The 57,671-nt window shown below is 73.4% G+C and carries 49 protein-coding genes and 1 tRNA gene (1 of these 50 running past the window's edge); 24 read left to right on the top strand and 26 right to left on the bottom strand.

Annotated features, from left to right (window positions below; all coding sequences use genetic code 11):
* From thrC to QK440_RS03130, 6 genes are all read right to left on the bottom strand, one after another.
* On the bottom strand, positions 1–403 hold the 5' end (the start) of the coding sequence (gene thrC / locus QK440_RS03155) for a threonine synthase (RefSeq protein ID WP_282791363.1). It extends 656 nt beyond the left edge of the window; only the first 403 of its 1,059 coding nucleotides appear in the window; it begins with the start codon at positions 401–403; the stop codon falls past the left edge of the window.
* 6 nt (positions 404–409) lie between these two features.
* Positions 410–1,699 (bottom strand): homoserine dehydrogenase, encoded by a 1,290-nt coding sequence (locus tag QK440_RS03150; RefSeq protein WP_282791410.1) that lies wholly within the window; start codon positions 1,697–1,699, stop codon positions 410–412.
* 140 nt (positions 1,700–1,839) lie between these two features.
* A complete protein-coding gene (gene lysA / locus QK440_RS03145) occupies positions 1,840–3,231 on the bottom strand; it encodes a diaminopimelate decarboxylase (protein ID WP_282791362.1) in 1,392 nt (463 codons plus the stop codon).
* Positions 3,232–3,253: 22 nt separating this feature from the next.
* The gene (nrtL, locus tag QK440_RS03140; protein ID WP_282791361.1) at positions 3,254–4,312 is read right to left on the bottom strand and encodes an ArgS-related anticodon-binding protein NrtL; all 1,059 of its coding nucleotides are present in this window, start codon (positions 4,310–4,312) and stop codon (positions 3,254–3,256) included.
* 233 nt (positions 4,313–4,545) lie between these two features.
* Positions 4,546–4,983, bottom strand: coding sequence for a response regulator (locus QK440_RS03135; RefSeq protein WP_282791360.1), 438 nt, complete (start codon positions 4,981–4,983; stop codon positions 4,546–4,548).
* Between the two features lie 53 nt (positions 4,984–5,036).
* On the bottom strand, positions 5,037–5,786 hold the full coding sequence (locus QK440_RS03130; protein WP_282791359.1) for a TetR/AcrR family transcriptional regulator C-terminal domain-containing protein: 750 nt from the start codon (positions 5,784–5,786) through the stop codon (positions 5,037–5,039).
* 353 nt (positions 5,787–6,139) lie between these two features.
* Here QK440_RS03130 and QK440_RS03125 point away from each other — a divergent pair, with 353 nt between their 5' ends.
* The gene (locus QK440_RS03125; protein ID WP_282791358.1) at positions 6,140–7,558 is read left to right on the top strand and encodes an MFS transporter; all 1,419 of its coding nucleotides are present in this window, start codon (positions 6,140–6,142) and stop codon (positions 7,556–7,558) included.
* A 110-nt stretch (positions 7,559–7,668) separates the two neighbouring features.
* Here QK440_RS03125 and QK440_RS03120 read toward each other — a convergent pair.
* A tRNA-Arg gene (locus tag QK440_RS03120) sits at positions 7,669–7,740 on the bottom strand.
* Positions 7,741–7,852: 112 nt separating this feature from the next.
* A complete protein-coding gene (locus tag QK440_RS03115) occupies positions 7,853–8,677 on the bottom strand; it encodes an SAM-dependent methyltransferase (protein WP_282791357.1) in 825 nt (274 codons plus the stop codon).
* Positions 8,678–8,918: 241 nt separating this feature from the next.
* Here QK440_RS03115 and QK440_RS03110 point away from each other — a divergent pair, with 241 nt between their 5' ends.
* The gene (locus tag QK440_RS03110; protein WP_282791356.1) at positions 8,919–9,740 is read left to right on the top strand and encodes a class I SAM-dependent methyltransferase family protein; all 822 of its coding nucleotides are present in this window, start codon (positions 8,919–8,921) and stop codon (positions 9,738–9,740) included.
* Positions 9,741–9,852: 112 nt separating this feature from the next.
* Here QK440_RS03110 and QK440_RS03105 read toward each other — a convergent pair whose 3' ends face one another.
* Positions 9,853–10,941: a Ku protein gene (locus QK440_RS03105; RefSeq protein ID WP_282791355.1), complete on the bottom strand. Its 1,089-nt coding sequence runs from the start codon at positions 10,939–10,941 to the stop codon at positions 9,853–9,855.
* Positions 10,942–10,991: 50 nt separating this feature from the next.
* Between QK440_RS03105 and ligD the strand changes: the two genes are divergently transcribed.
* Positions 10,992–11,894 (top strand): non-homologous end-joining DNA ligase, encoded by a 903-nt coding sequence (gene ligD, locus QK440_RS03100; RefSeq protein WP_282791354.1) that lies wholly within the window; start codon positions 10,992–10,994, stop codon positions 11,892–11,894.
* A gap of 201 nt (positions 11,895–12,095) precedes the next feature.
* On the opposite strand, the gene QK440_RS03095 is transcribed toward ligD, so the two are convergent.
* The gene (locus QK440_RS03095; protein WP_282791353.1) at positions 12,096–12,899 is read right to left on the bottom strand and encodes a nuclease-related domain-containing protein; all 804 of its coding nucleotides are present in this window, start codon (positions 12,897–12,899) and stop codon (positions 12,096–12,098) included.
* A gap of 303 nt (positions 12,900–13,202) precedes the next feature.
* Between QK440_RS03095 and QK440_RS03090 the strand changes: the two genes are divergently transcribed.
* The 6 genes from QK440_RS03090 (at position 13,203) to QK440_RS03065 (ending at position 19,592) form a co-directional block, all read left to right on the top strand.
* On the top strand, positions 13,203–13,517 hold the full coding sequence (locus tag QK440_RS03090) for a hypothetical protein (RefSeq protein WP_282791352.1): 315 nt from the start codon (positions 13,203–13,205) through the stop codon (positions 13,515–13,517).
* Between the two features lie 85 nt (positions 13,518–13,602).
* Positions 13,603–14,715, top strand: coding sequence for a hypothetical protein (locus tag QK440_RS03085; protein WP_282791351.1), 1,113 nt, complete (start codon positions 13,603–13,605; stop codon positions 14,713–14,715).
* Positions 14,712–16,127: a HAMP domain-containing sensor histidine kinase gene (locus tag QK440_RS03080; protein ID WP_282791350.1), complete on the top strand. Its 1,416-nt coding sequence runs from the start codon at positions 14,712–14,714 to the stop codon at positions 16,125–16,127. The genes QK440_RS03085 and QK440_RS03080 overlap by 4 nt, the downstream gene beginning before the upstream one ends.
* 167 nt (positions 16,128–16,294) lie before the next feature.
* The gene (locus tag QK440_RS03075) at positions 16,295–16,654 is read left to right on the top strand and encodes an SH3 domain-containing protein (protein WP_282791349.1); all 360 of its coding nucleotides are present in this window, start codon (positions 16,295–16,297) and stop codon (positions 16,652–16,654) included.
* Positions 16,655–16,716: 62 nt separating this feature from the next.
* Positions 16,717–18,078 (top strand): FtsW/RodA/SpoVE family cell cycle protein, encoded by a 1,362-nt coding sequence (locus QK440_RS03070; RefSeq protein WP_282791348.1) that lies wholly within the window; start codon positions 16,717–16,719, stop codon positions 18,076–18,078.
* Complete coding sequence (locus QK440_RS03065) at positions 18,075–19,592, top strand: penicillin-binding transpeptidase domain-containing protein (RefSeq protein ID WP_282791347.1); 1,518 nt, start codon at positions 18,075–18,077, stop codon at positions 19,590–19,592. The genes QK440_RS03070 and QK440_RS03065 overlap by 4 nt, the downstream gene beginning before the upstream one ends.
* A 48-nt stretch (positions 19,593–19,640) precedes the next feature.
* Here the strand turns inward: QK440_RS03065 and QK440_RS03060 are convergent, their stop codons facing one another.
* Positions 19,641–20,750 (bottom strand): ferritin-like domain-containing protein, encoded by a 1,110-nt coding sequence (locus QK440_RS03060; protein WP_282791346.1) that lies wholly within the window; start codon positions 20,748–20,750, stop codon positions 19,641–19,643.
* 271 nt (positions 20,751–21,021) lie between these two features.
* On the opposite strand from QK440_RS03060, the gene QK440_RS03055 reads away from it, so the two are divergent.
* From QK440_RS03055 to QK440_RS03040, 4 genes are all read left to right on the top strand, one after another.
* The gene (locus QK440_RS03055; RefSeq protein ID WP_282791345.1) at positions 21,022–21,960 is read left to right on the top strand and encodes a diiron oxygenase; all 939 of its coding nucleotides are present in this window, start codon (positions 21,022–21,024) and stop codon (positions 21,958–21,960) included.
* A 47-nt stretch (positions 21,961–22,007) separates the two neighbouring features.
* Positions 22,008–22,769, top strand: a complete 762-nt coding sequence (locus tag QK440_RS03050; protein WP_282791344.1) for a TetR/AcrR family transcriptional regulator — start codon at positions 22,008–22,010, stop codon at positions 22,767–22,769.
* A 4-nt stretch (positions 22,770–22,773) separates the two neighbouring features.
* Positions 22,774–23,076 carry a hypothetical protein gene (locus tag QK440_RS03045; protein ID WP_282791343.1) on the top strand — a complete coding sequence of 101 codons (303 nt, stop codon included), beginning with the start codon at positions 22,774–22,776 and terminating at the stop codon, positions 23,074–23,076.
* Between the two features lie 251 nt (positions 23,077–23,327).
* Positions 23,328–24,455, top strand: coding sequence for a C40 family peptidase (locus QK440_RS03040; protein ID WP_282791342.1), 1,128 nt, complete (start codon positions 23,328–23,330; stop codon positions 24,453–24,455).
* A gap of 49 nt (positions 24,456–24,504) precedes the next feature.
* Here the strand turns inward: QK440_RS03040 and QK440_RS03035 are convergent, their stop codons facing one another.
* The 5 genes from QK440_RS03035 to QK440_RS03015 form a co-directional block, all read right to left on the bottom strand.
* Positions 24,505–25,749 carry a styrene monooxygenase/indole monooxygenase family protein gene (locus QK440_RS03035; RefSeq protein ID WP_282791341.1) on the bottom strand — a complete coding sequence of 415 codons (1,245 nt, stop codon included), beginning with the start codon at positions 25,747–25,749 and terminating at the stop codon, positions 24,505–24,507.
* Between the two features lie 185 nt (positions 25,750–25,934).
* Positions 25,935–26,588: an ATP/GTP-binding protein gene (locus tag QK440_RS03030; RefSeq protein ID WP_282791340.1), complete on the bottom strand. Its 654-nt coding sequence runs from the start codon at positions 26,586–26,588 to the stop codon at positions 25,935–25,937.
* Complete coding sequence (locus QK440_RS03025) at positions 26,569–26,991, bottom strand: DUF742 domain-containing protein (RefSeq protein WP_282791339.1); 423 nt, start codon at positions 26,989–26,991, stop codon at positions 26,569–26,571. Before QK440_RS03025 ends, QK440_RS03030 begins: the two co-directional genes overlap by 20 nt.
* A complete protein-coding gene (locus tag QK440_RS03020) occupies positions 26,988–27,455 on the bottom strand; it encodes a roadblock/LC7 domain-containing protein (RefSeq protein ID WP_282791409.1) in 468 nt (155 codons plus the stop codon). The genes QK440_RS03025 and QK440_RS03020 overlap by 4 nt, the downstream gene beginning before the upstream one ends.
* Before the next feature lie 152 nt (positions 27,456–27,607).
* A complete protein-coding gene (locus QK440_RS03015; protein ID WP_282791408.1) occupies positions 27,608–30,580 on the bottom strand; it encodes a nitrate- and nitrite sensing domain-containing protein in 2,973 nt (990 codons plus the stop codon).
* A 1,300-nt stretch (positions 30,581–31,880) separates the two neighbouring features.
* Between QK440_RS03015 and QK440_RS03010 the strand changes: the two genes are divergently transcribed.
* Complete coding sequence (locus QK440_RS03010; RefSeq protein WP_282791338.1) at positions 31,881–32,726, top strand: protein phosphatase 2C domain-containing protein; 846 nt, start codon at positions 31,881–31,883, stop codon at positions 32,724–32,726.
* Between the two features lie 225 nt (positions 32,727–32,951).
* Here the strand turns inward: QK440_RS03010 and QK440_RS03005 are convergent, their stop codons facing one another.
* The gene (locus tag QK440_RS03005; RefSeq protein ID WP_282791337.1) at positions 32,952–33,446 is read right to left on the bottom strand and encodes a MarR family transcriptional regulator; all 495 of its coding nucleotides are present in this window, start codon (positions 33,444–33,446) and stop codon (positions 32,952–32,954) included.
* A 360-nt stretch (positions 33,447–33,806) separates the two neighbouring features.
* On the opposite strand from QK440_RS03005, the gene QK440_RS03000 reads away from it, so the two are divergent.
* Entirely contained in the window at positions 33,807–34,646 is an 840-nt protein-coding gene (locus QK440_RS03000) for a lysozyme (RefSeq protein WP_282791336.1), read from the top strand.
* Between the two features lie 89 nt (positions 34,647–34,735).
* Here QK440_RS03000 and lon read toward each other — a convergent pair whose 3' ends face one another.
* Positions 34,736–37,153 carry an endopeptidase La gene (gene lon, locus QK440_RS02995; protein ID WP_282791335.1) on the bottom strand — a complete coding sequence of 806 codons (2,418 nt, stop codon included), beginning with the start codon at positions 37,151–37,153 and terminating at the stop codon, positions 34,736–34,738.
* A 365-nt stretch (positions 37,154–37,518) separates the two neighbouring features.
* Here lon and QK440_RS02990 point away from each other — a divergent pair, with 365 nt between their 5' ends.
* Complete coding sequence (locus QK440_RS02990; RefSeq protein ID WP_282791334.1) at positions 37,519–38,202, top strand: GNAT family N-acetyltransferase; 684 nt, start codon at positions 37,519–37,521, stop codon at positions 38,200–38,202.
* Between the two features lie 159 nt (positions 38,203–38,361).
* Here the strand turns inward: QK440_RS02990 and QK440_RS02985 are convergent, their stop codons facing one another.
* From QK440_RS02985 to QK440_RS02975, 3 genes are all read right to left on the bottom strand, one after another.
* Positions 38,362–39,039 carry a hypothetical protein gene (locus tag QK440_RS02985; RefSeq protein ID WP_282791333.1) on the bottom strand — a complete coding sequence of 226 codons (678 nt, stop codon included), beginning with the start codon at positions 39,037–39,039 and terminating at the stop codon, positions 38,362–38,364.
* A 35-nt stretch (positions 39,040–39,074) separates the two neighbouring features.
* Positions 39,075–39,425, bottom strand: a complete 351-nt coding sequence (locus QK440_RS02980) for a PadR family transcriptional regulator (protein ID WP_282791332.1) — start codon at positions 39,423–39,425, stop codon at positions 39,075–39,077.
* 466 nt (positions 39,426–39,891) lie between these two features.
* Positions 39,892–40,650, bottom strand: a complete 759-nt coding sequence (locus tag QK440_RS02975; protein WP_282791331.1) for a rhomboid-like protein — start codon at positions 40,648–40,650, stop codon at positions 39,892–39,894.
* 668 nt (positions 40,651–41,318) lie between these two features.
* Between QK440_RS02975 and QK440_RS02970 the strand changes: the two genes are divergently transcribed.
* The 6 genes from QK440_RS02970 (at position 41,319) to erm (ending at position 49,702) form a co-directional block, all read left to right on the top strand.
* Complete coding sequence (locus QK440_RS02970) at positions 41,319–42,047, top strand: spermidine synthase (RefSeq protein ID WP_282791330.1); 729 nt, start codon at positions 41,319–41,321, stop codon at positions 42,045–42,047.
* A gap of 66 nt (positions 42,048–42,113) precedes the next feature.
* Positions 42,114–42,854, top strand: coding sequence for a response regulator transcription factor (locus tag QK440_RS02965; protein WP_016641312.1), 741 nt, complete (start codon positions 42,114–42,116; stop codon positions 42,852–42,854).
* Positions 42,855–43,021: 167 nt separating this feature from the next.
* Entirely contained in the window at positions 43,022–44,092 is a 1,071-nt protein-coding gene (locus tag QK440_RS02960) for a HAMP domain-containing sensor histidine kinase (protein ID WP_282791407.1), read from the top strand.
* Positions 44,093–44,368: 276 nt separating this feature from the next.
* Positions 44,369–48,124: a multifunctional oxoglutarate decarboxylase/oxoglutarate dehydrogenase thiamine pyrophosphate-binding subunit/dihydrolipoyllysine-residue succinyltransferase subunit gene (locus QK440_RS02955; protein ID WP_282791329.1), complete on the top strand. Its 3,756-nt coding sequence runs from the start codon at positions 44,369–44,371 to the stop codon at positions 48,122–48,124.
* A gap of 116 nt (positions 48,125–48,240) precedes the next feature.
* A complete protein-coding gene (locus QK440_RS02950) occupies positions 48,241–48,423 on the top strand; it encodes a DUF6104 family protein (protein WP_128381182.1) in 183 nt (60 codons plus the stop codon).
* Between the two features lie 421 nt (positions 48,424–48,844).
* Entirely contained in the window at positions 48,845–49,702 is an 858-nt protein-coding gene (gene erm / locus QK440_RS02945) for a 23S ribosomal RNA methyltransferase Erm (protein WP_282791328.1), read from the top strand.
* Between the two features lie 126 nt (positions 49,703–49,828).
* Here erm and QK440_RS02940 read toward each other — a convergent pair whose 3' ends face one another.
* The gene (locus QK440_RS02940; protein WP_282791327.1) at positions 49,829–50,725 is read right to left on the bottom strand and encodes a hypothetical protein; all 897 of its coding nucleotides are present in this window, start codon (positions 50,723–50,725) and stop codon (positions 49,829–49,831) included.
* A gap of 350 nt (positions 50,726–51,075) precedes the next feature.
* Between QK440_RS02940 and QK440_RS02935 the strand changes: the two genes are divergently transcribed.
* Entirely contained in the window at positions 51,076–52,041 is a 966-nt protein-coding gene (locus QK440_RS02935) for a hypothetical protein (RefSeq protein WP_282791326.1), read from the top strand.
* A gap of 1 nt (position 52,042) precedes the next feature.
* Entirely contained in the window at positions 52,043–53,167 is a 1,125-nt protein-coding gene (locus QK440_RS02930; RefSeq protein ID WP_282791325.1) for a PadR family transcriptional regulator, read from the top strand.
* A 484-nt stretch (positions 53,168–53,651) separates the two neighbouring features.
* Here the strand turns inward: QK440_RS02930 and QK440_RS02925 are convergent, their stop codons facing one another.
* The 4 genes from QK440_RS02925 to QK440_RS02910 all read right to left on the bottom strand — a co-directional run bounded on the left by QK440_RS02925 (position 53,652) and on the right by QK440_RS02910 (position 57,089).
* Complete coding sequence (locus QK440_RS02925; RefSeq protein ID WP_282791324.1) at positions 53,652–54,206, bottom strand: Clp protease N-terminal domain-containing protein; 555 nt, start codon at positions 54,204–54,206, stop codon at positions 53,652–53,654.
* A complete protein-coding gene (locus tag QK440_RS02920) occupies positions 54,206–54,415 on the bottom strand; it encodes a helix-turn-helix domain-containing protein (RefSeq protein ID WP_282791323.1) in 210 nt (69 codons plus the stop codon). Before QK440_RS02920 ends, QK440_RS02925 begins: the two co-directional genes overlap by 1 nt.
* Positions 54,416–54,507: 92 nt before the next feature.
* On the bottom strand, positions 54,508–55,470 hold the full coding sequence (locus QK440_RS02915; RefSeq protein ID WP_282791322.1) for a zinc-binding dehydrogenase: 963 nt from the start codon (positions 55,468–55,470) through the stop codon (positions 54,508–54,510).
* A 398-nt stretch (positions 55,471–55,868) separates the two neighbouring features.
* Positions 55,869–57,089, bottom strand: a complete 1,221-nt coding sequence (locus QK440_RS02910) for an NADP-dependent malic enzyme (RefSeq protein WP_282791321.1) — start codon at positions 57,087–57,089, stop codon at positions 55,869–55,871.
* Positions 57,090–57,671 lie beyond the last annotated feature (582 nt).

Raw genomic sequence — 57,671 nt, 5'->3', positions numbered from 1 at the left:
AGTTGCCGTCGACCTGGAGGATCCTCGAGCCGTAGACGAGCGCCTGGCCCATCTTGCCGAGCGCGATCTTGCCCTGCGGCACCAGGACCGCGCAGACCATGCCCGCGCGCACCGCGTAGGCGGCGGCCGAGGCGGAGGTGTTGCCGGTGGAGGCGCAGATGACGGCCTTGGCGCCCTCCTCCTTCGCCTTGGTGATGGCCATGGTCATACCGCGGTCCTTGAAGGACCCGGTGGGGTTGGCGCCCTCGACCTTGAGGTGGACCTCGCAGCCCGTGCGCTCGGAGAGCACCTGCGCGGGCACGAGCGGCGTACCGCCCTCGCGGAGCGTCACGACCGGCGTGGTGGCGGAGACGGGCAGGCGGTCCCGGTACTCCTCGATGATTCCGCGCCACTGGTGGGTCATTTCTGCTTACTCCCCTTCAACCCGCATGATGCTGGCGACACCACGCACGGTGTCGAGATTGCGCAGCGCCTCGACGGTGCCGCTGAGGGCGGCGTCGGGCGCGCAGTGGGTGACGACGACGAGGGAGGCCTCCCCGTCCTTGACCGTCTGACGGACCGTGTCGATGGACACGCCGTGCTCGGCGAAGACCGTCGCGACCTGCGCGAGCACGCCCGGCTTGTCGGCCACGTCGAGACTGATGTGGTACCGCGTGACGACCTCGCCCATGGAGCCCACGGGCAACTGCGTGTACGCGGAGTCGCCGGGGCCGGTGGCCTCGCCGAGCTTGTTGCGGCACACGGCGACCAGGTCGCCGAGGACGGCGGAGGCGGTCGGCGCGCCGCCGGCGCCGGGCCCGTAGAACATGAGCCGGCCGGCGGCCTCGGCCTCCACGAAGACGGCGTTGTACGCCTCGCGGACGCTCGCCAGCGGGTGGCTGAGCGGAATCATCGCGGGGTGCACGCGGGCGGTGACGGAGCCGCCGTCGGCGGCCCGCTCGCAGATGGCGAGCAGCTTGATGGTGCAGCCCATGCGCTTCGCGGACGCGAAGTCGGCGGCGGTGACCTCGGTCATGCCCTCGCGGTGGACGTCGTCGAGGCGCACGCGCGTGTGGAAGGCGATGCCGGCGAGGATCGCGGCCTTGGCGGCGGCGTCGAAGCCCTCGACGTCGGCGGTGGGGTCGGCCTCCGCGTACCCGAGCGCGGTGGCCTCGTCCAGGGCCTCCTGGTAGCCCGCGCCGGTGGTGTCCATCTTGTCGAGGATGAAGTTGGTGGTGCCGTTCACGATGCCGAGGACGCGGTTGACCTTGTCCCCGGCCAGGGACTCGCGCAGCGGCCTGATCAGCGGGATCGCGCCGGCGACCGCGGCCTCGTAGTAGAGGTCGCGCCCCTGCTGCTCGGCGGCGGCGTGCAGCGCGGCGCCGTCCTGGGCGATCAGGGCCTTGTTCGCGGAGACGACGGACGCGCCGTGCTCGAAGGCGGTGGTGATCAGGGTGCGGGCGGGCTCGATGCCGCCGATGACCTCGACCACGACGTCGATGTCGCCGCGTTTGACGAGCGCGGTGGCGTCCGTGGTGACCAGCTCGGGGTCGATGCCGGCGCGGACCTTGGAGGGGCGCCGGACGGCGACCCCGGCGAGCTCCACCGGGGCGCCGATCCTGGCTGTGAGGTCGTCGGCGTGCGTCGTCATGATGCGCGCCACCTCTGAGCCGACGACCCCACAGCCCAGCAGCGCCACCTTCAGCGGACGCGTACGCATCATCCGACCTCGTTTCCTTCTCCAAGCAACGGTGGGTCCAGTCTCACCCACCAAAACGGTGTTTCTGACCAAAGTCCGGATCGTGAGACGTGAATTTCACGCATTTCACGGGCCGGGGGTTCCGGTTCCGCCGCCGGGGGTCAGCCGACGTCGAGGCGCAGCAGGTCCTCCTCGGTCTCGCGGCGCACGATGACGCGGCCCGCGCCGTCGTGCACGGCGACGACCGGGGGCCGCAGCGCGTGGTTGTAGTTGCTCGCCATCGAGCGGCAGTACGCGCCGGTCGCGGGCACGGCGATGAGGTCGCCGGGGGCGAGGTCGGCGGGCAGGAAGGCGTCGCGTACGACGATGTCGCCGCTCTCGCAGTGCTTGCCGACGACGCGGACGAGCATGGGCTCGGCGTCGGAGGAGCGGGACACGAGCGCGACGCTGTACTCGGCGTCGTACAGCGCGGTCCTGATGTTGTCGGACATGCCGCCGTCGACGGAGACGTAGGTGCGCAGGCCGTCGAGCGGCTTGATGGTGCCGACCTCGTACAGCGTGAAGGCGGTGGGGCCGACGACGGCGCGGCCGGGCTCGACGGAGAGCCGGGGCACGCTCAGGCCCGCGCGCTCGCACTCGCGGGTGACGATCTCGCGCAGGGCGGCGGCGATCTCGTGCGGCTCGCGCGGGTCGTCGGCCGGGGTGTACGCGATGCCGAGGCCGCCGCCGAGGTCGATCTCGGGCAGTTCGACGCCGTGCTCGTCGCGGATGTCCTTGAGCAGGCCGACGACCCGGTGGGCGGCGACCTCGAAGCCGGAGGTGTCGAAGATCTGCGAGCCGATGTGGCTGTGGATGCCGACGACGTCGAGGCCGTCGAGCTTGAGCGCGCGCCGTACGGCCTCCGCGGCCTGGCCGTCGGCGAGCGGGATGCCGAACTTCTGGTCCTCGTGCGCGGTGGCGATGAACTCGTGGGTGTGCGCCTCGACGCCGACGGTCACGCGGATCTGGACGCGCTGGCGGGTGCCGAGGCCGTCGGCGACGTGCGCGACGCGGACGATCTCCTGGAAGGAGTCGAGCACGATGCGGCCGACGCCGGCGCGGACGGCGCGCTCGATCTCGGCGGCGCTCTTGTTGTTGCCGTGGAAGGCGATGCGGTCGGCGGGCATGCCGGCGTCCAGGGCGGTGGCGAGTTCGCCGCCGGAGCACACGTCGAGGTTGAGCCCTTCCTCGTGCAGCCAGCGGACGACGGCCCGGGACAGGAAGGCCTTCCCGGCGTAGAACACGTCGGCGTCGGGCCCGAAGGCGTCGCGCCAGGCCCGGCAGCGGGCGCGGAAGTCGGCCTCGTCGAGGACGTAGGCGGGGGTGCCGAACTCCTCGGCGAGCCGCTTCACGTCGACGCCGCCGACGCGCACGGTGCCGTCGGCGGCGCGGGTGACGGTCCTCGACCAGATCTTGGGGTCGAGGGCGTTCAGGTCGGCGGGCGGCGGGGAGTAGTGCCCCTCGGGCAGGACGTCTCCGTGCCGGGGTCCTGCGGGGTGGGCGGAACGGCTCATGGCTCTTTCGACTCTTCTCGTCTCACAGGTACGCGGGCGCGCTGATGCCGAGCAGGGACAGGCCGCCGGCGAGCACCGTCCCGGTGGCTTCGGCGAGCGCGAGCCGGGCGCGGTGGGCGGCCGTGGGTTTCTCGTCACCGCGCGGCAGCACGGTGTGGGCCCCCGCGAGGAACGCGTCAGCGGTGTTGACGAGGTGCCGGGCGAGCCGGTCGGGCGCGCGGTGGCGGGCCGCGGCGGCGAGGACGGCGGGGTAGTCGCCGAGGGCGCCGAGCAGCGGGTGTCCGTGTCCGTCCGCGTGGTCCACGTGGTCCCCGGGGGCGGGGGCGAAGCCGAGGTCGGCGGCGTTGCGGAGGAGGGCCCGGGTGCGGGCGTGGGCGTAGCGGACGCGGAACAGGGGGTTCGTCTCGCGCTGGGCGAGGTGCTCGTCGCCGGTGTCCGGGTGGTCGTGGGCGGCGGGGTGGAGCAGCGCCCAGCGGGCGGCGTCGCGGCCGAGGCGCAGGGGGTCCGGGTGGGCCGGGGCGGGCACGGGGCGGAGGGTGGGCAGCGGCTCCGGGGGGTGTCCGTGGGCGTCGACGCGTACGCCGAGGACCTCGGTCCAGGCGGGGTCGGGGGCCGCGTCGCAGGTGACGCGGACGAGGGCGCCCTGGGAGCGCAGGATGCGGCGGGCGCTGTCGGCCACGACGACGGCGCGGACCTCGTACGGGACGTGCAGCTGGACGCGCTCACCGGTGTCGGCCTCGGTGTGCCCGTACCGCGGGCCGCGCGCGAGGACGTCGCGGACGAGTCCGGCGCCGGGGTCGCCGTCGAGGGTGATGCTGAGGAAGCCGGGCCCGGTGACGTCGGCGCGGGCGATGCCGGGCTCGGCGGCGAGCCGCGCGGAGAGGATCCCGGCGACGCGCACCGGGGCCGCGCCGGCCTCGCGGGCGAGGCGCAGGGCGAGGTTGCTGGCGTAGTCGCCCCGTCCGCCGGGCCGCGGCCGCTCCACGTGCGCCCGCTCGGGCACGGCGACGGCGAGCTCACCGGCGTCCACGGCGGCACGCAGCGCACGCAGCACGGTCCGGGAGAGCTCGACGGGGGTCACGGGAACAAGGGTAGGGGAGGCGGGTGGCGGGTGCGGCGGTGAGGGGGCGGTGGGTACGCCGCGGGGGTGCGGGGGCGAGGCGCGGAGGGGACCTTTCAGCCCGTCCGGCGTGTGAGGACGAGCCGCGGAGCGGCGACAAGGCGGGGGTCCAGGGGGGCGCGGCCCCCTGGTTTCGGGAAAGGGGCGGGACTGGGGCGCCCCCGCGAGGCCCCCCGCCACAGGGCGGCAAGGGCTCAGGGGTGGCCCGCGCGTTCGGACCCGCCGCCGGCACACCCGCTGCCGAGGGGGCCGCCCTCACGCCGCCGCCGCGCCTCCACCAACTGCCGTACCACTTCCACGAGTTCGTTCGGCTCGAAGGGCTTGGCCAGGAACGCGTCGACGCCGACCTCCAGACCGGCCTCGACCTCGTACTGCGTACAGGCACTGACCACGACCAGCGGCAGGTGCCGGGTGCGCGGGTCGGTGCGGAGGCGGGCGGCGGCGCGCAGGCCGTCGAGGCGGGGCATGACGACATCGAGCGTCACGACGTCGGGCCGCACCTGGTGCACGACGTCCAGGCACTCGGCACCGTCGGCCGCGGTCACGACCTCGAAGCCCTCCAGCTCGAGATTGACCCTGATCAGTTGCCGGATGACCTTGTTGTCGTCCACAACAAGCACACGGCCGGACATGCCTGGCACAACTCGAGAGTAGGTCGAGAGCCGCCGTCGCGTCCGGGTTTTACCTACTTCTGCCCCGTGCGAGGGAGACCGAGCATCCCGTCGAGGAGGAACCCGAGCCCGATGGCGAAGCTCGTGTCCCAGTCGTCGTCGGCGAGGTACTGGTGCGCGGCCACGGTCGGGTACCGGTCGCGCTGGCGCTCCAGGTACTCCTGGCCCAGCCGGGTCTCCGCCGCGGTGAGCCGCAGCCCGGACTGGGCGGCCGTGGCGCCCATGACGTGGTTGTAGAGCGCCCAGGTCGCGGCGTTGAGCCGGGTGCCGGTGAGCCCGGCGCGCGCCAGCGCGGACTGCAGGAACTCCATCCAGGCAAGGAAGTTGGGCCCCATCAGCGGCCGTTGCCGGGCGGGCACGGAGGCCGCCCAGGGGTGCCGCAGGACGGTCCGGCGCCAGTCGTGGACGAGGGCGGTGACGTCCCGCCGCGGGTCGTCCTCGTGCCGGTCCGGGAGGGGCGTCTCGCCGAAGACCGCGTCGACGGCGAGGTCGACCACGTCGGCCTTCGTCTTCACGTGCCAGTACAGCGTCGTGGCCCCGGCGTCCAGTCGCTCGGCCAGACGGCGCATCGTCAGCCGGTCCATGCCCTCCTCGTCCAGGAGCGCGACGGCGGCCTGGACGATCCGGGCCGGGGTGAGCGGCGGCTCCGCCTTCCCGCGCTTCTCGCGCGCGGGGCGCAGCCAGACGTTGATTCCCCCACCGGGTTCGCTGCGCGTGCGCTCTTTGCCTGCGATGACACCCACCTCCACGGGTGAGTCTGCCACGACCCGCTCCAAGATTTTTCGGTGACTCAACTCGCCTGCTCAGAGCGGCAGTTGAGGAGCGCGCGGTGCTTCCGCGGACGCCGACCGCCGCGCGGAACCGTAGTAGTGTCGCGGCCCACTGGACCAATGTTCGAGTAACTGGACCGCTGTACGAGCGGCGGAGTGAGGCCGGTGTGGACATGAAGCGATGTGATGCGGGCGCGGGGCGGCAGCCGGAGGGGGGAGGCCACACGGAAGCCCGGACGGAACAGCGGCAGCCGACGCCGACCTCCACGGCCCCACCGGCTCCAGTAGCCCCAGCAGCCTTAGCGGTCTCAGCAGTCCCGGCGGCCGGGCGCTGGTGGGCCCTCGCCGTGGTGAGCCTCGCCCAGCTCATGGTCGTACTCGACGCGACCATCGTGAACATCGCCCTGCCGTCCGCCCAGCGGGACTTGGGCATGACGGACGGCGACCGGCACTGGGTGATCACCGCGTACGCGCTCGCCTTCGGCGGCCTGCTGCTGGTGGGCGGCCGGGTGAGCGGGGCGCTCGGGCACCGCAGGGCGTTCTCGTGGGGCTTGGCGGGCTTCGCGCTGGCCTCCGCGCTCGGGGGCGCGGCGGGTGACGCGGGCACCCTGTTCGGCGCCCGCGCGGCGCAGGGCGTCTTCGCCGCGCTCCTGGCACCGGCGGCCCTGTCGCTGCTGATCCTGACGTTCACCGACGGACGCGAACGGGCCAGAGCCTTCGGGGTGTTCGCCGGGGTGGGGGCGGGCGGCGCCGCGCTCGGCGTCGTGGCGGGCGGCCTGCTCACCGAGTACGCCGACTGGCGCTGGTGCCTCTACATCAACGTGCCCCTGGCCGTACTCGCCCTCGCCGGGGTCCCGCTGGTGGCGCGCGACCGGCCGAGCGGTGACCTGCGCGGCCTCGACGTGCCGGGCGTCCTGCTCAGCACGGGTGGGCTCGTCGCCCTGGTCTACGGGTTCACGCAGGCGGAGCCGTACGGCTGGGGCGACCCGAAAGTGCTGACGCTGCTGGGTGGCGGGGTACTGCTGCTCGCGCTGTTCGTGCTCGTGGAGGCGCGGTCGGCGCGGGCGCTGCTGCCGCTGCGCATCCTGGCGCACCGGGCGCGGGGCACGGCGTTCCTGGCCGTCGGCCTGATGTTCGTGGCGATGTTCGGCTTCTTCCTCTTCGTCAGCTACTACACGCAGACGATCCTCGGCTACTCGCCGGTGACGGCGGGCCTGACGCTGCTGGTGAACGCGGTGAGCAGCACCGTCGGCGCGATGCTGATCGCCGGGAGGCTGCGCCGCGCGGTCCCGGCGCACCTCCTGATCGCGGGCAGCCTGCTGTCCGCCGCCGCGGGCATGCTGATCCTCACGCGGCTCGACGTGGACAGCACGCACGTCTTCTGGGCCTACCTGACCCCGTCCATGGTCCTCACCGGCATCGGCCTGGGCACGCTGCTCGCGGTGGCGACCGACACGGCGACGATCGGCCTCGACCACACCGAGGCGGGCGTGGCCTCGGCGGCGTACAACACGGTGCAGCAGGTGGGGGCCGCGTTCGGCACGGCCCTGCTGAACTCGGTGGCGACGAGCGTGACGACGTCGTACCTCGAGGAGCACGCGGGCGAGGGCGGCCGACGAGTCCTCGACGCGGGGACGGTGCACGGCTACACCGTGGCGCTGTGGTTGGCGTTCGGGGTGCTGCTGGCGGGGGCGGCGGGGGTGGTGCTGGCCGGTCGGGACGACACGGTGCCGCGGCCCGGGCCGGTGGACCACGGCGCGGACTGAGGGGAGCGCGGACGCCCGCCCTGTGCGCGGCAGGACAGACCGCGCATACGCGAAGACCCCGTCCCCAGCGAAGCTGCTGGTGGCGGGGTCTACAGGCACCTCATACAGGGTGCCCCCGGCAGGATTCGAACCTGCGCACACGGCTCCGGAGGCCGTTGCTCTATCCCCTGAGCTACGGGGGCGTGTCGGTCGCGGTGTCGCGGTGACGGGTAGAACCCTACCAGCTCTTCGGGGGTCCTCATGAACGGGTTTGCGGGCGGCGCCCGTGGGGGTGGGCGGGCGCCGCCTCGCAGGTCAGGGCTTGCGGCCCACACCCGCGTACGCGTCGACCGCGGTGGTGGTGTCGGTCGTCCCGTCGGGGCGCCAGCGGGTGACCTGGGTGACGCCGGGGTCGGTGAGGGTGAGGCCGTCGAAGAAGCCGGTGATCTCCTCGACGGTGCGGACGTGGTACGGGATCGCGCCGCTCTCGTTGTACGCGTTGGACGCCGCGATCATGCCCTCGCTGGTGGACGTCGAGTCGCTGATCACCAGGTAGCTGCCGGACGGCAGGCCGGCCATCAGGCGGTTGACCAGGTCGCGGGCCTGGTCGTACGAGGAGACGTGGCCCAGGGTGTTCAGGATCATGAGGGCCACCGGCTGGGAGAGGTCCAGGGTCTTCCCCGCTTCCGCGAGGATCGCCTCCGGCTCGTACATGTTCGCGTCGATGTACGCCGTCTCGCCCTCGGGCGTGCTGGTCAGCAGAGCGCGGGCGTGGGCGAGGACCAGGGGGTCGTTGTCCACGTAGACGATGCGGGCGTCCGGGGCGACGCGCTGGGCGACCTCGTGGGTGTTGTCGGCCGTCGGCAGGCCCGTGCCGATGTCGAGGAACTGGCGGATGCCCTGCTCCCCCGCCAGGTGGCGGACCGCGCGGCCGAGGAACTGGCGGCTGTTGCGCGCGACGTCGACGAGGCCGGGGAAGATCTCCTTGATCTCGTCGCCGAGCTCCCGGTCCTTCTCGTAGTTGTCCTTGCCGCCCACGAAGTAGTTCCAGAAGCGCGCCGAGTGCGGCTTGCTCGTGTCGATCCGGGCGCGGATCTCCGCGGACGAGTCGAGTCTGGGGTCGGAAGCGGAACCGGTCACGGGACCTCCTGCGGTGCGTGGGCCCGGCCCGGGTGCGGGCCGGGCCTTGCCTGGGCTGCCTGCCTACCTGCTTGAATTGCGTACAACCTAGCAATCGTCCCGTGCGGCGCGGTCGTTGACTCCGGCCTCCGGCTCCTCCTGCCCCTTCCTCGTTTCCCTCGTTGCCCGCCGGATGTACGTGGGCGGGTCTGAGTATCCGTACGGATGGCCGGTGGCCCGCCGCGCGGTCACGCTTGCGCGCATGACGACACCTCTGCCATCCCCGCCGCCCCCGCGGAGCCTCAAGTGGGCGGTGCTGCGCGGCCTGTTGCGCACGGTGGGGCGGACCTCCGAAGGCATCCGCGTCGGCTTCCGGCACGGCTTCGACAGCGGCACGATGCTCGACTACGTGTACGTGAACCGGGCGCGCGGCGCGTTCGGCGTCGGCCGGCTCGTCGACCGCGTCTATCTGAACGCCGTCGGCTGGCGCGCCGTCCGCGCCCGGGCCCGCCTCCTCCAGCGCGTGCTGCGGGACCAGGTCGCCGCGCGCCCCGGCCGTCCGGTCCGGGTCCTCGACGTGGCCGCAGGGCCCGGCCGCTACCTCCAGGACGTGGCCGCCGCGTACGGGCCGGAGCGGGTGCGGGTGGTGTGCCGCGACCTGGCGGCGGCGGGGCTGCGGCAGGGCGAGGCGCTCGCGCGGGCGCGGGGGCTCACCAACGTCTCGTACGAGACGGGGGACGCCTTCGACCCCGAGCCGCCGGCGGCGGGGGCGCCGGACGTCATCGTCGTCTGCGGCCTGTACGAGCTGCTGCTGGACGACGACACCGTCCGCGCCTCCCTCAAGCGGCTGCGGGGGCTGCTCGCCCCGGGCGGCGTCCTCGTCTGCACCACCCAGACCCGGCACCCGCAGCTCGAACTCATCGCCAACGTGCTGCCCGACCGGGAGGGGCGGCCGTGGGTGATGAAGTGCCGGAACGTGGCCCTGACGGAGGGCTGGGCGCGGGAGGCGGGCTTCGGGAACGTACGCAGCAGGCGCGAGGAGGTGGGGCTGTTCGCGGTGACGGTGTGCGGGGAGGCGGGGTGAGCGACCGGGGCCTTGTCTGTATCTGTTCTGCGACTTGATAGAACGTTCGTTCCAGGCGGGGAGTTGTTCCCCGGGAGGGGCTGCCGCACCCTCCCCGGAGAGGGTGCGGGCGTCAGGATGCTCTGCGCTTCGCTGTCGTCTTTCTGGTCGTGGTCGACTTCTTCGCCGTCGTCTTCTTCGCCGTGGACTTGGCGGTCGACTTCGGAGCGGGCGAACGGTCCGCGGTCGTCGCCTTCTTCGCGGCGCTCTTCTTGGCCGTGCTCTTCTTCGGGGCGGCGGCCGTGGCCTTCTTCGCCGCCGTGGACTTCTTGCCGCCGACCTGCTTGGGGGTCGCGGGGGCGGACTTCCGGGACGCGGACGCGGTCCTGGTGCGGCGGGCCGGGAGGTCCGTGACCTCGGCCTCCGGCGCGCCCTCCGCCTCGCCGCGGGCCGTGCGCGCGGCGCGCACGCTGCTCTCCAGGGCGGCCATCAGGTCGATGACCTTGCCGCCGCGCGGCTCCGCGGGGGCCGGGGCGGTGGTCGTACCGCCATCGAGCTTGGCGGCGATCATCTCCTCCACGGCCTCGCGGTAGTCGTCGTGCAGCGAGTCCATGTCGACCTCGCCGAGGGTGTCCATCAGGGCGTCGGCGAGGTCGAGCTCGGCCTCCCGCACCTGCACGTCGGTCTCGGGCGCGACGCTGTCCGTGGCGCGGATCTCGTCCGGCCAGAGCAGGCCGTGCATGGCGATGACGTCGTCGACGACGCGCAGCATGCCGAGGCGTTCGCGGCCGCGCAGCGCGAACTTCGCGATGGCGACCTTCTTGCTGCGCTTGAGGGCCTCGCGCAGCAGGGTGTACGGCTTCAGGGCCGGGGCCCCGCTGGCGGCCAGGTAGTAGGCCGTGCTCATCTGGAGCGGGTCGATGTGGTCGGCCGGGACGAACGAGACGATCTCGATGGTCTTCGCGGTCGGGATCGGCAGCGAGGCCAGGTCGTCCTCCGTGATCGGGATGATCGAGCCGTCGGCGTCCTCGTACCCCTTGCCGATCTCGTCGGACGACACCTCGCGGTCCTCCAGCTCGCAGACCTTGCGGTAGCGGATGCGGCCGCCGTCCTCGGTGTGGATCTGCCGGAAGGAGACCGCGTGGTTCTCCGTGGCGTTCACCAGCTTGATCGGGATGCTGACCAGGCCGAAGGAGATGGCGCCGTTCCATATGGACCGCATGTGGTGCACCTTTCGCCACGGTTTGCCGCGATTCGTGGGATTCTCATCGTATGACGCCCATCACGGAGGTGGAGGGCCGACGGCTCGCGCTCAGCAACCTCGACAAGGTGCTGTATCCGGAGAGCGGCTTCACGAAGGGTGAGGTCCTGCACTACTACGCGACCACGGCGGACGCGCTGCTCCCCCACCTGCGCAACCGGCCCGTGTCGTTCCTGCGCTTCCCGGACGGGCCCGAGGGGCAGCGCTTCTTCACCAAGAACGTGCTGCCCGGTACCCCCGACTGGGTGCGGACGGCCGAGGTGCCGCGGTCGGAGGGGCCGGTGCGGCAGATCGTCGTACAGGACCTGGCGACGCTGATGTGGGCGGCGAACCTGGTGACGGAGTTCCACACGCCGCAGTGGCAGGCGGACGCGCCCGGCCTCGCCGACCGGCTCGTGCTCGACCTGGACCCCGGGCCGCCGGCGACGGTGGTGGAGGCGTGCGAGGCGGCGCTGTGGCTGCGGGAGCGGCTGGTCGCCGACGGGTTCTCCGTGTACGCGAAGACGTCCGGGAGCAAGGGGCTGCATCTGCTCGTGCCGCTGGTGCCGGTCGCGTCCGCGGAGGTGACGGCGTACGCGAAGCGGCTCGCGGTGACGGCGGAGCGGGAGCTTCCGGAGCTGGTGGTGCACCGGATGACGCGGAGCCTGCGGCCGGGGAAGGTGTTCGTGGACTTCAGCCAGAACGCGGCGGCGAAGACGACGGCTACGCCCTATACGTTGCGGGCGCGGGCGGAGCCCACGGTGTCGGCTCCGGTGACCTGGGCGGAGGTGGAGGGCTGCCTGTCCCGTGGGGACCCCGGGCTGCTGGTCTTCCAGGCCTCCGACATGCCGTCCCGGCTCCGCCGGGACGGGGATCTGCTGGCGCCGCTGTTCGATCCGGAGATGGCGCGGGGGTTGCCCACCGGTGCGGCCTGAGCTGGACGGTTGCTCGGCACTTGGCCTGTGCCCACCCGTCCCGCCCAGCGGGACGATTGCCCACAGGGGTGGTCGAAGCCGGGGTGGCACGGGTGGGTGGGTGGGAAGGAACGGACGACGGTGGGGAGGCGCTGGCGTCGGGGTCGGGCGGACGGAGCCGGGTGGCACGGGTGGGTGGGCGGGAGAGGGGGGCCTCGCCTACTAGACCCGATGCCAGGTGTGGCGGTCCCGGGCCAGGGCGTGCAGGGCCTCCACGTCCGCCGGCTTCAGCACACCGCCCGCCCGGGCCAGCGCGGACAGCTCCGGCTCGGCGAGGACCCGTACCTCCCGGGGCGGCTCCGGCGCGTCCACGAGGACCGCGCCCACGGGGACGAGCACGGGCCGCACCTCCGCGGTGAGGGCGAAGGAGGCGCGGGCGGCGTCGGCGCGCAGCTCCCGCAGCAGGGGCGCGGGCCGGTCCCTGCCGACCGCGACCATCGGGTCGGCGACGCGGACCCGCTGCCGCCGCGCGGGCACCGCCCGGACGCAGAAGAGCCCCCCGGGCCCGATGAGCAGGTGGTGGATGCGGGCGCCGCCGGGCAGGCCGATGGAGTGCAGGGTGTGCCAGCCGGCCCCGTCGAGCCGGTCGAGCGCCTCGCCGACGGCACTCTCCGCGGCGAGCGCGCGGCTGCGCGGGTCGGACCGAAGGCGGCGGGCGGACGGCGGCTCGCGTTCGAGCGAGACGCGCAGAGCCTCGCCGGGCCGGTTCGGCGCGAGGTCGTCGTCCGGGTGCAGGGCGAGCCGGGCGAGCTCGGCGGGGGTGGGCACCGGTGGCGGCCCGACCGTGACGTTCCCGGTGAGGAAGGGGGCGAGGGCGTCCAGGACGTCCGCCTCCTCGTCCGTGCTGAGCAGGTTCACGCGGGCGGTGTCGCGGTCGAACCACGCCACGTTCCTGCCGTCCGCCCGGCAGACGTAGAGCCGCTCCTGGCCGTGTCGGAACGCCGGTACGACACGCAATGCGCTCATCCCCATCACCCCATGACCATGGGAACAGCCCGGACGCGGCTCCGGCAAGAAGCCGTCGGCGCCGCAAGGAAGTTGATGCCCGCCGCCCGGGCCCCGCCCCGCCGGGCCGGGCCCGTACGCGCCGTCCCGCGCGTCCCGCGCGCCCCGTGACGGCGCCGCCCGCGCAGCTATGACGCCCTGTTACACACTCGCCGGACCACCGCAACGGCGGGCGTTTAGCGTCGTAGCCGTCACCGGGGCCACCGCCCTCCCGGCCGCCCTCCCGGGTGACGGAGCCGACCGCACGAGCGCAAGGAACGTACCGTGAGCCACCCCCGTCTCCCCGCCGCCGTCCTGCGTGCCGTCGCCGTGACCGCGCTCGCGGGCGGCGCGCTGCTCGCCCCCGCCGCCGGCGCCTTCGCCGACGCGCCCGCTCCCCCGGCCCCCGCCTCCCCGGCGGGGGCCCACACCACCCCCGAGGGAACCGGAACTGCGCCCTCCCGTACCCCCGAAGGCCATGCCCACGGTCTCCGCGAGGCGGGCAGCCCCGCGCTCCTCGCGGCGGGCGGCGCCATGGCCGCCGCGGGCGCCGCCGGGCTCGGCTTCGCGGTGCGCCGCCACGGGCGTACCGGGGGCTGAGCGGCGGACGGGGCGCGCCCGCGGGGGCCGGTGGGCGGGCCGTGGCGGCCGGTGACTCGGCAAGGATGACTTTCCACCCCATAAGGTGTACGGGGCGACCGACCGGCCCGAGCCGCACCCGCTGACCTGCGGCGGCCCGGCGCGGGACGGTCACCGCACCGACCACGCCACCGCCGTCACCACCGCCGTCACCGTCACCACTACCGCCGTCACCACCGTCACCGCCCTCGCCATCACTGCCGTCGTCACCACCATCACCGCCGCCCCACGGCAAGCAGGAGTGCAGTTGAACCGCAGCCGCAGGCCGCGCGCGTCCGGGTCCCGCGGGCGCCGCGCGCTCGCCACGGGCGTCTTCGCGCTGGCCGCGGCCGCGCTCGCCGCGGGCTGCGGGGACCCGGGCGACCTGCGGAGCGCGGGCGCCACGCCGACGGCCGTGGGGCCCACCCGGCTGTGGCCGGACCTGCCGCCCGCCTCCTCGCCGGTCGGCGACTACGGCAACGCGGACACCGAGGAGGTCGACGGCGTCGAGGTGCCCGGCGGCGACCTGCGCAAGGTGGACCCGGTCGACATCGTGAAGGCGCAGGCGGCCGCGCACCCCGACGACTACACCGGCCCGTCCGCGCTGTACAAGGAGACCGCCGAAGCCCTGCGCGACTGCGGCAGGAAGGGCAAGGAGTGCCCGGTCCTCAAGGCGTACTACCGCGACTTCACCGGTGACGGGAAGGACGACGTGGTCGTCGGCATCCGGATGCCCGAGGAGCAGCTCGCCATCCGCGTCTACGCGATGGAGAAGGGGCACCTGACGCAGATCATGGGCACCTCCGACGCGGTGCTCGGCGTGGAGCTCGCCGGGCGCGACCTGGTGCTCCGCGCGGTCTCCGACATCCCCGGCTACGAGTACCGCACGGCCTGGTCCTGGGACCGGCACCAGCGCGCGATGCTGCCGACGCGCGACGAGTTCCTGCGCTCGTCGGACGCGCCGCGGCCCGAGGGTGCCCGCAGCCCGGTACCGGCACCGGCACCGGTGCCGGAGCTGACCGAGGACCCCGGCCGGGAGAACCCCGCGCCCGGGCCGAGCGCGGGCGACCGGCCGAGCTCCGACGGCCCGGACGACTCCAGCGGGCCCGGCGGCTCGGACGGTTCCGGTGGTTCCGGCGGGTCCGGTGGCTCCGGCGACTCCCCCGGCGCGGGCTCATGACCGGCGACCGCGCCCGTCGCCGCCCCCGGCTGCCGCTGCGCCCGCCCGCCTGGACCGCGACGCTGCGGTGGAAGGCCGCGGCGTTCATCGCGGGCATGTGCTGCGCGCTGGCGGCGCTGCTCGGCGTCCTCGTGCACGTCGCGGTGACCAACCAGACCGTGGGCCAGGCCCGCGACCGCGCCCTGTCCCGGCTCGACGACGCCACCGAGCAGTACGAGGCGGGCGGGCGCCTCGGCCCGGGCGCGGGCATCGACCCGCCGGACCTGCCGCGCCGGCTGCGCGAGCTCGCCGTGGCCGGGGAGCGCGGCACGATGGTCGGCGACCACGACAGGACACCCACGGTGTGGGCGGCGGGGCCCGCGGACGGCGGCCGGGCCATCGCCGTGCAGGTCGACTACGCGCAGGGCGCCCGCACCATCGACGGCCTCGACCGGGCGATCCTCGGCTCGTCCGTGCTCGCGATCGGGGCGACGCTGCTGGTCGGTTCGTTCGCGGTGACGCGGGTGACGCGGCGGCTGCACCTGACGGCGCGGGTGGCGCGGCGGATCAGCGCGGGCGACCTGGACGCGCGGGTGAACGACCCGCGCACCCGCGACCCCGACCGCCACCAGGACGAGGTGGCCACGGTCTCCGGCGCCCTGGACACGATGGCCTCCTCCCTCCAGGGCAAGCTCCTGAGCGAGCAGCGGTTCACCGCGGACGTGGCGCACGAGCTGCGCACCCCGCTGACCGGGCTGCACGCGGCGGCCGAACTGCTGCCGCCGGGCCGCCCCACCGAGCTGGTCCGGGACCGGGTGGCCGCGCTGCGCACGCTCACCGAGGACCTCCTGGAGATCTCCCGCCTCGACGCGCGCACCGAACGCGTGGACCTGGACGCGGTGCGGCTCGCTCCCCTGGCGGAGCGGGTGGTGCGGATGGTGCGGGTCCCGGGCGCCGCGGTGGAGCTGGTCGTCGTACGCGACCTGGTGGTGGACACCGACGGGCGGCGCCTGGAGCGGGTGCTCGGCAACCTCGTCGCGAACGCGCTCAAGCACGGCGCCCCGCCGGTGGTCCTGACCGTGGACGGGCCGGTGATCACCGTACGGGACCACGGGCCGGGGTTCCCGGACTACCTGGTGGAGCACGGGCCCCAGCGGTTCCGCACGGAGGGCACGAGCAAGGGGCACGGCCTCGGTCTGACCATCGCGCTGGGCCAGGCGCAGGTGGTGGGGGCCGTGCTGACGTTCACCAACGCGGCCGACGGCCCCGGCGCGGTGGCGACGCTGATCCTGCCCGACGGCGAGGAGCCCTCCGGCGGCGAGGAGGCCCCCGGCCGCGAGGAGGCCGCCGGCGGTGAGGAGCCCTCCCGCGGCAAGGAGCCCCCAGGCGGCGAGGAGGCCTCCGGCGGCACCCCGGACGAGGGCCACGCCTGACGCCCCCACCGCCCCGGGCGCCGGACGCCCGACACCGCTGATCGCCTGACGCCACCACCTGTCCGTACGTGACCTTTTGCGGACCCCTCCTGTCACTCCTAGCGTGAATCGCGGCCTATGAACCGGCCGTTCCGCACGCCCGTTTCCCTCACAACAGGAGGCCCCGCATGAGTCTTCGCCCTCGTTCCCTCGCCACCCGCCTCGCCGTCGCGGCCGCCGGCGGCGCCGTCGCCGTCACCACGCTGGCCGCCGCCCCCGCGCTCGCCTCCGACGGCGGCAACGAGCATCCCCGCGTCTACAAGGGCAAGGTCACCGCCAAGTCCGGGCTGCTCCTGCGCGACCGGCCCATGCGGGGCAGCCGCGTCGTCCGGCACGAGCCGTACGGCAAGGTCGTGCACATCCACTGCAAGATCCGCGGCGGCAACGTGCACGGCAACAACCACTGGTACCTCCTCACGGACGGCACCTGGGCCTGGGGCTCGGCGCACTACATCTCCACCATCGGCAAGGCGCCGCACTGGTGCTGAGCCGTCGGCGCACAGGCGGGGCATAACCGGACATCACGCCCGGAGCTTGCTACGTTCCGGTCATGGAGGTCCGCGTCCCGCGACGCCGGGGCACCGAACTCGCCCTGACCGTCGCCGCCGTCCTGCTCCCGGTCTACGGCTACTGCGACGTGGGCCTGGCCAGGAGCGGCTCGGTCCCGCCCGGCGCCGTCGGCTACGGCGCCGGGCTGGGGCTCCTCGCGCTCCTCGCCCATCTGGCGGTGCGGCTGCGGGCCCCGTACGCCGATCCGCTGCTGCTCCCGATCGCGGTGCTGCTCAACGGCCTCGGGCTCGTCCTCATCTACCGGCTCGACCTGGAGACGCCCGGCGACCGGGCCGCGCCGCCCCAGCTCGTCTGGTCCACCGTCGGCGTCGGGCTGTGCGTGGCGGTCGTGGTGGCGCTGCGCGACCACCGGCTGCTGCGGCGGTACGCGTACCTGTCGGTCGTCGCGGCCCTCGTCCTCATGATCGTGCCGATCTTCTTCCCGGCGGTGAACGGCGCCCGCATCTGGATCCGGGCCGGCGGCCTGTCCATCCAGCCGGGCGAGTTCGCGAAGATCCTGCTCGCGGTGTTCTTCGCCAGCTACCTCGCGGCCAACCGGGCGGCGCTCACCACCACCGGCCGCACCCTGTGGAGGTTCGTCCAGCTCCCCACCGGGCGGGTGCTCGGGCCGGTCGTCACGATCTGGCTGCTGAGCGTCGGCGTCCTGGTCCTGGAGCGCGACCTCGGCACCTCGCTGCTCTTCTTCGGACTCTTCGTGATCCTGCTCTACGTCGCCACGGGCCGCGCCGGCTGGATCGCGGTCGGGCTGCTGCTCGCCGCGGCGGGCGCCTACGCCGTGGGCTCGCTGGAGCCGCACGTGCACGGCCGGGTGCAGGACTGGCTGCACCCCTTCGCCTCCATCGAGGCGGGCCGGGGGCCGAACCAGCTCGCCCAGTCGCTCTTCGCCTTCGCGGCGGGCGGGCTGCTCGGCACCGGGCTCGGGCACGGCGACTCCATCCTGATCGGCTTCGCCGCGAAGTCGGACTTCATCCTGGCGACGGCGGGCGAGGAGCTGGGGCTCGCCGGGCTCACCGCGATCTTCCTGCTCTACGCGCTGCTCGTGGAGCGCGGCTACCGCACCGGTCTGGTGCTGCGCGACCCCTTCGGGCGGCTGCTCGCGATCGGGCTCGCCTCGATCGTGGCGCTCCAGGTGTTCGTCATCGCGGGCGGCGTGACCGGGCTCATCCCGCTGACCGGCATGGCGATGCCGTTCCTCGCCCAGGGCGGCTCGTCCGTGGTGACCAACTGGATCATCGTGGCGCTGCTCATCCGGCTCAGCGACTCGGCCCGCTCCCAGCCGCCCGCCGGGGACCGCGCCGGGCAGGACGCCGGGCCGCCGCGGCCCGGGGAGCGTGCCGCGTGAGCCGGTACATCCGGCACGCCGCGGCCTTCTGCGCGCTGCTGCTCGTGGCCCTGCTGGTGAACGCCACCCGCGTGCAGGTCCTCGACGCCGAGACCTACGACGAGAACCCCGCCAACCGCCGCCGGGCCATCGAGCGCTTCCACCAGCCGCGCGGCGACATCCTGGTGGAGGGCCGCCCGGTCACCGGCTCCGCGGACACCGGCGAGATGCTCCGCTACGAGCGGACGTACCGCGACGGCCCGCTGTACGCGCCGGTGACGGGCTTCTCCTCGCAGGTGTACGGCACCACGTTCCTGGAGCACGCCGAGGACGCGCTGCTCTCCGGCACCGACCCGATGCTCGCGCCGCTGCCGCTCTGGCACGACCTCACCCGCACACGGAGCCCCGGCGGCGACGTCGCCACCACCGTCCGGGCGGCCGTGCAGCGGGCCGCCTACGCCGGGCTCGGCGGCAGGAAGGGCGCCGTCGCCGCGCTCGAACCGGGCACCGGCAGGATCCTCGCCCTGGTGTCCAGCCCGTCGTACGACCCCGGGCGGCTGGCCGGGACGGGCGCCGGGGTGACCGGGGCCTGGGAGCGGCTCAACGCCGACCCCGGCAAGCCGATGCTCAACCGCGCGCTGCGGCAGACGTACCCGCCGGGCTCGACGTTCAAGGTGGTCACGGCGGCGGCCGCGCTCGACTCCGGCCTGGTGACCGACCTGGACGCGCCGACGGACTCTCCCGACCCGTACACGCTGCCCGGCACCGCGACGCGCCTGTCGAACGAGGTCTCCGGCTGCGAGGACGCCAGCCTGCGGTACGCCTTCCAGTGGTCGTGCAACACCGTCTTCGCCAAGCTGGGCGCCGACGCGGGCCTGGACACGATGGCCGGGGCCGCCAGGAGGTTCGGCTTCAACACGCCGGGGCCGACCGTGCCGTCGGCCGTCGCCACCAGCACCTTCGCCACCACGGTGGACCGGGCGCAGCTCGCGCTCTCGGCCATCGGGCAGTACGACACGCGGGCCACGCCGCTCCAGATGGCGATGGTCGCGGCGGCCGTCGCCAACGGCGGCTACGTCAAGGCGCCCCGGCTGGTGGACCGGACGACCACCGGGTCGGGCGACACGGTGGGCGCGACGGCGTCGCGGACGCTGCGCCAGGCCATGGGCCCGCGGACGGCGGCGCGGCTGCGGGAGCTGATGACGGACGTCGTCGAGGAGGGCACGGGCGGCAACGCGGCGATCCCCGGGGTGACGGTCGGCGGCAAGACCGGCACCGCGCAGCACGGGTTCGGCAACACGGGCACGCCCTACGCGTGGTTCGTCTCGTGGGCGCAGCGACCGCGCGAGGTGGAGGCGGCCGTGGCGGTGGCCGTGGTGGTGGAGGACGCGGCCGCCGACCGCGCGGACATCAGCGGCGGCGGCAGCGCGGCGCCGATCGCCCGCGAGGTCATGCGGGCCGCCCTGGCGGCGAGGGGCGGGGCGGCCTCCGGCGGGTACGGGCCCTCCGGAGGGCAGGGGCCCACCGGCGGGTAGAGGCCCACCGGCGGGCAGAGGCCCACCGGCGGGTAGGGGGCGGGTGCGTCAGTCGGCAGCGCGCCCGGCGGCGACGGCCTCGTCCACCTCCGCCACGCGCAGGCGCTCCTCCGCGGCGAACCGCTCCGCGTCCAGCCTCTCGGCGATCTCCTCGTCCTGGGCCATCAGCAGGTCGAGGCTGGAGTCGCCCATCTCCAGGACGCCCATGTCGACGTAGGCCCGCTGGAGGCGCTCGCCCCACAGGCCGATGTCCTTGACGCAGGGCACGATGCGGCTGAACAGGAGCTTGCGGAAGAGCTGGAGGTACTCGGAGCGCTCGCTGCACTCCTCGGCCTCCTGCTTCGGTATGCCGAAGTTCTCCAGGACCTCGACGCCGCGCAGCCGGTCGCGCATCAGGTAGCAGCCCTCGATGACGAACTCCTCGCGCTCGCGCAGTTCGGCGTCGGTGAGCTGCTTGTAGTAGTCGCGCAGGGCCATCCGCCCGAAGGCCACGTGCCGGGCCTCGTCCTGCATGACGTAGGCGAGGATCTGCTGCGGCAGGGGCTTGTCCGTGGTGTCGCGGATCATGCCGAAGGCGGCGAGGGCGAGGCCTTCGATGAGGACCTGCATGCCCAGGTAGGGCATGTCCCAGCGGGAGTCGCGCAGGGTGTCGCCGAGCAGCGCCTGGAGGTTGTCGTTGACGGGGTAGAGCATGCCGATCTTGTCGTGCAGGAAGCGGCCGTAGATCTCGGCGTGCCGGGCCTCGTCCATGGTCTGGGTGGCGGAGTAGAACTTCGCGTCCAGGTCGGGCGCGGACTCCACGATGCGGGCGGCGCAGACCATCGCGCCCTGCTCACCGTGCAGGAACTGGCTGAACTGCCAGGAGGCGTAGTGCTTGCGCAGTTCGCCGCGCTCACGCGGGGACATCCGGTCCCAGTGCCGGGTGCCGTACAGGGTCATGGCCTCGTCGGGGGTGCCGAGCGGGTCGAGGGGGTCCACCTCCAGGTCCCAGTCGATGCGCTTGGCGCCGTCCCACTGCTTGTCCTTGCCCTTCTGGTAGAGGTTCAGGAGGCGTTCGCGGCCCTGGTCGTACTCCCAGCTGAAGCGGGCCGCTCCGGTGGCGGGCACCTGCCAGGTGAGGTCCTGCTGAGCCTTGGCGTACAGATCGCGTGTGGACACGGACGGCTCCTCACGGCTCTCGGCGGCCCGTGGTCGTCGCAACCGCCGCGGAAAGGTGAACAGTTGGCAGGCTCACACGGTGGTAGACGAGCGGTCAACAAGTTGCGCGTGGGGGATTGACGGCCTTACTGACAAGCAGTCTCATAAGACGTGACCGCCGGTAACCCGCCACGGGCGGCACCCGGCTCACCCCACTGCACACGCCCCACCCCCGACCCACCCCGACAGCACACGACAGCACCCGACAGCACACGACGAGCAGGAGTACGTCATGACCACCGTGACCGAGGACGGCGAACTCACGGGTCTGCGGGACGCGCTGGGCGTGCTCAAGGACCGCGAACAAGTGGCCCTACGGCTCCTTGAGTCCTCCGCCAGGCACTCCTTCGACCCGGACACCGAGCTCGACTGGGACGCCCCCGTCGAGGACGGCAAGTGGTTCTGGCCGCCGGAGCTCGTCTCCCTCTACGACACCCCGCTGTGGAAGCGGATGTCCGAGGAGCAGCGCTTCGACCTCGCCCGGCACGAGGCGGCGTCGCTCGCCTCGCTCGGCATATGGTTCGAGATCATATTGATGCAGCTCCTGGTCCGGCACATCTACGACAAGTCCGTGACCAGCGCGCACGTGCGGTACGCGCTCACGGAGATCGCCGACGAGTGCCGCCACTCGATGATGTTCGCCCGCATGATCCAGAAGGGCGGCGCGCCCACGTACCCGGTGACGCGCCTCAACCACAACCTCGCCCGCGTCCTCAAGACCGTCTCCACCACGCCCGGTTCGTTCGCGTGCACGCTGCTCGGCGAGGAGATCCTCGACTGGATGCAGCGCCTGACCTTCCCCGACGAGCGGGTGCAGCCGCTGGTGCGCGGCGTCACCCGCATCCACGTCGTGGAGGAGGCCCGGCACGTGCGGTACGCGCGCGAGGAGCTGCGCCGCCAGATGGTGACCGCCCCGCGCTGGGAGCGCGAGCTGACCCGGATCAGCTCCGGCGAGGCGGCCCGCGTCTTCTCCGTGGCCTTCGTCAACCCGCGGGTCTACTCGGACGTGGGCCTGGACCGCCGCGAGGCGCTCGCCCAGGTCAAAGCGAGCGGCCACCGCCGCGAGGTCATGCAGAGCGGCGCCAGGCGCCTGACCGACTTCCTCGACGACATCGGAGTGCTGCGCGGCGTGGGCCGCAGGCTGTGGAAGTCCTCCGGACTGCTGGCGTAGCGCCGGGCCGGGCCCGCCCGGGCGACGGCACGGTTACGCTGCGGGACATGACCGCAGCCGTCAGCCCCGCCCGCGCCTACCGGCGCCTGAGCGTCGAGGAGCGGCGGCGCCAGTTGCTCGACGCCGCCCTGTCGCTGTTCGCGCACCGCGCGCCCGACGAGGTGTCCCTCGACGACGTGGCGGAGGCGGCCGGGGTGTCGCGCCCCCTCGTCTACCGCTACTTCCCCGGCGGCAAGCTCCAGTTGTACGAGGCCGCGCTGCGGACCGCGGCCGAGGAGCTGGAGCAGTGCTTCGCCGAGCCGCAGGACGGCCCGCTGACGCGGCGCCTGGGGCGGGCCCTGGACCGGTACCTGGCGTTCGTCGACGAGCACGACGCCGGGTTCAGCGCGCTGCTCCAGGGCGGCAGCGTCGTGGAGACCTCCCGTACGACGGCCATAGTGGACCGCGTCCGCCGGTCGGCCCTCGCGCACATCCTGTCCCACATGGACCTCGACGAGGCACCCGGGCCGCGGCTGCGCACCACGGTGCGGATGTGGGTCACCGCCGTCGAGGCGGCCTCGCTGATCTGGCTCGACGAGGACAAGCAGCCGCCGCTGGACGAGCTGCGGGACCTGCTCGTGGAGCAGTTCGTGGCCCAGCTCGCGGCGGCTGCCGGGCGCGATCCGCAGACCGCGGAGGTGGTGCGGGACGCCCTCGCCCTGGAGAGCCCCGACGGGCCGGTGGGCGAGCTGGCGCGGCGGGTGCTCCCGGTGGTGGCGGACGCGGCCCGGATGGTGGCCGGGCCCGCGCCCGGGGGTGGCGCACACTGACCCTGTGAAGAGTGAAGACACCCCCTTCGTGGGCGGCCCGCTGGATGGCCGCGTGCTCCCGGTCCTGCTCGGCCCGACCGGCCACCCGCCCAAGGTCTACCGCGTCCCCGTCCCGGACGACGCGGGCGGCGAGCCCACGGTCCTCGTCTACCGGCGGGTGCCCGCCGGGCCCGCGAAGCGGTTCGGGCTGCACGGGGGCTGGCGGTACGAGTTCGACGCCGAGGGCCGGGCGGACGGCGGGGGGCTGCGGGACCTGAAGTGGCCCTGGTCCAAGCCGGGCCCTCCGGCCGGGCGGGGGGACGGCTGAGTCGTATGGGGCTGCGCCCCTCTCCCCCCTCGTCGGCACTCCGCGCCTCGTCCTCAAACGCCGGACGGGCTGACACCCCCACCCTGCGGGTGAGACAGCGTCGCGGTTCGGGCGCAACCCGCCGCGCCGGGGGCCCCTGGTTCGGGTGACGGCGTTGGGCCGACCGCTCAGCGCCGGCGGGCGGGCCCCCGGCCCCGGCCGGATGCTCACGGTGCGCGCCGGACGGCCCGGCCCGCGCCGGAGGTGATGTGGTGTCAGGACTGTTGCTGCGCTGGGCGTGCGCGGGTTCCGTGGTCTCCGCCCTGGTGGCCCCGCTCCCCCTGCTGCCCGTGGCGCACGCCGTACCCGCTCCCGAGAAGCGCTCGGTGACAGCCTTGCTGATGGACCTTCAGCGTCTCTACCGGGAAGCCGAGGAGTCCACCGAGACGTACAACGCCACCGAGGAGGAGCTCGCGGGGCAGCGCCGCCGGGTCGCCGACCTCAACCGCCGCCTCGCCGCGGCCCGTGCCGCGGCCCGTGACGGCCGCAGCGCCGCGGGCCGCCTCGCCCGGCAGCAGTACCAGAACAGCAGCATGGAGATCTCCTCCTACGTCCGGCTGCTGCTGGCCCGCAGCCCGCGCGGCGCCCTCGACCAGCGCCACGTGCTGCGGCGCGCCGCCGCCGACCGGGCCGCCACCGTCGCCCGCCTCACCGAGGGCGAGCGGAGGGCGGAGGCGCTCGCCCGGGCCGCCCGGCGCGCCCTCGGCGCGCAGGAGTCCCTGGCCCGGCGCCAGCAGGAGGCCCGCGACGGGGTGCGGGCCCGGCTGCACGAGGTCGAGGAGCTGCTGGCCTCCCTCACCGCCGCGGAGCTGGACGCGCTCGCCCGGGCCGAGCGGCGCGGCACGTCCGCCGCCCAGCGGCGGCTGGTCGCGTCCGGGGCGCTCGGGACGGCCGAGCCGGGCCGGGCGCCGTCGGCCAAGGGGGCGCGGGCGGTGCGGTACGCCCTGAAGCAGGTCGGCAAGCCGTACGCGTGGGGCGCGGAGGGGCCCGCGTCGTTCGACTGCTCGGGCCTCACGCAGCGCGCGTGGGACGCGGGCGGGCGGGACATCCCCCGCACCAGCCAGGAGCAGTGGGCGCGACTGCGGCGGGTGCCGCTGAGCCGGCTGCGCCCCGGGGACCTGGTCGTGTACTACCCCAAGGCCACCCACGTCGCGCTGTACGTGGGCGAGGGGAAGGTCGTGCACGCGCCTCGGCCCGGCACCCGGGTCCGGGTCTCGCCGATCGCGACGAACCCGGTCCTCGGGGCGGTGCGGCCCGACCCCAGGGCCCGGCCGGTGTCCGACTACCACCCGCCCAAGCTGCCGCCGGTCACCGGGACGGCGGCGGACGCCGTCCTGTGACCCCGCGCCCGGCCCCGCCCCGCGCGCCGGGCGGGCGGGGGCGGGCCTGCTACGCCCCGGCCGGGGCGGCGACCTCGGCGAGGTAGGCCTCGGTCAGGGCGGCGTCGTAGAAGAAGGCCTCGAAGTCGGCGGGGTCGTTGAACCCGTTCGCGAAGCGGTCGGCGACCGGCTGGAGCCCTCCCGCCGCGCCGAGGAGGGTGAGCACGTGCTCGGGCGGCGGCGCGAGCATCGCGTTGGTCCACTTCGTCACGTGCCGCGCCGTCTCCCAGTACCGGTCGAACGTCGCCTGCATCCACGCCTCGTCGAACGGGCGGTCGCCGTGGGCCACGATGGACGCCAGGTACGAGGCCGCGCACTTGGACGCCGAGTTGGAGCCCTGCCCGGTGATCGGGTCGTTGGCGACGACCACGTCGGCGACGCCGAGGACCAGGCCACCGCCGGGCAGCCGCCCGACCGGCTTGCGCACGGTGGGCGCGTACCGCCCGGCGAGCGTGCCGCCCGCGTCGGTCAGCTCGGCCTTCGTGGCGCGCGCGTACTCCCAGGGCAGGAACTTTCGCAGCAGGTCGAGGGTGACGGCGAGGTGTTCCCGCGGGTCCTTGATGCCCTGGAAGACGTCCAGGGGGCCGCCGGGGACGCCCTCCCAGAACAGGATGTCCGCCCGGCCGGACGTCGTGAGCGTCGGCATCACGAACAGCTCGCCGACCCCGGGCACGAGGTTGCAGCGGACCGCGTCGAACTCGGGGTGCTCGGGGCGCGGCCCGAGCCCGTGGACGTAGGCGACGGCCAGCGCCCGCTGCGGCGCGTCGTACGGGGAGCGGGACGCGTCGCGCTCGAACATCGACACCAGCTCGCCCTTGCCCGCCGACACCAGGACCAGGTCGTAGGTGCGGGAGAAGTAGTCGAGGTCGGAGACCGCCGCGCCGTGGACGACGAGCTGGCCGCCGCGCCCGGCGAACGTCTCCATCCAGCCGGCCATCTTGACGCGCTGGTCGACGGACTGGGCGTAGCCGTCGAGCCTGCCGACCCAGTCGATGATCCGGCCGGAGTCGGGGCCCGCGACGGAGACACCGACGCCCTCGATCCTCGGGGCCTGCGACTCCCAGAAGTTGAGTCCCAGGTCGCGCTCGTGCTGGAGCGCGGTGTGGAACATGCACTGCGTGGACATCACCCGCCCGGACCGCACCTCGTCGGCCGTGCGGTTGGTCATCAGCGTGACCTCGTACCCCCGCGACTGGAGTCCGAGCGCGAGCTGGAGACCGGACTGCCCGGCTCCGACGACGAGTATCTTCCGCATGCGGGTCCTTTCACTTCACTGAACGCTGTACGAATCGGCGGACCGACGTGGCGGCGTGCCGACGTGGCGACGGGCCGGTGTGGTGGGGTGGCGGTGTGGTGGGGTGGCGACGTGCCGGTGTCGTGGTGTGGGGCCGGTGCCGGGTGCCGTCGGGGCGCGGGGCGGGCCGGGGCCCGGGGCGGGCGTCAGTCGGGCGGTGTCTCGTCCAGCACGTGTCCCACCAGCGCGAGCAGCGAGTCGATCACGGAGGTCCGCTCGCGCGCGTCCATGATCAGGACGGGTATCCGGTCGGCCACGGTCAGCGCCTCGCGGACGTCCTCCGCCTCGTACCGCTCGGAGCCCTCGAAGTGGTTGACGGCCACGACGCACGGCAGCCCGCAGCTCTCGAAGTAGTCGAGCGCCGGGAAGCAGTCGGTCAGGCGGCGGGTGTCGGCGAGGACGACCCCGCCGATCGCGCCGCGCACCAGGTCGTCCCACATGAACCAGAAGCGCTGCTGGCCCGGCGTGCCGAACAGGTACAGGACGAGGTCGTCGGCCAGCGTGATCCGGCCGAAGTCCATCGCGACCGTGGTCGTGGTCTTGGCCGGGGTGGCGCTCAGGTCGTCCGTCGCGGCGCTGGCCTGCGTCATCAGCGCCTCGGTCCGCAGCGGTGTGATCTCGGAGACCGCCGTGACGAGCGTCGTCTTGCCCACGCCGAAGCCGCCCGCGACCACGATCTTCGTGGCGAGCGGCGCCCGGTCGCGCTCCAACTGCCAGGGCTGGACGCCTTCCTCGCCGTCGAGCAGCTCCTGGACCTGCGTGATCGGTGACGGTGAGGTCTCAGAGACCGCGGAGCCCATGCAGCACCCTTTCCAGCACGGCGCGGTCCGGGCGCCCGGGCCCGTGGCCCGTTCCGTACACGCGGATCCTTCCCTGGTCGGCGAGGTCGCTGAGCAGTACGCGCACCACGCCGAGCGGCATCTTCAGGAGTGCGGCCACCTCGGCGACCGTACGCATGCGGCGGCACAGTTCGACGATCGCCCGCAGCTCCGGCATCACCCGGGAGGCCGGCGCGTCGCCGCGCCCCACCTCGCGCCGCTCCCCCGCCGCTTCGAGCGCCGCGGTGGCCGCCACGAACGTCTCGACGAGGAGCACATGGCCGAAGCGGGTACGTCCGCCGGTGAGCGAGTACGGGCGCACCCGGGCGGGCTTGCGGTCGGCGCCCCGGACGGGCAGCCCGGAGGCCGCCGCGCCCGCGCTCATCCGGCGTCCCCGTGCGACTGCCGCAGCTCGCTGCGGAGTTCGGGGGTGAGGAGGTGTCCGGCGCGGCCCACGAACAGAGCCATGTGGTACGCGACGACGCTCATGTCGCAGTCGGGCGCCGCGTGCACGCCGAGCAGGGAGCCGTCGCTGATCGCCATCACGACGAGGCTGCCCTCGGCCATGGCGACGACCGTCTGCTTGACCGTTCCGCCGTCCATGAGCCGGGCCGCGCCGAGGGTGAGGCTGCCGAGCCCGGAGACGATGGTGGCGAGGTCGGCGCTGGAGCCGCGGGGGCCGATGGGGCGGTGGGCCGGGCGGCGCTCGGCGTTGCGGTCGGGGTCGGAGGAGAGCAGCAGCAGGCCGTCGGACGAGACGACGGCCACCGAGCGGATGCCGGGGACCTCCTCGACGAGGTTCGTCAGCAGCCAGTGGAGGTTGCGGGCCTCACTGCTCAGGCCGTGCACGGCGGGGGCGGGGGCGTCGTGCGGAGCGGGGCCGGACGCCTCGTGCGGCTGCGGGGCCTTCTCGGGCTTGTCGGCTTCCGGGGCCCCGGGCGGAGCGGACTCCTGGGGCTTCGCGGTCCGGGCGGAAGAACCGGGTGTGCGCATGGGCGCAGTCAACTGCTTGCCTCCTCGACTGGGTCCCCCGGTACGTCTGCGGCATGTGCGGTGCCTACGGCGTCCGACACGGTGGTGTCGTCGGCTGCGGGCGCGGTGGCGGTGTCGCGGGCGGTGGTCGCGCCGCCCGTGGTGGTGGCGCCGCCCGTGGTGGTGGCGCCGCCCGTGGTCGCGGTGGTGCGGGCGGTCGCCGGGGTGCCCGTGGTGGCGGGCGTCCCGGCGGTGGTGTCGGCGAGTTCGGCCTCCGCGTCGCGCCGGCCGCTCGCGGCGCCGCGCTGGAAGCCGCCGAGGCGGCGCCGCAGTTCCTCGGCGTCGACGGCCCCGGGGCGCGCGGGCCTGTCCGGCCCGGCGCCCGCGAGCGGGCTGGTCCTCGGGGTGCGCTTGGGCAGGCCCTTGGCGGTGAAGCGCGGCGGCTTCGGCTGCTCCGGTTCCTCCGGCTGCTCTGCCTGGGGGGCGTCCGGAGGGCCGGGGTGGCCGGGGTGGTCGTCCTCGGGCGTGGCGGCGTGGTCGGGCTCGGGTTCCCGCGGGCGGTCGCCGCCGAGGGCCGGGAGCAGGAGTTCCATGGTGGTCTCGGCGAGGGCGGTCTCGGCCGCCGCGACCAGCGGGTCCGGGTCCGGCGCCGCCTCGGGCTCGGGCGCGGACTCCGGCTCGGCCTTGGACGCGGGCTCCGGCTCGGACGCGGGCTCCGGCTCCAGCTGCGGCTGCGGCTGCGGCTGCGGCTGCGGCTGCGGCTGCGGCTGCGGCTGCGGCTGCGGCTGCGGCAGGGTCGCGTCCCGCTCGCCGTCGCGGGCGGCGGGCACGGCGGCGCGGGGCACCACACCGGAGGGCGCCCCGTCGGAGGGAGCCTGGCCGGAGGGCGCCTCGTCGGAGGGCGTCCCGTCGGAGGGCACCACACCGGAGGGCACCTCGCCGGAGGGCGCCGTACCGGAGGCAGCCGTACCGGAAGGCACCGCGCCGGACGGCGACGGCGTCGCGGGCGGTTCGGTGAGGATGCCGGCGGGGAGCACCACGACGGCGGCCACACCGCCCTGCTTCTGCTCGCGCAGCCGCACCCGCGCCCCGTGGCGGGCCGCGAGCCGGGCCACCACGTACAGGCCGAGTCCGAGGCCGTCACCGTTCTCGTGCTCGTAGGCGTCGTCGGCGGAGAACTCGGCGAGCCGCGCGTTCAGCTCCCGCAGCCGGTCGACGCCCGCGCCGATGCCCTCGTCCTGCACGGAGAGCATGACCTCGCCGTTCTCGAGGAGCCAGCCGGACACCTCGACGGGGGCCTCGGGCGGCGAGAACGACGTGGCGTTCTCCAACAGCTCCGCCACCAGGTGGCTGATGTCGTCCGCCGCGAAGCCCGCCAGGTGGATGCCCGGCGGCAGCGCGGCGATGCGGACGCGCTCGTACCGCTCGATCTCGCTGACCGCGGCGCGGACGACGTCGACGAGCGGCACCGGGCCCGTGTGCTGGTGGCCGTGGTCGGCGCCCGCGAGGACGAGGAGGTTCTCGCTGTGGCGGCGCGTGACGGTGGCGAGGTGGTCGAGCTTGAAGAGCGTGGCGAGCCGGTCGGGGTCCTGCTCCCGCTCCTCCAGGTGCTCGATGACCGCGAGCTGCCGCTCGACCAGGCCGAGGGTGCGCAGCGTGAGGTGGACGAACGTGCCCTGGATGCCGCGGCGCGCCCGGTCCAGGCGCGCGGCGGCCTCGGTGAGCTCGGCGCGCAGCGCGTCGCGCTCGTCGGCCATCGCCTGGCGCGCGTCGGCCATCGTCTGGCGCTGCCCGATCAGGTGCTTGCGGTCCGCCTCCAGGGTGCCGAGCCGCTCCTGGAGCGCGACGGCGTGACCGTGGAGCGCGTTGACGGACCGTACGACCGCGGCGAACTCGTCGTCGCGGCCGGTGAACCGCACCGGCTCCTCGGCCGCGGGCGCCCCCGCCACCCGGGCCGCGCCGAGCCGCAGGGCGGCCAGCGGGCGGGTGAGCGAGCGGGCGGTCGCCATGCCCACGCCGACGGCGGCGAGCAGGAGCACGCCGACCAGCGCGATCCTGATCTCCAGGGCGGTGACGTCGTCGTCGCGCAGCCCGGCGAGGCTCTTCGTACGGTCGGTGGCGAGCGCGTTCTCGACGCCGCGCATCGCCTCCAGACGCGCGGACAGGGCGGTGTCCACCTTGCGGCGGTCCAGGCGCTGGTCGGCGGCGGACAGCTCGGGCCGGTCGGTGAGGCGCTCCAGGTACTGCTCGGCGGTGGTCACGTCGGAGCCCGTGACCACCGTCTGGTAGGCGGTGCGGGCCGCGTCGGGGGCGGCGTCCTGGAAGTCGGCGAGCGCGGCCAGCTCCCGTACGCGGGCCTGCTGCGCGGCGGCGGCGAGGTCGTCGCGCTGCCGGTCCTCCGCGCCGGAGCCGGCGGCCGACGTGGGCAGCCCGGTGACCGGGTCGAGGGTGCCGCCCGCACTGGCCCGCGGCACGGCGAGGGCGGCGAGGAGCAGGCCGCGCGCGGCGCCCGCCTGGTCGACGGCGTGGTCGAGGTCGGCGAGCGCGTAGGCACCGGAGCCCGCGCGCGGGGGCAGCTTCTCGGCCAGCTCGCGGGTCAGGGCGTGGAGTTCGGTGATGGCCTTGGCGTACGCCTTGTGGGCGTCCAGGGCACTGCCCTTGCCGGTGAGCGCGGAGCGGCGCACGGCGGCGAGGCCCGCGAGGTCGCGGCGGAGCCCGGAGGTGACGGAGCTGTTGGTGTTCGCGTCGGCGGCGGCCTCGCGCAGCTCCTCGATCTGCCGGTCCACGCGGGCGCCGCGGCTCTCGGAGGGCCCCTTGCCGTCGGGGCAGCCGGCGGCGATGTAGGCGGTGACCTCGTCGCGCTCGTCGGCCAGCGAGTGGCTCAGCGTGAGGGCTTGCCGGGTCAGCTGGGAGAGCGTGACGAGGCTCTGTGAGTCGTTCAGGTCACCGGACGCGGCGACGATCGCGGGCGCCCCGGCCCCTGCCACGGCGGCGGCGACCACGGCGACGGCCCCGATGAGCCGGTTGCGGACACGGGCCTTGGGGGGGCGGGGTGGCTGGGGGGTGCCCTTGGCAGGGGCGTCCTTGGCAGGGGCGTCCTTGGCGGGGGCGTCCTTAGCCGCGGTCGTGCCCTTGGCCGGAGCCGGGGCGGTGCCCTTCGCGGGAGCGGTGGCCTTGGCCGGAGCCGGAGTGGCGTCCTTCGCCGGAGCGGTGCCCTTCGCCGGAGCCGGGGTGGCGGCCTTCGCGGGAGCGGTGCCCTTCGCCGGAGCCGGGGTGGCGTCCTTCGCCGGAGTTGCGTGCTGCGCGGGGGCGGACGCGGCCGGGAGAGCGCTGTGGCCGGTGGCGTGCTGGGGGACGCCGGTGGTCTGCCCAGGGCTGCCCGCGGCGGCGCCCTCCTGGGGGGTGCGGGGGTTCTGGGCGTCGCGGGCCGCTCGGGCCGCACGGGCAGCTCGCGCCGCGCGGGCGGCACGGGCCGAGGACGCCGAGGGCCGCGCGTCCGCGGGGTCCTGCGGCTCCCCGGGCACGGAAGCGGAAGCGGCGGCGCCGGGCTCCGATGCAGCAGGGGCTGCGGACGTGTCAGACGCCCCGGCCGCAGCGGAGGCTCCGGACGGGGAGCTACCGACGGACAAGGAAGAGGACCCGGACGGGGCGGAGGTCCCGGACGGACTGCATGCCTTCGACGGGGCGGAGGCCCGAGATGGACTGAAGGAGTCCGACGGAGCGGAGGCCCGAGACGGACTGGAGGACTCCGGCAGGGCGGAGGCCCGAGACGGGCTGGGGGACCCCGAGGAGGCGGAGGACCCGGACGGGGCGACGGCCCCCGACGAGGTCGAGGGGCCGGAGGGACCGGAGGGAGGGGTCGCGCCCGGTCTGGCCCTTCCCGGGGCCTGCTGGCTGCCTTCGCGCCGAGGCCGCATTTCTTGCACCGGTGCTCGCATTCCTGTTTTCGTCTGCCCTAGGGCCCCGGTGACGATCCGTCAACGCGAGCGCTCCGACCCGGACCCTGACCTTGCCAGACGATTCCAGTGCCGGTGCGCGGCAGTCTCGCATCGTCTGCCTGGCCACCTGAAGGAGTGAACCCCGTCCCGGAGTTGGCGGGCAAGTCACACCGCCCGCCGCCCGGGCCGCAGGCGGTGGGCCGGTTGGACGTCCGTGGTCGGCTTTGGCAGGATGCGCCGCCACACCCCGACGGAGCCGTTGGTTCCGGCTGATTTCCACCGCCCTGACCACCGCGCCGGACCGCCCCGCGCCGCCCGCCCGCCCTCCCGCGGGCCCGCCCCCGGCCTCGGGCAGACTGACCGGATGCGCATCGAACTGGCCACCGAGCCCGGCGACCCGGAACGCCCCAACGAGGACTACGCGTCGGTAGCGCTGCCCGCGTCCGGACAGGGCGGAACACTGGTCCTGCTCGACGGCGTGACACCCCCGACCGGCGCCGTCGGCTGTCTGCATTCCGTCCCCTGGTTCACGGCGCGCCTGGGCGGCGCGCTGGGCGAACTGTCCGTTTCACGACCGGACCTGACGCTCCCTGAGGTCCTCGCCGAGGCCATCTCCCGTACAGCAGACGCCCACCGTGACACCTGTGACCTTTCTCACCCACGAACGCCGCAGGCAACCGTGGTCCTCGCGCGGTGGGACGCGGAGCGCGTCACCCACCTGGTCCTGTCCGACTCGGCACTGCTCCTGGCCGGCCCGGGCGGCGAGGTCGAGCCGGTCCTCGACCGGCGCCTCGACGAGCTGCCGGCCGCCGTCCGCGAACTGCGCGACGCCGTACGGGCCCTGCCGCGCGGCTCGGCCGAACGGCAGGCGCTGGGGCGTGAGTACGCGGCCGCCGTCGAGGCCCTGCGGAACGCGGAGGGCGGCTTCTACACCGCCGCCGCCGACCCCACGGCCGCCGCCCGCGCGGTCACCGGGGAGCTGCCCCGCTCCGCCGTCACGGCCCTCGCCGCGCTCACGGACGGCGCCGGGCGCTGGGTCGAGACGTTCCGGGAGGGCGACTGGACGGACTGCTTCACCCTCCTGCGCAAGGACGGCCCGCGGGGACTGGTGGAGCGTGTACGGGAGTTGGAGGCGGCGGACCCGGACGGCACGACGTACCCGCGCGGCAAACGGCACGACGACGCGGCGGTGGTGTACGCGGAACTGTGACGGCACTCTGCCCCGAGGGGCGCACGCCCCACGCGCACACCTCTTCGCGCACACCTCTTCGCGCACGCCTCCTCGCGCACATCCCCTGGCGCACATCTCCTCGGACGCGCTCCTCGGGTGCGCCCCCGCTCCGCCCGCGGCCGACAAGGCGCCTTAGCCACTGACGGCGGCCCAGGCCGCGGCCCTGGCTGTGGGCCCGGCTGCGTCCCCTGCCGCGGCCGCGGGTCAGAACTCGGCCCGCGCGTTGAGCTGCCGCAGCAGCCGGGCCAGCTCGGCGACCTCGTTCCGGTCCCACCCGGCGAGCTGCCGGACGTACCGCTCCCGCCGCCCCCGGCGCACCGTGCGGAACCGCGCCCGCCCCTCGTCCGTGAGCCGCACGAGCCAGGCCCTGCCGTCGGCCGGGTCCGGCTCCCGCGTGACCAGGCCCAACTGCTCCAGCGCCCGGAGCTGCCGGCTCATCGTGGCCTTGCCGACGCCGATGAACGCGGCCAGGTCCGTGGCCCGCCGCGGCCCGGACTCGTCCAGGAAGGCGAGCAGCCCGTACGCGGCGGGCTCCAGGTCGGGGTGGACCTGGCGGGCCATCTCGCCGGACGAGGCCCGGGCCCGGCGCAGGAGCAGCGTCAGCTCCCGCTCCAGGGCGAGGAACTCGGGGTCCACACCGCCGCCCCGCTCCGCCTCCTCCGTACCGGTTGCGTCGCCGTGGCGCGCGTCCTCACGCATGTCAGCACCCCTGCCGCACTTTCCCGCTCCTGAAAGTTTCCGCCGACCGCGGACATCGCCGCAGCTCGCCCAGTATTTCGCAGGCATAGACCATCGGCGGTCACGAGCACCCCTTCCCCTCCCCTGCTCTACGTGCGTAGCGTCATACATGACATGTCCACACCAGTCAGGTGGCACGCCCACGCCGGTGACGAGGTCGACGCGTACCGGCCCCCGTGCCCCCGCCCCCACGGCCTGATCCCGTGACATGTCGACAGGTCCCCCCACCGAGTCCCGTACGCCACGCCGGTGACGCGTGCCTTCCCCCTGGGGCCACGCCGTGCGCCGTACGGACTCCACGAGGCCTTTCGGAGGCACGCTATGCCCGTGCACAGACCCGGTACGGCCCGCCGCGAACACCACGCCGCGGGCGTTCTCCTCGCAGTCCTGTCCGCCCTGGCCCTCCTGATCACCCTGCCCGGCGCCGCCCGGTCCGCCGACGGTGAGAACGTCCCGCCCCGCGGCAGCGCCCGGATGGGGCAGGGCGTCGTCGAACACGACGGCCAGGGCGGTCAGCCGCGCGGCGGCGACGCCGTACAGACGGAAGGTGTCGACGTCAGCAGCCACCAAGGCAACGTCAACTGGTCGGCGCTGTGGAACAGCGGCGTCCGGTGGGCGTACGTGAAGGCGACGGAGGCCACCTCCTACCGCAACCCGTACTTCGCCCAGCAGTACACCGGCTCGTACAACATCGGCATGATCCGCGGCGCCTACCACTTCGCCACCCCGGACACCTCCAGCGGCACCGCCCAGGCCAACTACTTCGTGGACAACGGCGGCGGCTGGTCCCGCGACGGCAAGACGCTGCCCGGCGCGCTCGACATCGAGTGGAACCCCTACGGCGCGGCCTGCTTCGGCAAGTCCCAGAGCGCCATGGTGAGCTGGATCCGCGACTTCCTGGCCACCTACAAGGCGCGCACCGGGCGTGACGCGGTGATCTACACGGCCACCAGCTGGTGGAAGCAGTGCACGGGCAACTACGCCGGCTTCGGCTCCGCCAACCCGCTGTGGATCGCGCGCTACGACGTCAGCCCCGGCGAGCTCCCCGCCGGCTGGGGCTTCCACACCATGTGGCAGTACACCTCCTCCGGCCCGATCGTCGGCGACCACAACAAGTTCAACGGCGCCTACGACCGCCTCCAGGCCCTGGCCACCGGCTGATCCCGGCCCGGCCCGGGGCTCCACCGCGGAGCCCCGGGCCGGTCCCTGTCCGCCGCGCCCGTCACGCCGCGCCCGTCACGCCGCGCCCCTCACGCCGCGGCCGGAACCTTCACCTCCGCCGGGGTCAGCGCCAGCTCCAGGACCTGCCGGACGTCCGTCACCGCGTGGACGTCGAGCTTGTCCAGGACCTCGGCGGGGACGTCGTCCAGGTCCGGCTCGTTCCGCTTCGGGATGACCACCGTGGTGATCCCGGCGCGGTGCGCGGCGAGCAGCTTCTGCTTGACGCCGCCGATGGGCAGCACCCGCCCGGTCAGCGAGACCTCCCCGGTCATCGCCACATCCGTACGCACCAGGCGGCCGCTGAGCAGCGACGCGAGCGCCGTCGTCATGGTGACGCCCGCGCTCGGCCCGTCCTTGGGCACCGCGCCCGCCGGGAAGTGGATGTGCACGCCCCGGTCCTTCAGGTCGCCGACGGGCAGCTCCAGCTCGGCGCCGTGGGAGCGCAGGAAGGAGAGCGCGATCTGCGCGGACTCCTTCATCACGTCCCCGAGCTGGCCGGTGAGCGTCAGCCCGGCCGCGCCGGTCTCCGGGTCGGCGAGGGACGCCTCGACGAACAGCACGTCGCCGCCCGCCCCGGTGACCGCGAGCCCCGTGGCCACCCCGGGCACCGAAGTGCGCCGCTCGGCGGGGTCCTGCGCCGACTCCGGCACGTGGTGCGGCCGCCCGATGAGGTCCCGCAGGTCGTCCGCCCCGATCGTGAGGGGCAGCTCCCGCTCCCCCAGCTCGTGCTGCGCCGCGACCTTGCGCAGCAGCCGGGCGACGGAGCGCTCCAGGTTGCGCACGCCGGCCTCGCGCGTGTACTCCCCGGCGAGCTTGCGCAGCGCGCCCTCGTCGACGGTCACCTCGCCGGAGCCGAGCCCGGCCCGGTCGAGCTGGCGCGGCACCAGGTGGTCCCGGGCGATGACGACCTTCTCGTCCTCGGTGTAGCCGTCCAGCCGGACCAGCTCCATGCGGTCGAGCAGGGCCTCCGGGATGGCTTCGAGGACGTTGGCCGTCGCCAGGAAGACCACGTCGCTCAGGTCCAGCTCGACTTCCAGGTAGTGGTCGCGGAACGTGTGGTTCTGCGCGGGGTCGAGCACTTCGAGGAGCGCGGCCGCCGGGTCGCCCCGGAAGTCCGAGCCCACCTTGTCGATCTCGTCGAGGAGCACCACCGGGTTCATGGACCCGGCCTCCTTGATGGCCCGCACGATCCGGCCCGGCAGGGCGCCCACGTAGGTGCGCCGGTGCCCGCGGATCTCCGCCTCGTCCCGCACGCCGCCGAGCGCCACCCGCACGAACTTGCGCCCCATGGCGTGCGCCACCGACTCGCCCAGCGAGGTCTTGCCGACACCGGGCGGCCCGACGAGCGCGAGCACCGCCCCGCCGCGGCGGCCCCCGACCACGCCCATGCCGCGGTCCGCCCGCCGCTTGCGCACCGCCAGGTACTCGGTGATCCGCTCCTTCACGTCCTGCAGCCCCGCGTGCTCCGCGTCGAGGACCTCCTGCGCGCCCTTGATGTCGTACGCGTCCTCGGTCCGCTCGGTCCACGGCAGTTCGAGGACCGTGTCCAGCCAGGTGCGGATCCAGGAGCCCTCCGGCGACTGGTCGCTCGCGCGCTCCAGCTTCTCGACCTCCTTCAGGGCCGCTTCCCGGACGTGCTCGGGCAGGTCCGCGGCCTCCACGCGGGCGCGGTAGTCGTCGGACTCGTCCTCGCCGTCCTTGCCGTTGAGCTCACGCAGCTCCTTGCGCACGGCCTCGAGCTGCCGCCGCAGCAGGAACTCCCGCTGCTGCTTGTCCACGCCCTCCTGGACGTCCTTGGCGATCGACTCGGCGACGTCCTGCTCGGCCAGGTGCTCCCGGAGCTGCCGGGTCGCCAGCTTCAGCCGGGCCGTCGGATCCTCGGTCTCCAGCAGCTCGACCTTCTGCTCGGTGGTGAGGAAGGGCGAGTACCCGGAGTTGTCGGCGAGCGCCGAGACGTCGTCGATCTGCTGCACCCGGTCGACGACCTGCCAGGCCCCGCGCTTCTTCAGCCAGCTCGTGGCCAGGGCCTTGTACTCCTTGACCAGCTCGACCGTGGCCCCGGGCAGCGGATCCGGCACGGTCTCCTCGACCTGGGTGCCCTCCACCCACAGCGCGGCGCCCGGTCCGGTCGTACCCGCCCCGATGCGCACCCGGCCGCGCCCGCGGATCAGGGCCCCCGGGTCACCGTCCGCCAGCCGCCCCACCTGCTCGACCGTGCCCAGCACGCCCATCGCGGCGTACGTCCCGTCGATGCGCGGAACAAGCAGCACCGTCGGCTTGCTGCTCCTCCCACTGGACCTCGCGGCGGCCTGGGCCGCCTCCACCGCGGCCCGCACGTCGGGGTCGGACAGGTCGAACGGCACCACCATGCCGGGCAGCACGACCTCGTCGTCGAGCGGCAGCACGGGCAGAGCGAGCGGTGTGTGATCCGTGGACTCAGCAGCCATGATCTCCCCTTCAGCATTCAAGTTGAGCTATACCGACTCAATGCTTGTGAGCCTTCGAATGTTCCCTGGGCGTGTTCGCTGTGAGCGATCACGTGGGGAGCCCGCGAGGCCACCCTTCCGTAATAATCAATAGCGGTTAGCAACTATTACGTGTTAGAGATGCACGCAGTGGTCGGCACTTACTCGCGCCGATGCCTGCCCGTGCCGCCCGGGAGGGGACTTCCTTGACCAGCACCGCCAGCGACACCAGCGCCACCAGCGCCACCAGCACGACGACTCCGATCCATCCGACGGGTTCGGCGGACCCGGCGGCCACGTCGGGTACAGCTACTGCTGCGGGTACGGCGACGGCAGGGGCAGGGGGCGTGGCCGGTCCAGCGGTTCTGGGTGACTCAGAGGTCGTGCGGGCCTGGGTCGACGGGTGGGTCGTCTCGCGCGGGGCGGCCCCTCCCGTCCTGGAGCCCTGGGGCTACACGATCCACGTCGGTCAGGTCCGACATCCCTCCCGTCATGTCTTCGGTGCGGTCAACGCCGCCGTCCAGGAAGCCGACGTGCGCACGGTGGCGGCTGCGGTCTCGGGTGCGGACATCTGGGTGAAGGTGTTCGACGCCCCGGCCCGGGTTGCGCCCTGGTTCGGCCCCGAGTGGTGGATCGACCCGGAGGACGGCTACCTGATGACCTTGGCCCTGGCACCGGTGGCCCCACAGCGCCTGGTGGCACCGGAGGAATACCGGCTGCACACATGGACGCGCGGCGGCGTCGTACGTGCCATGGTCACCACGGCCGACGGCTCCTGGGCGGCCCGCGGCCAGATCGCCCCCACGGGCCGCACCGCGGTCGCCGACCAGATCGAGACCTCCCCGGCGCACCGCCGCCGCGGGCTCGGCAGTCTGGTCATGCGCACACTCCAGGCTGCCGCGTTCGAACAGGGCTGCGAGGTCGGCGTCCTGGCTGGGACGGTGGAGGGCCGCGCGCTGTACGAGTCACTCGGCTGGCAGGTGGTAGCTCCTCTCACCAGCGCCCGACGCAAAGGCCCGGACGAGTCCTGACCCGCGCTTCCTCCACCTCGGGCCATCCGTTGGCGGTGACTGGGCGCGGCTGCCGTGGGCCGAGAGCTGGCCGCATCCCGTGGGCCTGTTGCCGGCGGCCCGGGCAAGGCCAGGCCGTCGCCCCTGCTTCCGCGCCTTCACCGCGCCCCTCGCGGCGCCTCAGTCCTCGTCGGGCTCGTTGTTTCTCGCGCGGATGTCCATGACGGTGTACGGCAGGCCGGGGGCGAGGAACAGCAGCGTGCCCCACAGCGGCAGGTGGAAGAGCGGCTCGTCGCCTATGAGCAAGGCGGTGATCACTGCTGCGGGCAGCGCGACGAGGCCTGCGATTATCCAGCCTCTGAAGCCGAGGCTCCCGCGTCGCATCTCCCAGGCGACGATCGCGGCCGCCAAGGCCACGTAGAAGGTGATACGAGGAGCTTCGATCGCGAGGGACATGCTGCGGTCGAGGAGATGGGTCAGCAGGAGCAGGGAGCCGAGGACGAAGGGGATCAGCGCGGCCATGCGCAGGACGCGTCGAGGCAGAGGAGTGCGCGCCCGTGCCCACGCCGCGGCGAACGCCTTCGCGTCGGGCCCCACCACGTCCCGCGGGGTGCGCCCCGCAGCGGCGGCCTCGTCCAGGTGGGCGGTGAGTTCCTCGAGCATCTCGCGCATCGAGGCGTCGTCGATGCCCCGGTACTCCCAGTTGCTCTGGCAGACCGCGAGGACGCGCTCGCGGGTCAGCTCGGCGCCGGCACCCTTCTCCGGTGTCCCGCGGCCTGTCGCCCGGCCCTCCGATGCCTGGGCATCGCCGCCTGTCACCTCGACGGTCGTCGCTTCACCGGTCGTCTCGTACGCCATCGTGCGTCCCCCTTGTGCCGTGTCGTGCATCCCCGTCACGTCCCCAACGTGCTGGAGACCGCGCCCGTGAAGGCGCTCCAAGTGGTGCGGCCGCTGGACAGCTCGGCCGCACCCGCCTCGGTGAGGCGGTAGTACTTGCGCGGCGCTCCGCCCGCGGCGGACGGAGCGCGGTAGGAGTCGACCAGGCCTGCCCGCTCCATGCGTGCGAGCAGGGGGTAGATGCTGCCCTCGCTCACCAGGTCGAGGCCTCTCTCGGTGAGGGCCTCTACGAACTCGTATCCGTACCGAGGTCGTTCGGCGATGAGCGCGAGCAGGCACAGGTCGAGCACCCCGCGCAGTAGCTGGCTACGGCGCTGGTCGTGCGACGCGGACAGCTCTTTTGTCATGCGGTACAAGATAGTTGAGCACTGCCTTGCGGCGCAAGAGTCTCGCGAGGGCTAATCCGACAGCGACGGCGAAAACGTAACTTCCGGTTCCCGTTCCGCTTCCTGGTCGCTTCCTGATCACTTCCCGAGCGGTTCCTGATCGGTTCCTGGCCCGGATCCGCACCGCTGGCGGGTTCTTCTCTCAGGGCGGCGCCGACGCGGAGGCCTGTGTCGCGTCGGCCCGGTTCTCGGCTCACCTCGCGGACGGACAGCGAGGCTCAGTTCAAGCAGCGGCGACGCGGCGCAGGCGCCCACGCATCGGCATGACACCGGCACCGGCACCGGCACCGGCACCGGCACCGGCACCGGCACCCACCCTTACCTGCACCGAGCGCAAACGCCGCGCCGCACCCCTCTCTCCCGCCCGAGCCCGGCCCCGGGCAGCCCGCACCTCCGGGCCGAAAGGCCGCAGCCAGAGCCGAGCACCCTACCCCACTACGTCCCGGCGCCTCCGACCGCCCTGCAGCAGCGGCCAGGTCGTCACACCGACGGCCAAGGCCAGCAGATGGCCCCAGTTCGTCATGGGGTCCGCGAACGCGATGAGGTCCTCGACGAGCACCCAGCCGAAGCCCGCCAGAAGTCCCCAGCGCAGCCACGGCCCGAGCACACCGGCCAGCGCACCGACGCTCGCGGCGACGCCGAAGCTGATGCCGTAATCCAGCCGGTGCAGGGACGAACCGGGCAGGTGACCGGCGAGCACTGAGAGCCCCACCGGGATCTCGGTGGCCAGCGTCGCGACGACGTGCCCGAGGACGAAGACGCCCGCTGCCCGCAACGCCCCCACGCGCCGTTCGAGCGCGGTCAGCACGAGCAGGAACCCGACGGCGTACGGCGACGTGACACCGCCGGCGATCCACAGCGCGCTGGCGACCAGGACGAACACCGGCCGGTCCGCGAGATGGGCGACGTCCGTGCTGGACCCCTGCCGCATCGACGAGATCAGCTGCGGGTCGGCGTGCTCGGCGAACAGCGAGGTGAGCAGGAGGACGACGGCGTAGCCAAAGGTGAAGGGCGTACCGGACGGGGTCGGCAGCAGACGCCAGGGCCGCAGACGGCCCAGCCGCGCCCACGCCGTGGACGGAACGGCGGCGGAGGCAGGCGCCGACGCGGGGCCGGAAGCAGCCGGGGACGACGCCGAGGGAAGGGGCGATGACACCGTCGCGGAGCCGGAAGCGGAATCTGACATGAGGAGGAAACCGGGACCGGATCCGGAAGAGGAAGCAACGCCCCCGCTTTCCACCTCGGCAGACGTCAGCGCACCACTTCCCGCCGCGGCAGGCACCACCCCACGACCCACCAGACCCTGGGGCACCAGGCACCCCAAAGCGCCACCCCTGCCACCTCTGTCACCCCTGCCACCCCCGGCAGCCGCCCGATCACCCCCGGCCCCGAGCGGTCCAGGCACCCCGAACGCACGCCGCTGCCCCGGCACCCCGTCCAGCGACGGTCCCCCCGGTGACAGCCCGTCCGATGACGACCTGTCCAGCAAGACCCCGTCCAGCGCGCCCCCGCGATCACCTCTCGCGGGCTCCGCCACATCCGCCCCGGCACCCCCGCCGGAAATCGAGGAAACCGCGCCCCCGCCAGTAACAGTCCGGTTCACGCCGAGGCGCTCCCTTCGTCACGGAACTTCCGCGGAGCGCCCACGAGACTCCGCGGGACCCCTGCGCGACTGCATCACGAATCGATTACGTTCACGCTTCACGGATCGTTCCACGCTGTCCATGATCGACACCACATGAGACGTGATTCACAGGAACCCTCAGCAACCCCGCGGCATTCCTCAGCGTCCCCGCCGCCCCGACGCGCAACAATTCCCAGCAGCCGCCCCAGGGAGGCCTACAGGATGAGGGCATGCGCACTTCGTACCCATCCGATCCCCCTGTGGTGCTCGATCGGCGCGAGGGCCCGTACGGCGAAGTGGCCCTGCGTCGCCACGGGGACCTGTTGCAGATCATCGCCAACGGCATGTTCCTCATGGACACCTCGGACGGCCGTTCCGAGCGCCTCCTGGTCGACGCCGCCCTCCGGGCGCTCGACGGGCGCCCCCGGCCCAGCGTCCTGATCGGCGGTCTAGGGGTTGGCTTTTCGCTCGCCCACGCGGCCGCGGACCCCCGGTGGGGCCGCATCACCGTGGTGGAGCGGGAGCGGGCCGTCATCGACTGGCATCTGGACGGACCGCTCGGGGAGCTCTCTCGCGAGGCGCTCGCCGACCCACGCACGGAGATCCTGCACACCGACCTGGTCGCATATGTCAGAGGCGCATTCGCAAGCGTCAACGAAAACGGAACGTCGTCGACCGCGGCCACCGGGCTCAGGTACGACGCCCTGTGCCTCGACATCGACAACGGCCCCGACTGGACCGTCACGGAGGACAACGAGAGCCTCTACTCTCCCTCCGGCCTCGCCGCGTGCCGGGCCCGGCTCACCCCCGGCGGCGTGCTCGCCGTGTGGTCCGCGCAGCCGTCACCCACTTTCGACTCCGCTTTGCGGAATGCCGGATTCCAGCACGTACGTACGGAAGAGATCGCCGTTGCCCGGGGCGTACCGGACGTGGTCCACCTCGCGACAAGGGCTGCGTAGCCGAGGTGCCTCCGCGCCCCGTACTCTGCTGACCGGACACCAAGCGATCACGTCAGGGGCGGGGCGATGGAGCAGACACACACCTCCCACAACAGCGCCACGGCGGCGATGCCAGGAGCACAGCGCCGCGTACTGGTGGTCGAGGACGACCCGACGATCGTGGACGCCATCGCCGCCCGTCTGCGCGCCGAGGGTTTCGTCGTGCAAACGGCGGCGGACGGCCCGGCGGCGGTGGACACCGCCCAGGCCTGGCAGCCCGATCTGCTGATCCTCGACATCATGCTGCCGGGCTTCGACGGCCTGGAGGTCTGCCGCCGCGTGCAGGCCCAGCGCCCGGTACCGGTGCTGATGCTCACCGCGCGGGACGACGAGACGGACATGCTCGTCGGGCTCGGCGTCGGGGCGGACGACTACATGACCAAACCGTTCTCCATGCGCGAACTGGCCGCACGCGTGCACGTGCTGCTGCGCCGCGTGGAGCGGGCCGCGCTGGCCGCGACGACGCCGCGCAGCGGCATCCTGCGCCTCGGCGAGCTGGAGATCGACCACGCGCAGCGCAGGGTGCGGGTGCGCAGCGAGGACGTACACCTGACGCCCACGGAGTTCGACCTCCTGGTGTGCCTGGCCAACACCCCGCGCGCGGTGCTCTCGCGCGAGCAGCTCCTCGCCGAGGTGTGGGACTGGGCGGACGCCTCCGGCACGCGCACGGTGGACAGCCACATCAAGGCGCTGCGCCGCAAGATCGGCGCCGAGCGCATCCGCACCGTCCACGGGGTCGGCTACGCCCTGGAGACGCCCACCCCATGACCGCGGACCCCGGCGCCGCCGGCGGCCCGCCCCGGGGCTCCCTGAGCGGTTCGACGGCCCGGCGCACCGGGAGTGCCGTGACGGCGCACGGTGACCTGCGCGGCATGGTGGGCGGCGTCCCGGGCATGGGTCGGTGGTGGCGGAGCGACCGGGGCGGAGGTGGCGGGGTGAGCGGTCCCTTCGGCGGGCTCCGGCCGTTCTCCATCAAGACGAAGCTGGGCACCCTGGTCGTCGTCTCGGTGTTCATCACCACGGGACTGCTGATCGTGGCCATGAAGACCGAGACGGAGCTGCGCTTCATCACGGTGTTCTCGGTGATCGCGACGCTGCTGATCACGCAGTTCGTGGCGCACAGCCTCACCGCCCCGCTGGACGAGATGAACTCGGTGGCCCGTGCCGTCTCGCACGGCGACTACACACGCCGCGTGCGCGGCGCCGACCGGCGGGACGAGCTCGGCGACGTGGCCATGACGATCAACCGCATGGCTGACGACCTGGAGGCACAGGACCAGCAGCGCAAGGAGCTGGTCGCCAACGTCTCGCACGAGCTGCGCACCCCCATCGCGGCCCTGCGCGCGGTCCTGGAGAACGTCGTCGACGGGGTCTCGGCCGCCGACCCGGAGACCATGCGTACGGCCCTGAAGCAGACCGAGCGCCTGGGACGCCTGGTGGACACCCTGCTCGACCTCTCCCGGCTCGACAACGGCGTCGTCCCGCTCAAGGCGCGCCGCTTCGAGGTGTGGCCCTATCTGTCGGGCGTCCTGAAGGAGGCCAACATGGTCGCCTCCGCGCGCAAGGGGATGCCGTCGGGCTCCGGCAGCCACACCCGTACGGACGTGCATCTGCACCTGGACGTGTCGCCCCCGGAGCTGACGGCGCACGCCGACGCCGAGCGCCTGCACCAGGTCGTCGCCAACCTCATCGACAACGCGGTCAAGCACAGCCCGCCGCACGGCCGCGTCACGGTGCGTGCCCGGCGCGGCCCCTATCCCGAGTCGCTGGACCTGGAGGTGCTCGACGAGGGTCCTGGGATCCCCGAATCCGAGTGGCACCGCGTCTTCGAGCGGTTCAACCGCGGGGTGCACGCCGGCGCGCCCTCCGGGGGCGACGGCGGCACGGGGCTCGGGCTTGCGATCGCGCGCTGGGCCGTCGATCTGCACGGCGGGCACATAGGGGTGGCCGAATCGGCTCGGGGGTGCCGGATCCAGGTCAGCCTTCCGGGCCTGCCCGAGGACTGAAGTTGACGTAAGGTTCGAAGCGGAAGCGAATCATGGGCGCGCGGGGCGCGCGCCACTCGGGCCACCACCGCGTGTCGAGTACCCCAGGGGTCTCCACGCGGCACAGTGCCATAGGCAAACCTCGGTAGTTTCCCGCCATTTACCGCGCCGAAACCAGCGATCCAGTGTGACTTACGCGACGGATGACCAGCCCGGCCTGCACCTGGCGCGGGAGGAGGCGTAGCCTTTATTTCCGCTGTCCATCACCTTGTGAAGCGGAAGAGGGCGGTTGCCGCCGTGTCGCCACAGTCCCCCAGTAACTCGAGCACCACGACCGACCAAGAAGCGCAGGGCAAGAACCCTGCTGCCGCGTTCGGTCCCAATGAGTGGCTCGTCGACGAGATCTATCAGCAGTACCTCCAGGACCCGAATTCGGTCGACCGTGCCTGGTGGGACTTCTTCGCCGACTACAAGCCCGGGGCGGGCGCGACCGCCGCTCCGGCCAAGCCGGCGGGTGACGCGGCCGCGGGGGCCGCGCCCACCACGTCCCCCGCCCCGGCCGCGCCCGCCGCGAAGCCCGCACCCGCCAAGGCCGCGCCCGCGGCGAAGGCTCCGGCCCCCGCGGCCAAGCCGGCCGCCGCGAAACCGGCGCCCGCGAAGGCCGCGCCTGCCACCGAGGCCCCCGCCGGTCCCGAGTACGTGACCCTGCGCGGCCCCTCCGCCGCCGTGGCGAAGAACATGAACGCCTCCCTGGAGCTGCCCACGGCCACGTCCGTGCGCGCGGTCCCGGTGAAGCTGCTGTTCGACAACCGCATCGTCATCAACAACCACCTGAAGCGCGCCCGCGGCGGGAAGATCTCCTTCACCCACCTCATCGGGTACGCGATGGTGCAGGCCATCAAGGCCATGCCGTCGATGAACTACTCGTACGCCGAGAAGGACGGCAAGCCAACCCTCGTCAAGCCTGAGCACGTCAACTTCGGCCTCGCCATCGACCTGGTCAAGGCCAATGGCGACCGGCAACTGGTTGTAGCGGGCATCAAGAAGGCCGAGACGCTGAACTTCTTCGAGTTCTGGCAGGCCTACGAGGACATCGTCCGCCGCGCCCGCGACGGCAAGCTCACGATGGACGACTTCTCCGGGGTCACGGTCTCCCTGACCAACCCCGGCGGCCTCGGCACCGTCCACTCCGTGCCGCGCCTGATGCCCGGCCAGTCGGTCATCATGGGCGTCGGCTCCATGGACTACCCGGCGGAGTTCCAGGGCACCTCCCAGGACACCCTGAACAAGCTGGGCATCTCCAAGGTCATGACCCTGACCTCGACGTACGACCACCGGGTCATCCAGGGTGCCGCCTCCGGCGAGTTCCTGCGGATCGTCGCGAACCTCCTCCTCGGCGAGAACGGCTTCTACGACGAGATCTTCGAGGCGCTGCGCATCCCCTACGAGCCGGTCCGCTGGCTCAAGGACATCGACGCCTCGCACGACGACGACGTCACCAAGGCCGCCCGCGTCTTCGAACTGATCCACTCCTACCGCGTCCGCGGCCACGTCATGGCCGACACGGACCCGCTGGAGTACAAGCAGCGCAAGCACCCGGACCTGGACATCACCGAGCACGGCCTGACGCTCTGGGACCTGGAGCGCGAGTTCGCCGTCGGCGGCTTCGCCGGCAAGTCGATGATGAAGCTCCGCGACATCCTCGGCGTGCTGCGCGACTCGTACTGCCGCACCACGGGCATCGAGTTCATGCACATCCAGGACCCGAAGCAGCGCAAGTGGCTGCAGGACCGCATCGAGCGTCCGCACGCCAAGCCGGAGCGCGAGGAGCAGCTCCGCATCCTGCGCCGGCTGAACGCGGCGGAAGCCTTCGAGACCTTCCTGCAGACGAAGTACGTCGGCCAGAAGCGCTTCTCCCTGGAGGGCGGCGAGTCCGTCATCCCGCTGCTCGACGCGGTCATCGACTCCGCGGCCGAGTCGCGCCTGGACGAGGTCGTCATCGGCATGGCCCACCGCGGCCGCCTGAACGTCCTCGCGAACATCGTCGGCAAGTCGTACGCGCAGATCTTCCGCGAGTTCGAGGGCAACCTCGACCCGAAGTCGATGCACGGCTCCGGTGACGTGAAGTACCACCTGGGCGCCGAGGGCACCTTCACGGGCCTGGACGGCGAGCAGATCAAGGTCTCCCTGGTCGCCAACCCCTCGCACCTGGAGGCGGTCGACCCGGTCCTGGAGGGCGTCGCCCGCGCCAAGCAGGACATCATCAACAAGGGGGGCACGGACTTCACCGTCCTGCCGGTCGCCCTCCACGGGGACGCGGCCTTCGCGGGCCAGGGCGTGGTCGCCGAGACGCTCAACATGTCGCAGCTCCGCGGCTACCGCACCGGCGGCACGGTCCACATCGTGATCAACAACCAGGTCGGCTTCACGGCACCGCCGGAGTCCGCGCGCTCGTCGATGTACTCCACCGACGTGGCCCGCATGATCGAGGCGCCGATCTTCCACGTGAACGGCGACGACCCGGAGGCCGTGGTCCGCGTGGCCCGCCTGGCCTTCGAGTTCCGGCAGGCGTTCAACAAGGACGTGGTCATCGACCTGATCTGCTACCGCCGCCGCGGGCACAACGAGACCGACAACCCGTCGTTCACGAACCCGCAGATGTACAGCCTGATCGACAAGAAGCGCTCGGTCCGCAAGCTGTACACCGAGTCCCTGATCGGCCGTGGCGACATCACCCTGGAGGAGGCCGAGCAGGCCCTGCAGGACTTCCAGGGCCAGCTCGAGAAGGTCTTCACGGAGGTCCGCGAGGCCACCACGGCCCCCGCCCCCGCGCAGGTCCCGGCGCCGCAGACCGAGTTCCCCGTGGCCGTGGACACCGCGGTCTCCCAGGAGGTCGTCAAGCGGATCGCCGAGTCCCAGGTCAACATCCCCGACCGGATCACCGTCCACCCGCGTCTGCTGCCGCAGCTGCAGCGCCGCGCGGCCATGGTCGAGGACGGCACCATCGACTGGGGCATGGGCGAGACCCTCGCCATCGGCTCCCTGCTGATGGAGGGCACCCCGGTCCGCCTCTCCGGCCAGGACTCCCGCCGCGGCACCTTCGGCCAGCGGCACGCGGTGCTCGTGGACCAGACGACCGGCGAGGACTACACCCCGCTGCAGTACCTCTCCGAGGAGCAGGCCCGCTACAACGTCTACGACTCGCTCCTGTCCGAGTACGCGGCGATGGGCTTCGAGTACGGCTACTCGCTGTCCCGGCCCGAGTCCCTGGTCATGTGGGAGGCGCAGTTCGGCGACTTCGCCAACGGCGCGCAGACGGTCATCGACGAGTTCATCTCGTCGGCCGAGCAGAAGTGGAACCAGACCTCCGGCGTCACGCTGCTGCTGCCGCACGGCTACGAGGGCCAGGGTCCCGACCACTCCTCCGCGCGCGTGGAGCGCTTCCTCCAGCTCTGCGCCCAGAACAACATGACGGTCGCGATGCCGTCCCTCCCGTCGAACTACTTCCACCTCCTGCGGTGGCAGGTGCACAACCCGCACCACAAGCCGCTGGTGGTCTTCACCCCGAAGTCGATGCTGCGCCTGAAGGCCGCCGCCTCGAAGACGGAGGAGTTCACGACGGGCGGCTTCCGCCCCGTCATCGGCGACGCCACGGTGGACCCGGCCGCGGTCCGCAAGGTCGTCTTCTGCACCGGCAAGTTCTACTACGAGCTGGAGTCCGAGCGGCAGAAGCGGGACGCCACGGACACCGCGATCATCCGCATCGAGCGCCTGTACCCGCTGCCGGGTGCCGAGCTCCAGGCGGAACTCGCGAAGTACCCGAACGCCGAGAAGTACCTGTGGGCCCAGGAGGAGCCGGCGAACCAGGGTGCGTGGCCGTTCATCGCCCTGAACCTGATCGACCACCTGGACCTGGCGGTCGGCGCCGACATCCCGCACGGCGAGCGCCTGCGCCGCATCTCGCGGGCGCACGGCTCCGCCCCGGCGGTCGGCTCGGCCAAGCGCCACCAGGCCGAGCAGGAGCAGCTCGTGCGCGAGGTGTTCGAGGCCTAGGCCCCGGACGGTCGTACGGAGGTGGGCCCGGCCCCGAGTTCACGGACTCGGGGCCGGGCCCACCGGCGTTCCGTCCTACGATGAAACCGAACATCCCGTCCGTCAGGAGCATGACTTTGTACTTCACCGACCGTGGCATCGAGGAGCTGGAGAAGCGGCGCGGCGAGGAGGAGATCACCTTCGAGTGGCTGGCCGAGCAGCTCCGCACGTTCGTCGACCTCAACCCGGACTTCGAGGTCCCGGTGGAGCGCCTGGCGACGTGGCTGGCGCGGCTGGACGACGAGGACGACGACGAGTGACCACCCTGGGTGCCGCCTGAGTGATCCCCCTGGGGGCCTGAGCGGCCCCCTGGAGGCAGGGTTACGCCCTGGGGGCAGGGTTACGCCCTGAGGGCAGCGTGGCGCCCTGGGGGAAGGGCGCTCCCCTGGGGTGACGGTGGGCCCCTCCGGCAGAGCGAGCACTGACGCGCTGGGAAAACCAGTTGCTCACAGCCCCGCGAGGCGCCTAGCGTGCGCGACATGTGTGGAATCGCTGCCTGCGCAGCCACCGCGGTGACGAGGTACCGCCGCCCGTAGCGGCGGTCGGACTCTCCCACGCCCCGAGGGCACGCCTCGCGCCCCCGGTGGCCATCAGGAATGGAACGCTCCGCCGCTTCATCGCGTCAGCGCCGAGCGGCACCTCGTGCTGCCCGGCTCACCTCGAAGCCGCGGAGTTCCTCCTGTGCGCAAGCACCACGCCAGCAGCCCTGCACACCACACCGGCGCCCCCGCCCGTCCCACCGGGGCCCCCACGAACCGCCCCGCCTACCGCCACGGCCGTCATGAACTCGGCCAGAACTTCCTCACCGACCAGGTGACCATCGAAGCCGTCGTCGACCTGGTGGCCCGCACGCGAGGTCCGATCGTCGAGATCGGCCCGGGCGACGGAGCCCTCACCCTGCCCCTCCAGGAGCTCGGCAGGCCTCTGACGGGCATCGAGATCGACGGCCGCCGCGCCGCCCGCCTGGAGCGGCGTACGAACCGCTCGACCACGATCGTCACCGCCGACTTCCTGCGCTACGAGACGCCGTCGACGCCGCACGTCCTGGTCGGCAACCTGCCCTTCCACGAGACGACGCCGATGCTCCGCCGCATCCTGCGCGCACCGGCCTGGACGGACGCCGTCCTGCTGGTCCAGTGGGAGGTCGCACGCCGTCGCGCGGGCGTCGGCGGGGCGACGCTGATGACGGCCCAGTGGTGGCCCTGGTACGAGTTCGCCCTGGCCCGGCGCGTCCCGGCGGCGGCGTTCCGGCCGCGCCCGAACGTGGACGGCGGCCTCATGACCGCCACGCGGCGCGACCGCCCGCTCGTCGACCGCGCCGAGCGCAAGAGGTACCAGGACATGGTGCACCGCGTCTTCACGGGGCCGGGGCGGGGACTGGCGCAGATCGTCGCCGCCGCGTGCCCGGACCTGCCGCGCCGCACCGTCGCCCAGTGGCTCGGTCGCCACGGCCTCGGCCCGGCGCGCCTGCCGAAGGACCTGACGGCACGGCAGTGGGCGGAACTGTACGCCCTGGGTGCGGGGGTACGGCGCCGCTAGCGAAGGCACCACGGGCTCTGGTGCTGTGCCGCCGCTTTCGGTGCGAGCGTGGCGGCACCTGTGGTGGGTCGGGGCGACGCCGTCCCGGCCCGTCGCACGGAACGAGGCTCTCCGGGGTGCGTCCCGTCAGTCCCGTTGCCGCGCGCGGTCGTACGCCAGCCCCAGCGCGCCGTCGACCACGAGGACGAGGCCCGCCGCCGTCCAGCCGCCACGGCCCTGCCGCCGCAGGGACCAGGCCAGGAGTGGCAGTCCGGCGGCCACCTGGGCACCTGCCAGGGCCCGTGCGCGCGGGCCGCGCAGCCACGGGCCCAGTGGTCCGCTCTCCACGGCATCCAGCTCGGCGCGCACGGCGTCACGCCAGCCCGGCCACTCGACGCGCCGTACGCCGTCCAGCTCGCGGGCCGCTGCCCGCAGCCGGTCGGCCGGTTCGCCGGGGCCGAGACCGGGCGGCAGGGTGACGCCCGCGCGCGTGAGGACCGCGATGAGGCCGCGCAGCCGGGCGCGGGCGTCGGCCTGCGCGTCCGGGCGGGCGAGCGCGTCCAGGGCCTGCATGTCGAGCACCGGGTCGAGGCCGAGCCGCGCGGCGAGGGTCCGCATCGCCTCGTCCTCACCGGCGGGGGTGCCGTTCGCCAGCCACACGTAGCCGACCGTGCGGCGGAAACCGGCGGCGAGCGTGCAGCCGGAGCGGTCGGCGTCCCACCACAGCGCGAGGACCGGCCATGGCGAGCCCACGGCGAGCGCGGCGGCCCATCCGGCCACCACGCCGTCGACCGGCTCGCCGCCCTCCAGCCACGGCTTCCCCTCCGGAACCAACACGCTCCACTCCGGCCCCGCGGACACCAGCAGCATCCGCTCGCGCAGCAGCTGGGCGACGGTCTCGACGGAGTCCGGACGAGCCCGGCAGAGCAACAGCGCCCCGGCGGAGGCGGCGGCGCCGCCGGAGGCCGGCGCGGGAGTGGCAGCGGGGGCGGGGTACGAGGAAGCGGGGGCGGGGTCGGAGGCGGGGGTCGGCTCGGAGGACATGGCCCCACGCTAGGACAAAGGCGGATGTTCGGCGCTCGGGGCTGTGGCGGTCGCGGGCGGATGGGGCTGGCGGGGGCTGAGTGGAGCTGGCGTGGCCGGGCGGGGCTGGGTGGGCTGGGAATCCCGTCGACGCCTCCCGACCCTGGCCGGGGCTGGTGGCATCGCCGGTAGCCGCCGGAGGTCGTTGAAAGTCGCCGGAAGCCGCCGGGAGTCGCCGGTGGTCGCCAGGTCCGGACACGAGACAGGCCGGACACGAGATAGGTCTTGACTTTCCGTGAGCGCGATATATCGTGTTCAGCGAGGATGCGATATGGCGCGTCGTGTCCACCCACGCAAGGAGGGCAGTCGGCATGTCACAGTGGTCCGTCACCGAGCCGCGGAAGCTCACGTTCGACGCGCCCGTGCGGAGACTGCGCGTCCGCGTGGCGAACGGCATGGTGAACGTCGTCGGCACCGACGAAGACACGGCGCGGCTGGAGGTGTCCGAACTAGCGGGCCCCCCGCTCACCGTGACGCGGTTCGGGGACACGCTGTCCGTCGCGTACGAGGACCTTCCCTGGAAGGGCCTGCTCGACTGGCTGGCACCCACGGGACCCCGCCGTCACGCGGTGGTCTCCCTCGCCGTCCCGGCCGGCGCGCGGGTCGAGGTGGGCGTGATCGGCGCCGAGGCCATGGTCAGCGGGGTCGAGGACCTCGTGGAGGTGCGGAGCATCTCGGGCGCCGCGACGCTGGTCGGCCTGACCGGCCCGGTCCGGGCCGAGACGGTCTCCGGCGGCGTCGAGGCCCAGGGGCTCACCGGCGACCTCAGGTTCGAGTCGGTCTCCGGTGAATTGACGGTCGTCGAAGGCGCCGGGTCCTCCGTTCGGGCCGAATCGGTGACCGGCTCGATGATCGTGGATCTGGATCCCGTCGGTGGTCCGGCCGACGTCCGGCTCTCCAGCGTCTCGGGGGAGATAGCCATCCGGCTGCCGCGGCCGGGGCACGCGCAGGTCGAGGCGGACACCACCAGCGGCTCCCTGTCCAGCGACTTCGAGGAGCTGAGGGTCAGTGGACACTGGGGCACGAAGAAGATATCCGGCAGCCTCGGCTCGGGCCGGGGCCGTCTCAGGGCGACCACGATCTCGGGTTCCATCGCGCTCCTGCGCAGGCCACCCGTAGAGGAAGATCGGTATGGGAGCGGTGACCCCGCGCCGGACACCCCGGCGGAGGGCACCCCGCCCCCGGCCTCCTCGGCCGACGCCGCCCCCGAGACCCCGACCGGCACCCCGGAGGCGGACACCGCCACCGACGCCCCGACCGACAAGAAGGTGCTCTGAGATGCCCCCCGTGTTCGCCCACGGCCGCCTGCGCCTGTATCTGCTCAAGCTCCTGGACGAGGCCCCGCGCCACGGCTACGAGGTGATCCGCCTCCTGGAGGAGCGCTTCCAGGGGCTGTACGCGCCCTCGGCAGGCACCGTGTATCCGCGCCTGGCCAAGCTGGAGGCGGAGGGCCTGGTCACCCACACCACGGAAGGCGGCCGCAAGGTCTACGCCATCACGGACGCGGGCCGGGCCGAGCTGGCCGGCCGCAGCGGCGAGCTGGCCGACCTGGAGCTGGAGATCCGCGAGTCGGTCGCGGAGCTGGCCGCCGAGATCCGCGACGGCGTGCAGGGCGCGGCGGGTGAGCTGCGGCGCGAGATGCGCGCGGCGGCTCAGCAGGCACGGACCGCCGGCAGGTCCGGCGGCGGCCCCGGCAACCCCTTCGGCGGCGAACCCACCGACAGCGCGTGGACCGGCACGGAGAGCTGGCGTCAGGCGAAGGAGGAGTTCCGGCGGGCCCGGCAGGAGTGGAAGGAGCAGGCGCGGCGCGCGAAGGACGAGAGCCGCCGCGCCCGTGAGGAGGCCCAGCGGGCCCGCCGCCAGGCGCGGGACGCGGAGGAGCGGGCGCGCGAGGAGTGGCAGCGCATGGCCAAGCGGGTGCAGGAGCGGGTGCAGGTCCACTTCGCGCACGGCGACTGGCCGACAGGGGTGCGGGAAGGCCTCGCCGAACTGGCCAAGGAGGTGGGCGACTTCGGGAAGGAGTTCGGCCGGGGCTTCGGCATGGACTTCGGCCTCGGGGACACCGACACCAAGCACCACCAGGCCGACAAGGCCAACAGAGCCGACGAGCACGACAAGGCCGATCAGCGGGACCGGGACGGCGAGGCGCCCGAGCCCGGCCCCGTGTACACACCACCGCGGGACGAGGTGCCGGTCGAGTACCTGCCGGACTGGGCCCACGACGAAGCGGCCGGCGGCGACCCGGTGCGCGACCTGGAGCGGCTCCTGGACCGCTTCCGGGACGACATCCGGGACGCGGCGCGGGACCACGGGGTCTCCCCGGAGCAACTCCGCGAAGCCCGCCGCCGCCTGTCCGAGACAGCCGCGCACGTCACGGCGTCCCTGCGCACACCGAAGGCATAGCGAGGAGCGCCTGCCGCGCGCGCAGGCGCCATGGGACAGGGCGGCCCTTTCCGGCCCTGCCTGTCAGGGCAGGGCCGGGAGTTGCGATAGCCGGGATGGTGCATGAGAGGGCCTGGCGGCCCGGGAGGTGGGCCGCCAGGTGGAGAGGGGGTGGTTCCAGCGAGGGTTGATGGCGGTAAGCGCCGGGCGACGAGATTGCTCGCGGGCGGCGGGGCCCATGACTGGAGGCGGCAGGGTGGATGACTGCCAGGCCGCGGATGGGTGACCGCGGGGGGGCGGGTGCTTCGCGGGTGACGGACAGGACAGATGGTCCGCAGGAAGCAGGCCGACGGCCGGGAGGCGGCGGGACGGGTGGCCCGTAGACGGCAGGGCCGACGGCCGAGAGGCGGCGGGGCGCAGGGCAGGCAGCCCGTAGGCGGCGGGGCGGGCGCGGAACGGCCGAGGCTGCCGGGGGCTGCCGGGGGCTGCCGAGGGGCTGCCGAGGCTAGGGAAGCACCCGGTCCAGGGCCTCGCGTGTGACGCCCCGGTCGGCCAGGACCTCCGCCACCACGCCGGGGCGGGTTGTCAGGGCGAGCAGGAGGTGTTCGTCGCCGATGGTCCGGTCACCTCGCGCGGTGGCGATGCGCAGGGCCGACACAAGTGTGCCCTTGGCCTCCCGGGTGAAGGGGCGGTGCCCGGACCAGGAGCCGAAGCCCCAGCGCCCCCGGGTCGCGCCGGCACTGGCCAGGACGCCCGCGCCATGGGCCTGTTCGACACGGGCGACGACCTCCTCGACGTCGATGCCGAGCCCGGCGAGCGCCTCGGTGTCGGCCTGGCTGAGACCGCCCCGGCGGCGGGCCTCGGCGAGTTCGCGGGCGATCTCCTCACGGCGCCGGTCGGCCCCCAGCGCGGCCAGTGCGAAGGAGGCACGGCTGCCCTGCCGGTCGAGCAGGGAGAGCAGGAGGTGGCTCTCGTCGACGGCCTCGGCGTCCGTCCGTTCGGCGTGCGTGACCGCGCCGGTCACCACGGCCCGGGCGTTCTTGGTGAATTGCTCGAACATCACTGCCTCCCATACTTCTTGTGCACGGCCTGCCTGCTCACGCCGAGTTCGGCGGCGATCTCCTGCCACGACCAGCCCTGTCGGCGCGCGCTGCGCACCTGGACGGCTTCGAGTTGCTCCACGAGGCGCCGCAGCGCGCTGACAGCACGGAGTCCGACCCGTGGGTCGCGGTCTCCCGCACGCTCGGCGAGATCCGTTGCTTCGGTCATGCACGTCAACGTAGGTTGACACCCCCACTCGTGTCAACCGTGGTTGACGCGCGTGGGGGTGGAGGGAGGTTGCCGGGAGACGGTCCGGGCGATCAGACCGTCAGTACGATCTTGCCGAACTGCTCGCCTGCCTCCAGGCGTTCGAAGCCCTCCCGGGCGCGGTCCAGTGGCAGCAGTTCGTCGATGACGGGCCGCACGCCGGTGTTCGCGCAGAAGGCGAGGAGGTCTTCCAGTTCGTCCTTGGAGCCCATCGTGGAGCCGACGATGCGCAGTTCCAGGAAGAAGACCCGGGTCAGTTCGGCGTGCGAGGGGCGGTCGCCGCTGGTGGCACCGGAGATGACCAGGGTGCCGCCGGGCCGCAGGGACTTGATCGAGTGCGACCAGGTGGCGGCGCCGACCGTCTCGATGACGGCGTCGACCCGCTGCGGCAGCCGCGCGCCCGAGGGCAGCGCCTCGACCGCGCCCAGCTCCAGGGCCCACTTGCGCTTGGCCTCGTCGCGGCTGGTGGCGAAGACCTTCAGGCCCGCCGCCTTGCCGAGCACGATCGCGGCGGTCGCGACACCGCCGCCCGCGCCCTGGACGAGGACCGAGTCGCCGGGTCGTACGGCCGCGTTGGTGAACAGCATGCGGTAGGCGGTGAGCCAGGCCGTGGGCAGGCAGGCGGCCTCGGCGAAGGAGAGTTCCTTGGGCTTGGGCAGGACGTTCCAGGTGGGTACGGAGACCTGCTCGGCGAAGGTGCCCTGGTACTTCTCGGTGAGGATGGTGCGGCGCTCGTGCGGGCCGACGCCGTGGCCGGACTGGCCGATGACGGAGTGCAGGACGACCTCGTTGCCGTCCTCGTCGACGCCGGCGGCGTCACAGCCGAGGATCATCGGGAGCTTGTCCTCGTCGAGGCCGACCCCGCGCAGGGACCACAGGTCGTGGTGGTTGAGGGAGGCGGCCTTGACGCGGATGGTGGACCAGCCGGGGCGGGGCGTCGGGGCGGGGCGGTCGCCCAGTTCGAGGCCGTTGAGGGGGTGGGTGGGGTCGATGCGGGCGGCGTAGGCAGCGAACATGCCGCTGACCGTAGTCGCGGACCTGGGCCTTTGGAACGGCCCAGGCATGTGACCCCCGCCGCGTCACCCCGGCCCCGCCCATGCCGCACCCCACCCCTGCTCCCCTCCACCGCGCCCCGTCCCGCCGCCCCTCGAGCCTCACCGGGCCCCGCCCTTGCCCCCTCCGCGCTCCACCCCACCGGCCCCGAGGCCTCGCCGGGCCCGCCCCGAACTCAGCGTGCTCCACCCGACCGACCCCGAGGTCCAGCTAAGCCCGCCCAGCCTCAACCCGCCGTCCCTGAGGCCCCACCGGGCCCCGCGCCGTACCCCACAGCGACACGACACACCGAGGCCCCGCCCCCGGCTCGGGGCGAGGCCTCGGTGTCAGTGCGGCTCGCGTCAGGAGGGCGCGGACGGGGTCACGCCCGGGCGACTCCCTCGGCGCGGGCCGCGGCCGCGACCGCCGCGGTGACCGCCGGGGCCACCCGCTCGTCGAACGGGGACGGGATCACGTAGTCGGCGGAGAGCTCGTCGCCGACCACGTCGGCCAGTGCGTCGGCGGCCGCGATCTTCATGCCCTCGGTGATCCGGGAGGCCCGCACCTGGAGGGCGCCCGCGAAGATGCCGGGGAAGGCGAGGACGTTGTTGATCTGGTTCGGGTAGTCCGAGCGGCCCGTCGCGACCACGGAGGCGTACTTGTGGGCGACGTCGGGGTGCACCTCGGGGTTCGGGTTGGCCATGGCGAACACGAAGGAGTTCGGGGCCATCGAGGCGACGGCGGCCTCGGGGACGGTGCCGCCGGAGACGCCGATGAACACGTCTGCGCCGGCGAGCGCGCTCTCCAGCGAACCGCTGAGGCCCGCCTTGTTCGTGAGCTCGGCGAGCTCCCGCTTGACCGGCGTGAGGTCGTCGCGGTCCCGGCTGACGATGCCCTTGCGGTCCGCGACCGCGACGTCACCGAGCCCGGCCTCCAGGAGGAACTTCGCGATGGCGACGCCCGCGGCCCCGGCGCCGGAGATCACGGCGCGCAGGTCGCCGAGGGTCCGGTCGGTCAGCCGCGCCGCGTTGCGCAGCGCGGCGAGGGTGACGACCGCCGTACCGTGCTGGTCGTCGTGGAAGACGGGGATGTCGAGGCGCTCCTGGAGGCGCCGCTCGATCTCGAAGCAGCGCGGAGCGGAGATGTCCTCGAGGTTCACACCGCCGAAGGAGGGGGCGAGCCGCACCACGGTGTCGATGATCTCGTCCGTGTCGGTGGTGCCGAGGGCGATCGGCACGGCGTCGACGCCGCCGAACTGCTTGAAGAGGATGGCCTTGCCCTCCATGACCGGAAGGGAGGCTTCTGCCCCGATGTCTCCCAGGCCGAGCACGGCGGTGCCGTCGGTGACGACGGCGACGACGTTCGACTTCCAGGTGTAGTCGTGGACGAGTTCCGGGTTCTCGGCGATGGCGCTGCACACCTTCGCCACGCCGGGCGTGTACGCGAGGGACAGGTCGTCCTTGTCGCGCACCGGAACGGTCGCCTGGACGGCCATCTTGCCGCCGCGGTGCAGCGCGAAGGCGGGATCGAAGGGCTCCTCGGCGCCTTCGTGACCCGTCCGCGTACCGCTGTCGCTGCGAGGATTGACGATCTCCGCTGCCACTGTGTCTGACCCCTTAATCGATCAATGTTGAGGGTGGACCACTTCCTGGTGCAGAAGTGGGGCGGGCACCGTGTCCGTGCTGCCACCGCGGGCCGGTCGGCCCGGGCCCCGCCCGACCCCACCGCGGGCCGGTCGGCCCCCGGTGCCCCGCCTGCCGGCGAGGCTCTCCGCCTGCGGCGGAGCGGTACGGGAAGGTACGTACGAACACGCGGGCGCGCCGCACACGCGCCCTGAGCCCCGGATGAGGGGTGTAACCGTCTTTTCTACCGGATGCTTCCTGCCGCCGACGAGCCATATCTGTCACAGCTCGACGTGAACAGCCGGTTTCCAGCCCTGGTCAAGGCCCGTACGAGGGCGGGACGAGCCCGGGACGAGCCTCCCGTCAGGCCACGCCTCCCCAGCCGCTTCCGCTCCTTGTGCCCCGCCGCCCCCGACCTACCTCCGCCGTGGATAGAACGCTCGTTCCACACCAGGAACAGTTCCTCCCGCCACCCCGGCAGCCAGAGAGGGGTGGACGAACACGCGTACGCGAGGGAAGCTGAGCAGCAGGGACTCGAAATGCCCCATTTATCGAAGGTTAAG

It is taken from the genome of Streptomyces sp. CC224B, from assembly GCF_030010595.1.
GTDB lineage: Bacteria > Actinomycetota > Actinomycetes > Streptomycetales > Streptomycetaceae > Streptomyces > Streptomyces longispororuber.
The sequence above is the reverse complement of the archived record's forward strand: the minus strand, read 5'-3'. Positions and strand labels throughout refer to the sequence as shown.

Bases quoted from the DNA above. Each gene is read 5' to 3' on its own strand.
- QK440_RS03150 (WP_282791410.1), bottom strand. From the start codon at position 1,699: ATGCGTACGCGTCCGCTGAAGGTGGCGCTGCTGGGCTGTGGGGTCGTC.
- lysA (WP_282791362.1), bottom strand. From the start codon at position 3,231: ATGAGCCGTTCCGCCCACCCCGCAGGACCCCGGCACGGAGACGTCCTG.
- QK440_RS03135 (WP_282791360.1), bottom strand. From the start codon at position 4,983: ATGTCCGGCCGTGTGCTTGTTGTGGACGACAACAAGGTCATCCGGCAA.
- QK440_RS03110 (WP_282791356.1), top strand. From the start codon at position 8,919: ATGACGACACCTCTGCCATCCCCGCCGCCCCCGCGGAGCCTCAAGTGG.
- QK440_RS03105 (WP_282791355.1), bottom strand. From the start codon at position 10,941: ATGCGGTCCATATGGAACGGCGCCATCTCCTTCGGCCTGGTCAGCATC.
- ligD (WP_282791354.1), top strand. From the start codon at position 10,992: ATGACGCCCATCACGGAGGTGGAGGGCCGACGGCTCGCGCTCAGCAAC.
- QK440_RS03095 (WP_282791353.1), bottom strand. From the start codon at position 12,899: ATGAGCGCATTGCGTGTCGTACCGGCGTTCCGACACGGCCAGGAGCGG.
- QK440_RS03080 (WP_282791350.1), top strand. From the start codon at position 14,712: ATGACCGGCGACCGCGCCCGTCGCCGCCCCCGGCTGCCGCTGCGCCCG.
- QK440_RS03075 (WP_282791349.1), top strand. From the start codon at position 16,295: ATGAGTCTTCGCCCTCGTTCCCTCGCCACCCGCCTCGCCGTCGCGGCC.
- QK440_RS03070 (WP_282791348.1), top strand. From the start codon at position 16,717: ATGGAGGTCCGCGTCCCGCGACGCCGGGGCACCGAACTCGCCCTGACC.
- QK440_RS03055 (WP_282791345.1), top strand. From the start codon at position 21,022: ATGACCACCGTGACCGAGGACGGCGAACTCACGGGTCTGCGGGACGCG.
- QK440_RS03050 (WP_282791344.1), top strand. From the start codon at position 22,008: ATGACCGCAGCCGTCAGCCCCGCCCGCGCCTACCGGCGCCTGAGCGTC.
- QK440_RS03035 (WP_282791341.1), bottom strand. From the start codon at position 25,749: ATGCGGAAGATACTCGTCGTCGGAGCCGGGCAGTCCGGTCTCCAGCTC.
- QK440_RS03030 (WP_282791340.1), bottom strand. From the start codon at position 26,588: ATGGGCTCCGCGGTCTCTGAGACCTCACCGTCACCGATCACGCAGGTC.
- QK440_RS03025 (WP_282791339.1), bottom strand. From the start codon at position 26,991: ATGAGCGCGGGCGCGGCGGCCTCCGGGCTGCCCGTCCGGGGCGCCGAC.
- QK440_RS03010 (WP_282791338.1), top strand. From the start codon at position 31,881: ATGCGCATCGAACTGGCCACCGAGCCCGGCGACCCGGAACGCCCCAAC.
- QK440_RS03005 (WP_282791337.1), bottom strand. From the start codon at position 33,446: ATGCGTGAGGACGCGCGCCACGGCGACGCAACCGGTACGGAGGAGGCG.
- QK440_RS03000 (WP_282791336.1), top strand. From the start codon at position 33,807: ATGCCCGTGCACAGACCCGGTACGGCCCGCCGCGAACACCACGCCGCG.
- lon (WP_282791335.1), bottom strand. From the start codon at position 37,153: ATGGCTGCTGAGTCCACGGATCACACACCGCTCGCTCTGCCCGTGCTG.
- QK440_RS02985 (WP_282791333.1), bottom strand. From the start codon at position 39,039: ATGGCGTACGAGACGACCGGTGAAGCGACGACCGTCGAGGTGACAGGC.
- QK440_RS02980 (WP_282791332.1), bottom strand. From the start codon at position 39,425: ATGACAAAAGAGCTGTCCGCGTCGCACGACCAGCGCCGTAGCCAGCTA.
- QK440_RS02975 (WP_282791331.1), bottom strand. From the start codon at position 40,650: ATGTCAGATTCCGCTTCCGGCTCCGCGACGGTGTCATCGCCCCTTCCC.
- QK440_RS02970 (WP_282791330.1), top strand. From the start codon at position 41,319: ATGCGCACTTCGTACCCATCCGATCCCCCTGTGGTGCTCGATCGGCGC.
- QK440_RS02965 (WP_016641312.1), top strand. From the start codon at position 42,114: ATGGAGCAGACACACACCTCCCACAACAGCGCCACGGCGGCGATGCCA.
- QK440_RS02940 (WP_282791327.1), bottom strand. From the start codon at position 50,725: ATGTCCTCCGAGCCGACCCCCGCCTCCGACCCCGCCCCCGCTTCCTCG.
- QK440_RS02935 (WP_282791326.1), top strand. From the start codon at position 51,076: ATGTCACAGTGGTCCGTCACCGAGCCGCGGAAGCTCACGTTCGACGCG.
- QK440_RS02930 (WP_282791325.1), top strand. From the start codon at position 52,043: ATGCCCCCCGTGTTCGCCCACGGCCGCCTGCGCCTGTATCTGCTCAAG.
- QK440_RS02925 (WP_282791324.1), bottom strand. From the start codon at position 54,206: ATGTTCGAGCAATTCACCAAGAACGCCCGGGCCGTGGTGACCGGCGCG.
- QK440_RS02920 (WP_282791323.1), bottom strand. From the start codon at position 54,415: ATGACCGAAGCAACGGATCTCGCCGAGCGTGCGGGAGACCGCGACCCA.
- QK440_RS02915 (WP_282791322.1), bottom strand. From the start codon at position 55,470: ATGTTCGCTGCCTACGCCGCCCGCATCGACCCCACCCACCCCCTCAAC.